Origin of the sequence: Oceanobacillus bengalensis, assembly GCF_003628445.1 — a bacterium.
GTDB lineage: Bacteria > Bacillota > Bacilli > Bacillales > Amphibacillaceae > Oceanobacillus > Oceanobacillus bengalensis.
Genome location: NZ_RBZO01000034.1, coordinates 1 through 42247 on the forward strand (window position 1 = coordinate 1; position 42247 = coordinate 42247).

30 protein-coding genes, 6 tRNA genes and 2 pseudogenes are annotated in these 42247 nt (G+C 37.5%); 31 read left to right on the forward strand and 7 right to left on the reverse strand.

Going from position 1 to position 42247, the window contains the following annotated elements:
• The first annotated feature begins 597 nt into the window (after positions 1-597).
• Positions 598-2067: a GGDEF domain-containing protein gene (locus tag D8M05_RS16745; RefSeq protein WP_121133868.1), complete on the forward strand. Its 1470-nt coding sequence runs from the start codon at positions 598-600 to the stop codon at positions 2065-2067.
• A gap of 63 nt (positions 2068-2130) precedes the next feature.
• Here D8M05_RS16745 and fabI read toward each other — a convergent pair whose 3' ends face one another.
• Complete coding sequence (fabI, locus tag D8M05_RS16750) at positions 2131-2907, reverse strand: enoyl-ACP reductase FabI (RefSeq protein WP_121133870.1); 777 nt, start codon at positions 2905-2907, stop codon at positions 2131-2133.
• 314 nt (positions 2908-3221) lie between these two features.
• Between fabI and D8M05_RS16755 the strand changes: the two genes are divergently transcribed.
• The 10 genes from D8M05_RS16755 to D8M05_RS16800 all read left to right on the forward strand — a co-directional run bounded on the left by D8M05_RS16755 (position 3222) and on the right by D8M05_RS16800 (position 8688).
• Positions 3222-3296, forward strand: a tRNA-Glu gene (locus D8M05_RS16755).
• A 4-nt stretch (positions 3297-3300) separates the two neighbouring features.
• A tRNA-Val gene (locus tag D8M05_RS16760) sits at positions 3301-3376 on the forward strand.
• Positions 3377-3536: 160 nt separating this feature from the next.
• Positions 3537-3612 (forward strand) — tRNA-Thr (locus tag D8M05_RS16765).
• 41 nt (positions 3613-3653) lie between these two features.
• Positions 3654-3738: transfer RNA gene (locus D8M05_RS16770), tRNA-Tyr, on the forward strand.
• A gap of 8 nt (positions 3739-3746) precedes the next feature.
• Positions 3747-3821: transfer RNA gene (locus D8M05_RS16775), tRNA-Gln, on the forward strand.
• A gap of 170 nt (positions 3822-3991) precedes the next feature.
• A tRNA-Lys gene (locus tag D8M05_RS16780) sits at positions 3992-4064 on the forward strand.
• 254 nt (positions 4065-4318) lie between these two features.
• Positions 4319-5608, forward strand: a complete 1290-nt coding sequence (locus tag D8M05_RS16785) for a hydroxymethylglutaryl-CoA reductase, degradative (RefSeq protein ID WP_121133872.1) — start codon at positions 4319-4321, stop codon at positions 5606-5608.
• Positions 5605-6570: a mevalonate kinase gene (mvk, locus tag D8M05_RS16790; protein ID WP_121133873.1), complete on the forward strand. Its 966-nt coding sequence runs from the start codon at positions 5605-5607 to the stop codon at positions 6568-6570. Before D8M05_RS16785 ends, mvk begins: the two co-directional genes overlap by 4 nt.
• A gap of 20 nt (positions 6571-6590) precedes the next feature.
• Complete coding sequence (gene mvaD, locus D8M05_RS16795; protein WP_121133875.1) at positions 6591-7568, forward strand: diphosphomevalonate decarboxylase; 978 nt, start codon at positions 6591-6593, stop codon at positions 7566-7568.
• A 10-nt stretch (positions 7569-7578) separates the two neighbouring features.
• The gene (locus D8M05_RS16800; RefSeq protein WP_183072840.1) at positions 7579-8688 is read left to right on the forward strand and encodes a phosphomevalonate kinase; all 1110 of its coding nucleotides are present in this window, start codon (positions 7579-7581) and stop codon (positions 8686-8688) included.
• Positions 8689-8732: 44 nt separating this feature from the next.
• Here D8M05_RS16800 and D8M05_RS16805 read toward each other — a convergent pair whose 3' ends face one another.
• Positions 8733-8882 carry an aspartyl-phosphate phosphatase Spo0E family protein gene (locus D8M05_RS16805; RefSeq protein ID WP_245985485.1) on the reverse strand — a complete coding sequence of 50 codons (150 nt, stop codon included), beginning with the start codon at positions 8880-8882 and terminating at the stop codon, positions 8733-8735.
• A 234-nt stretch (positions 8883-9116) separates the two neighbouring features.
• On the opposite strand from D8M05_RS16805, the gene sigW reads away from it, so the two are divergent.
• From sigW to D8M05_RS20305, 11 genes are all read left to right on the forward strand, one after another.
• Positions 9117-9680, forward strand: a complete 564-nt coding sequence (gene sigW / locus D8M05_RS16810; protein WP_121133877.1) for an RNA polymerase sigma factor SigW — start codon at positions 9117-9119, stop codon at positions 9678-9680.
• 6 nt (positions 9681-9686) lie between these two features.
• The gene (gene rsiW / locus D8M05_RS16815; RefSeq protein WP_281271930.1) at positions 9687-10331 is read left to right on the forward strand and encodes an anti-sigma-W factor RsiW; all 645 of its coding nucleotides are present in this window, start codon (positions 9687-9689) and stop codon (positions 10329-10331) included.
• A gap of 185 nt (positions 10332-10516) precedes the next feature.
• Positions 10517-11338, forward strand: a complete 822-nt coding sequence (cdaA, locus tag D8M05_RS16820) for a diadenylate cyclase CdaA (RefSeq protein WP_121133881.1) — start codon at positions 10517-10519, stop codon at positions 11336-11338.
• Positions 11331-12557, forward strand: coding sequence for a CdaR family protein (locus D8M05_RS16825; RefSeq protein WP_121133883.1), 1227 nt, complete (start codon positions 11331-11333; stop codon positions 12555-12557). Before cdaA ends, D8M05_RS16825 begins: the two co-directional genes overlap by 8 nt.
• A 126-nt stretch (positions 12558-12683) precedes the next feature.
• Positions 12684-14030 (forward strand): phosphoglucosamine mutase, encoded by a 1347-nt coding sequence (gene glmM / locus D8M05_RS16830; RefSeq protein ID WP_121133885.1) that lies wholly within the window; start codon positions 12684-12686, stop codon positions 14028-14030.
• Positions 14031-14190: 160 nt separating this feature from the next.
• A complete protein-coding gene (locus tag D8M05_RS16835) occupies positions 14191-14742 on the forward strand; it encodes a DUF6241 domain-containing protein (RefSeq protein ID WP_121133887.1) in 552 nt (183 codons plus the stop codon).
• Between the two features lie 437 nt (positions 14743-15179).
• Entirely contained in the window at positions 15180-16982 is a 1803-nt protein-coding gene (glmS, locus tag D8M05_RS16840; protein WP_121133889.1) for a glutamine--fructose-6-phosphate transaminase (isomerizing), read from the forward strand.
• Positions 16983-17731: 749 nt separating this feature from the next.
• Entirely contained in the window at positions 17732-18571 is an 840-nt protein-coding gene (locus D8M05_RS16845; RefSeq protein ID WP_121133891.1) for a TnsA endonuclease N-terminal domain-containing protein, read from the forward strand.
• On the forward strand, positions 18568-20724 hold the full coding sequence (locus tag D8M05_RS16850) for a Mu transposase C-terminal domain-containing protein (protein ID WP_121133893.1): 2157 nt from the start codon (positions 18568-18570) through the stop codon (positions 20722-20724). The genes D8M05_RS16845 and D8M05_RS16850 overlap by 4 nt, the downstream gene beginning before the upstream one ends.
• Positions 20699-22393 (forward strand): ATP-binding protein, encoded by a 1695-nt coding sequence (locus D8M05_RS16855; RefSeq protein WP_245985487.1) that lies wholly within the window; start codon positions 20699-20701, stop codon positions 22391-22393. Before D8M05_RS16850 ends, D8M05_RS16855 begins: the two co-directional genes overlap by 26 nt.
• 12 nt (positions 22394-22405) lie before the next feature.
• The gene (locus D8M05_RS20305) at positions 22406-22579 is read left to right on the forward strand and encodes a TniQ family protein (protein WP_183072841.1); all 174 of its coding nucleotides are present in this window, start codon (positions 22406-22408) and stop codon (positions 22577-22579) included.
• Between the two features lie 237 nt (positions 22580-22816).
• Here D8M05_RS20305 and D8M05_RS16860 read toward each other — a convergent pair whose 3' ends face one another.
• Positions 22817-23689, reverse strand: coding sequence for an SDR family oxidoreductase (locus tag D8M05_RS16860; protein WP_054637727.1), 873 nt, complete (start codon positions 23687-23689; stop codon positions 22817-22819).
• 150 nt (positions 23690-23839) lie between these two features.
• Here D8M05_RS16860 and D8M05_RS16865 point away from each other — a divergent pair, with 150 nt between their 5' ends.
• Positions 23840-24307, forward strand: coding sequence for a winged helix-turn-helix transcriptional regulator (locus D8M05_RS16865; protein ID WP_121133895.1), 468 nt, complete (start codon positions 23840-23842; stop codon positions 24305-24307).
• Between the two features lie 10 nt (positions 24308-24317).
• Here D8M05_RS16865 and D8M05_RS16870 read toward each other — a convergent pair whose 3' ends face one another.
• Together D8M05_RS16870 and D8M05_RS16875 are read right to left on the reverse strand one after the other, a co-directional pair.
• A complete protein-coding gene (locus D8M05_RS16870; RefSeq protein ID WP_121133897.1) occupies positions 24318-24737 on the reverse strand; it encodes a hypothetical protein in 420 nt (139 codons plus the stop codon).
• 32 nt (positions 24738-24769) lie between these two features.
• Positions 24770-27826, reverse strand: coding sequence for a Tn3 family transposase (locus D8M05_RS16875; protein ID WP_121133899.1), 3057 nt, complete (start codon positions 27824-27826; stop codon positions 24770-24772).
• Between the two features lie 246 nt (positions 27827-28072).
• Here D8M05_RS16875 and D8M05_RS16880 point away from each other — a divergent pair, with 246 nt between their 5' ends.
• A complete protein-coding gene (locus D8M05_RS16880) occupies positions 28073-28678 on the forward strand; it encodes a recombinase family protein (protein ID WP_121133900.1) in 606 nt (201 codons plus the stop codon).
• A 233-nt stretch (positions 28679-28911) separates the two neighbouring features.
• On the opposite strand, the gene D8M05_RS16885 is transcribed toward D8M05_RS16880, so the two are convergent.
• Positions 28912-30060: a zinc-dependent alcohol dehydrogenase gene (locus D8M05_RS16885; RefSeq protein ID WP_121133903.1), complete on the reverse strand. Its 1149-nt coding sequence runs from the start codon at positions 30058-30060 to the stop codon at positions 28912-28914.
• Positions 30061-30189: 129 nt separating this feature from the next.
• Between D8M05_RS16885 and D8M05_RS16890 the strand changes: the two are divergent.
• The 7 genes and pseudogenes from D8M05_RS16890 to D8M05_RS16920 all read left to right on the forward strand — a co-directional run.
• Positions 30190-30312 (forward strand): annotated as a pseudogene (locus D8M05_RS16890) (phosphogluconate dehydrogenase (NAD(+)-dependent, decarboxylating)); the annotation flags it as partial.
• A 246-nt stretch (positions 30313-30558) separates the two neighbouring features.
• Complete coding sequence (locus D8M05_RS20650) at positions 30559-30759, forward strand: hypothetical protein (protein ID WP_182103248.1); 201 nt, start codon at positions 30559-30561, stop codon at positions 30757-30759.
• Positions 30760-30911: 152 nt separating this feature from the next.
• Complete coding sequence (locus D8M05_RS16900; protein ID WP_121133905.1) at positions 30912-32078, forward strand: iron-containing alcohol dehydrogenase; 1167 nt, start codon at positions 30912-30914, stop codon at positions 32076-32078.
• An 869-nt stretch (positions 32079-32947) separates the two neighbouring features.
• A pseudogene (locus D8M05_RS16905) lies at positions 32948-34635 on the forward strand (TnsD family Tn7-like transposition protein).
• On the forward strand, positions 34616-36148 hold the full coding sequence (locus tag D8M05_RS16910) for a Tn7-like element transposition protein TnsE (RefSeq protein WP_065180901.1): 1533 nt from the start codon (positions 34616-34618) through the stop codon (positions 36146-36148). The pseudogene D8M05_RS16905 and the gene D8M05_RS16910 overlap by 20 nt, the downstream one beginning before the upstream one ends.
• Positions 36149-36425: 277 nt before the next feature.
• Entirely contained in the window at positions 36426-36767 is a 342-nt protein-coding gene (locus tag D8M05_RS16915; RefSeq protein ID WP_229023850.1) for an oxidoreductase, read from the forward strand.
• A gap of 481 nt (positions 36768-37248) precedes the next feature.
• Complete coding sequence (locus D8M05_RS16920) at positions 37249-38382, forward strand: zinc-dependent alcohol dehydrogenase (protein ID WP_065180902.1); 1134 nt, start codon at positions 37249-37251, stop codon at positions 38380-38382.
• 244 nt (positions 38383-38626) lie between these two features.
• Here the strand turns inward: D8M05_RS16920 and D8M05_RS16925 are convergent, their stop codons facing one another.
• Complete coding sequence (locus tag D8M05_RS16925) at positions 38627-39607, reverse strand: SDR family oxidoreductase (RefSeq protein ID WP_048687630.1); 981 nt, start codon at positions 39605-39607, stop codon at positions 38627-38629.
• Between the last annotated feature and the right edge of the window lie 2640 nt (positions 39608-42247).

Genomic DNA, 42247 nt, shown 5'->3' on the forward strand with positions numbered 1-42247 from the left:
TAATTTGTTTAGTCGCTATTAACGGTAGGGTATTTTGTTAGGGCTGGCAAGCCTTTTTTATTTGTGCAACCTTCTAACATTTTGGTTGCAATACTCTGTACTTTTATTATGCATTAAACAACATAGTTGAAAATATTAATGGTCTTTTAAATGGAGATAACTATATTCATCCTTGATTTAAAGTTTTCTCTGTTGGACGAATATATAAGATTAACAACTAAAAAAGTAGAACGGCCTAGGAGTCTATTAACAAACTGAGAATGGGATGTTCTCGAACAGATGGTTGCTGGTTTGTAAAAATGTGAAACCGCTATCAGATTAGATATATCGTATAAAGCGGTGAAAACCATGTAACATAGGGAATTTGATTGTAAGAATAAAACAAATGCAATATTGAAGGCTCTAAATAAGGGATGGTTCAACTTGGTAGATAGGAAAATATAAAAGGTTCTATTTGCATAAGTGCAGGTCGTGGCATTCGCTATAAAGGCTAGGTGGATGCCTAGTTTTTCAACTAAAAAAAGATAATATTTCCTGATTCATCTAGTTAGTATATTCCTGAAAGGTTACCGTGAATGTTACAAGGGGTGTAATTAATTGAAGGAACTTTTCAGAGTGAGATTGTTTATTATTATGATTGTCTTTGCTACTGTCATTGCTTTTACGATTGCGATTATTAATGAGCAAAGAATTACGAATGAATTATTAGAGAACAACAAATTTCAAATAGAACAAATTGAGGATACAGTAAAATACTCACTAGAAACCATCGATAAAGTTTACTATTATTTTGATGATGATACAGCTGCTAACATGGAAAGGAATTCTAAATTTCTTATAGACTTATATGAAGATAATCCTTCTTTTACTGAATGGGATTTCAATTCTTTAAAAGAGCAATTAGGTATGGATATATATATTATAAATAATAATAATGTTGTTACCCACAGTAGCTTAGTAAGTGATATCGGTATGGATTTTGAGGAATGCTGTCATACATTAGCTGGTATTTTGGACGAAAGAAGAAGTACTGGAGAATTTTATCATGATGGCATGGACATCGCACAAGATACGGGTGAAATTACAAAGTTTAGTTATATGGCGACGCCAGATAAAGAGCATTTGATCGAACTCAGCTATAATTTGCAGGACGGAGAGATATTTGGTGAATTTAACTTTCTACAAGTAATGGGTGAATTAGAAGAGAAATATCCGTCTATCAATGAAATTAATATCCTAAACTTAGGTGGTCTTTCTCTAGGGGAATCTGCTAATGAGTGGAAATTAACGGCTGAAAGAAGACAGGCATTTGAGAAAGCGTTAAATACAGATGAAACAATTGAGGTAAAAGTGGATTTAAATGATAGTCAACTATCCTACCGTTATGTTCCATACCGCTCAAAATATGACTCGGGGTCAACACAAGATAAAGTAATTGAAATTGTACATAGTAATAACCAATTACAAGTAGTTCTTGTTAAAAATCAAAGAATATTTATTATCCAATTAATCTTGGTATTAATTGTTACAATCATTTTGTCTCTAATTACTTCAAAATGGTTCGCAAGGCCTGTTCACATGGCATTTCATGACAAATTAACCGGTTTAAAAAATAGAGCTGCATTTGAAGAAGACCTTCAAAGACAGTTGGATAAGAATGAAGGTAGCATTGCATTACTGATGTTTGACTTAGATAACTTTAAATTAGTTAATGATCATTTGGGATATGACCAAGGTGATCAATTACTACAACTTGTTGGTTCATCTGTAGAAGCCTCTTTACCTAAAGGTAAAACAATATATCGACTAGGTGGAGATGAGTTTACTATTATTATGCCGTCGAGTAATAGAGATGATGCAGAACAGATAGCTGAATTAATTATGAGTAATTTAAATGAAGTCATTAAACAGATGACAGAGCTAAAAGGATTACATGTAACTGTAAGTTTGGGTATAGCTATCGCTCCTGATGATGGGGTAGATCTGGAAAGCCTCTATAAGAAAGCAGATATTGCAATGTATAAGTCAAAAGAGTTGGGGAAGAATCAATATTTTGTTTATCAGTAAATCCTTAAAAAAAACAAGAAAGCCGCCTTCCTAAATGGAAGCGTCTTTCTTGTGTAAAGATAATCAACCACCAATAATGTGAAATCCAGAATCAACGTGTAACACTTCGCCAGTAACACCTCTTGAAAGGTCACTAATAAAGAATAAAGTTGCATCACCTACTTGATCTTGATCAATACTGCGACGCAATGGAGCCTTTTCTTCAATAATACTTGCTTTCTCATTAAAGCCAGAAACACCTTTGGCTGATAACGTACGAATCGGACCAGCAGACACTGCATTTACACGAATACCATATTTCCCTACATCCTCTGCTAAATAGCGAACACTTGCCTCTAATGATGCTTTTGCAACACCCATGACGTTATAATTAGGAACAACACGTTCTGAACCTAGATAAGTTTGTGTTACAATGCTACCACCTTCAGTCATTAATTCCTTCGCAGCTCTTGTAACAGCAACTAGTGAATAGGCACTAATTTCTTGTGCTAATAGAAATCCATCTCGAGATGTGTCAGCATATTCTCCTTGAAGTTCTTCACGATTAGCGAATGCTACCGAATGAATTAATCCATGAATGGTACCAACCTCATCTTTAATCTTCCCAAAGGCTTCTTGAACGCTTTCATCACTGGCAACATCACAAGAGACAATTAACTTCGCTTCTATTTCGTGTTTTTCAAGTAAGTTAACTAATTTTTTATATGAACGCTCTTGTCTATTTGTAAAAATAAGGTCTGCCCCAGCATTATGTAATGATTTCGTAACACCCCATGCAATACTTCTTTCATTTGCAACTCCCATAATTACTATTGTTTTTCCTTCAAGTAGCTTTGTCATTTTTTACCTCCAAAAAAGATTGTTATTATATTATAACCTAACTAGATTGCTAAAAGAAATCATAAATTAGAACTTTTACTAATCCGTGGAATTTCGGGTTGTAATTGTGTTGAATGAATGTTTAGATAAATGAATATATTCTTACAGAATGTGGATAGAGTGAAGTGTTTGGTTATGTAGGTTAAGAAACACAAAAAAATTTATAAAAATGCATTTTTCCTCTTTACAAATGGTGCATAACTAGATATAATAAAATTCGTCAGTTTGAAATAGCCCAGAAAAATGTAGTTTTTTGTAGGTTTAAGTTTTAATATGGCCCGTTGGTCAAGTGGTTAAGACACCGCCCTTTCACGGCGGTATCACGGGTTCGAATCCCGTACGGGTCACCAACATGGAGGATTAGCTCAGCTGGGAGAGCACCTGCCTTACAAGCAGGGGGTCACAGGTTCGAGCCCTGTATCCTCCACCATACTTCCTTAGCTCAATTGGTAGAGCAAGCCGTTTGCTTCATCGAATATGCTACTATGTGCAGGCTTGCGAGGAGTGCGACTTCACCGAATATGCTTGCAACACGACGAGCCACACAAAATAAATGTTCTAATTGACGTATGGGCATAAAACAATAATACGCCGGCCTAGCTCAATTGGTAGAGCAACTGACTTGTAATCAGTAGGTTGGGGGTTCAAGTCCTCTGGCCGGCACCATTTTTATCATGTATAATTTATTACTTTATCGTTAACAATACGGAGGGGTAGCGAAGTGGCTAAACGCGGCGGACTGTAAATCCGCTCCCTCAGGGTTCGGCAGTTCGAATCTGCCCCCCTCCACCACTTATTGTTGGGCCATAGCCAAGCGGTAAGGCATCGGGTTTTGATCCCGTGTACCCCAGGTTCGAATCCTGGTGGCCCAGCCATTTTATTTTCTTATATATGAGCTATTAGCTCATTCGGTAGAGCAACGAGCAATACTTCTTCCGAATAAGCTACGAGTAACCCCGATGCATTGACATCTTTGAATAAGCTTTTAGAAGCAGGGGTCAACAAACAGAACGCTCTTCTAAATAGGAAGAGACTCATTATATATGAGCCATTAGCTCAGTCGGTAGAGCATTTGACTTTTAATCAAAGGGTCGAAGGTTCGAATCCTTCATGGCTCATCATCTTAATAATTGAATGTTTCACTAAATAAACAAGGTCGGTTGTTCTTAGAATGCCTACCTTGTTTGTTTGCTTTTTGGGCCATTTTTTTACATAATAGGTACAGGTATTTTTTAAAACCCATTTAACTTTTTTGTATCATGTAAAGGCATTATTATAAAGATAATAGAAGGAAACATGTTATAATAATAGATAGGTTTTTAAACGTTAACAAGTTACAGTGAATTTTTGTATATAAAGAGGATGATACAGTATGGAGACATCCAGAATTCCTGGGTTCTATAATATGACTGTTGATGAACGTCTGAAGTTGTTAAAAGAGTTGCAGCTTTGTACGGATGAGGATATGGAATCACTTAAGACGAGTGAACCTCTAACAACAGAAACTGCTGATAATATGATTGAAAATGTAATTGGAACGTTTCAGCTTCCACTTGGCTTAGGTTTAAATTTTCTAATTAATGAGAAGGAATATGTAATTCCAATGGCTATTGAAGAGGCCTCTGTCGTCGCTTCTGCTAGTCATATAGCAAAGATTGTAAGAGAAGCTGGTGGTTTTACAACGGAAGCAACAGATCGAATAATGATTGGTCAAATCCAAGTAGTAGCTTGCCCAGACTTTCATGAAGCAAAAGAAACATTACTTCGTGCAAAGGAGTCTTTAATAAAAGCTGCGAATGATGCCTATCCTAGTATCGTTCGTCGAGGCGGTGGTGCAGAGGATTTGGATGTAAGGATCATAAATGAAAAAACTGGATCCAAGTATAGCCAAATGCTCGTTATGCATTTGTATATTAATACATGTGATGCAATGGGTGCGAATATTATTAATACGATGGTTGAATCAATCGCCCCTATCGTAGAGGACTTAACAAAGGGTAAAGTTTATCTGCGAATTTTATCGAATTATGCAGATAAGTGTCTTGCACGCGCAAAATGTGTCATCCCACCTGAACTTCTTAAAACAGGGGAATTCTCTGGCGAAGAAGTAAGGGATGGCGTTATACATGCCTTTGAATTTGCAGCTTCTGACCCATATCGTGCGGTTACACATAATAAAGGAATTATGAATGGAATTGATCCCGTAGTAATTGCAACAGGTAATGATTGGAGAGCGGTGGAGGCAGGTGCACATGCCTATGCATCTCGACATGGTTCATACACTTCGATGACTAACTGGTGGATAGACAAACAAGGCAATCTTGTGGGAGAGTTGGAGCTTCCAATGTCAATTGGAATAGTTGGTGGAGCAACGCGAGTGCATCCGCTAGCGAAGTTTTCATTGGGCATATTGAAAGTGGAATCAGCGAAAGAACTATCACAAATTATTGTTGCTGTTGGTTTAGCGCAAAATCTAGGCGCACTAAAAGCATTGGCAACGGACGGTATTCAAAAAGGACATATGGCATTACACTCTCGCTCTGTTGCAATTGCGGCAGGAGCTACAGGGGAGATGATTGATATCATTGCAAATCAATTAATCGAACAAAAAGAAATCCGTGTAGGTAAAGCTAAAGAATTGGTGGAACAATATACAAAATGAGAGCAGAAGAAGTAACAACTACAGAAAAAACAGCTATTGGAGTAGCTCATAGTAAGGTAATTTTGATTGGGGAGCATGCAGTTGTACACGGACAACCAGCTATAGCTATACCCTTTCCATTAATTGGTGTGGAGACTGTTATTGAGCGTGTTCCTGGTAAGATACAAATGGACAGTGCCTTTTATCATGGTCCATTGAACTTTGCGCCAGAATCATTACAAGGAATTGTTAAATGTATTAGAGGGACATTACAATACCTCGAATTACCAGGAAAGGATTTATTGATTCGAATCAGTTCATCGATTCCGCCTGGTAAAGGGTTAGGTTCCAGTGCTTCAGTTGCTTTATCGGTCATACGTTCTCTATTTGCATATGCAAATCGTACGTATACAGATAAAGAGTTATTAGACTTGGCTAATATTGCGGAAACACATGCACATGGGCAACCTAGTGGCATTGATACAATTACGATTAATTCCCATTCACCTGTTTGGTTTGAAAAAGATTATCCAGTAAAATATATTAACCTGGCAGAGGATTTCCACTTTATTGTGGCTGATTCTGGCAGAGTAGGTGATACACGGTCTTCTGTTGAATCAGTTGCTCGTTTGCTTAAATCAGCACCTGGGAGAATTCATCGAAAACTGGAACGGATTGGAGATTTGACTCACCAAGCAAAGCATGCCCTAGAAAAGGCTGGTAAGTATATCTTGGGTCAACTATTAGATGAAGCCCAGAAAGAATTGGAATCTTTAGGTGTTAGTGACACGGGGCTAAATCGTCTCATTTCTGTAGCGAAGAAAGAGGGCGCATTAGGTGCGAAGTTAACTGGTGGCGGCAATGGTGGATGTATTATCGCGCTAGCAAGGAATGAAGTACATTCGAGACAACTTGCTGAAAAACTCAGGAAGTACGGAGCGCATGCGGTTTGGCCATTTGTTTTAAAAAAACATGAGAATTAGTAAAAAAAGGGGATAGATTTGTGAAAGGTACAGCTAAAGCACATACAAATATTGCATTAATTAAATATTGGGGAAAGCGCAACGATGCGTTAATCTTACCAACGAATAGCAGTCTTTCTTTAACATTAGATGGTTTCTATACAAAAACTACTGTAGAATTCAGGCGAGATCTATCCTCTGACCTCTTTTTATTAAATGACCAAGCGGTGTCAGGGCAAGCCTACGAACGGGTATCTAGGTTTTTAGACTTAGTACGCAAATTGTCTGGAGAAGAAAATATATATGCCGAAGTAAACTCACGTAATGAAGTACCAACAGCAGCGGGTTTTGCCTCATCAGCTTCTGGATTTGCTGCCCTTGCTGCTGCTAGTACTCGGGCTATTGGTCTTGAGCTATCCGATGAAGAGTTATCTATTTTAACTCGTCAGGGGTCTGGTTCTGCTTGCCGTTCTATTTATGGCGGATTTGTTGAGTGGCAGATGGGCGAGCGTGAGGATGGATTAGACTCACGTGCTGTACAGGTTGCCCCCGAGGATTATTGGGATGTTCGTGTTGCAGCAGTTGAATTATCTTCTACCATGAAAAAAGTGTCAAGTCGAGAAGGGATGAAACGAACTGTAGATACAAGCCCATTCTATTCAGGATGGTTAGAGGCTATTCCAAACGATTTGATGCAATTAAAAGCTGCTATTAAAGAAAAAGACTTTGAAAAACTCGGAGCAATCGCTGAGGCGAATTGTTTGAAGATGCATGCTACCACATTAGGAGCGAATCCACCATTTACATATTGGCATGATACGACTGTCCGTGTTATGCATGCGATACAAGAAATGCGGTCCAAAGGTATTCCAGTGTTTTTCACTATTGATGCAGGGCCAAATGTAAAAGCACTTTATTTACCTGAGCATGAAGAAGTTGTTAAAAGCATGTTAGAGAATATACCAGGTGTAACGAGTGTTACATTAAGTAGAACCGGAAAAGGGATTTCCTATTTATAGGGGTTGAAATATGTTGAATGATAAACCGATGACCATACAAGTGCCTGGAAAATTAATGATTGCTGGTGAGTTTGCAGTGTTGGAACCGTATCATCAGCTTGGCGTTTTGGCGGTAGACCGATTTGTTTATGCAACAATTGAAGCGTCTAGTGAAAATAGCCTGACTTTAGAGGATTTTAATTTAGATAAATTAGATTTCACGTTTCATAACAATCAGATTGAGATTAATACGACGGATAACCGGATTGGCTTTATCAAGGATGCAATGACAATTGTTTATACCTATTTGGACGAACAAACAATTCGTATGCCGAAAATAAAACTGTCTATTAAAAGTGAGTTAGATGATGCGTCTGGTATAAAGTATGGTTTAGGGTCAAGTGCTGCTGTTGTTACGGCTGTGGTAAGCGCAATTCTTAAATTCGCACTGGAACAGCCTACGAAAGAACTAATTTTTAGGCTAGCAGCTATTTCACATGTTAAAACGCAAGGGAATGGGTCTGGAGCAGATGTTGCAGCCTCTTCTTATGGTGGACTATTGAAGTACGCATCTTTTCAGGCAGAATGGTTACATAATGAATATACACAAACTAGCTCTATTTCCGCATTATTGGAGAAGGAATGGAAATACTTTGCGCTAGAACCGATAGATATACCAGATAATATCTACTTTTGTGTTGGGTGGACGGGCAAACCAGCATCTACTGCAAAGTTAGTTGATATTATCCTCCAATTAAAAGTAAGTAATCCATTCATGTTTGATGAATTTCTTAAAGATAGTAAAGAGGCTGTAGGATACTTTTTCAAAGGTATAGAGCACAAGGACTTTAGCCTTGTCTCTAAAGGTGTAAAGAAAAACAGACGTGCATTAGCTACTGTTGGAATGCATGCCAATGCACCAGTAGAAACGCCGAAGCTTACAACGTTGTGTGATCTTGCGGAAGAATTGGGTGGCGCAGGAAAACCATCTGGTGCTGGTGGAGGAGACTGTGGGATTGCCTTTATGCCATCTCGTGAGGCAGCTGATAAATTGATCATTGCTTGGGAAGAAGCGGGAATTAAACCCCTTGCACTACAGCCAAGCCTAGAGGGTGCTAAGCTGATACAGAAAGAGACATGATAGCCAAGTAGCATCATGTCTCTTTTTTTAATGTAGGTAGGTTATTACATATATTTTTGATATTCATTAATTAATTTATCTAATTTCGTACTGGATGAGATAACAGCTTCAGATGTTAAATCATATTTATCGCTTAATGTAATCATCTCTTCACGGCATTCTTCAATTTTTTCCATTAACATTGATTTAGTCACCAAAACTTACCTCCTATCTAGTATACTATAATAAGAGAATACCCAATTAAATGCAATATTGAAACTGTGAATTTTTTGTGATTTTTTAAAAAAATAGGTTTATTATTGCTAGTGGTAGGGAATAGAAAGAGTTTTATTTTGTATTTAAGTAATTTGTAAATCATTTTATATAAAATGAAACCTTTTTTAAACCTAATCGTATTATAAATACCGCAAGTAAGCGGAGGTACTTAAATGGAACAATTAATAAAAGAAAAGATTAAACAGGTAAAAAAAGGGGACCAAGCTGCTTATAGCGATATTGTAGGTTTTTATCAAAACAAAATATATCAGCATTGCTATCGAATGCTTGGAAATGCACACGAGGCGGAGGATATGGCGCAAGAGGCATTTATTCGTGCATATGTGAATATCGATTCCTTTGATGACCGCAGGAAGTTTTCAACTTGGTTATATCGTATAGCTACGAACTTATCGATTGACAGAATAAGAAAACGAAAACCAGATTATTTTTTAGATGCGGAAGTAAAAGGAACAGATGGACTCGATATGTATTCACAGATCTCAACGGAAGATAGGTCACCAGTTGAGGAAGTGGAAAATTTGGAGCTCAAGCGTTATATTCATAATGAAATATCACAACTTCCACCGAAATACAGAAGTATTATTATCTTACGTTATCTAGAGGAATTTTCTCTCCAGGAAATTAGTGATATCTTAGATATACCACTAGGCACCGTGAAAACAAGAATACATCGGGGAAGGGAAGCTTTGCGTAAAAGGCTTCGCCACGTGTAAAGGAGTGTGACCCACTTGGAAACCCATAATAAAATGATTGAATTAATGCATAGGCATTTAGATGGAGATTTAAAGAAAGAAGAAGAGGTAATTCTTCGTACTCATTTAGAAGAATGTGTATCATGCCAACACCATTTTCATGATTTAAAGCGAACGATATCGTTACTTAAAAGTGTAGAAACGATTGAAGCGCCAATAAATTTCACGGAAAATGTGATGGCTAAACTCGGGGCAGAGAAGAAACATTTCAAGTATAAGCGGTGGTTTAAAACACATCCACTCATAACTGCGGCTGCAATTTTCTTTATTTTTATGTTGAGTGGAGCGTTTGTTCAGTTTGAAGGGCAGAGTGAGTTAGTTGTTTCTAAGCAGGAGAACCTTATTGTTAAAGGGGATACAGTTATTGTACCTGAGGGTGTAACTGTAGAAGGTGATCTTCTTGTGAAAAATGGTAATCTCATTATCGATGGAACTGTAGATGGAAATGTAACCATTGTTAATGGCGAGTTAATTGATGATGACCCTCTTGAAGGTGAGGGCTTGATGGCCTCTGTTGGAGAGATAAATGGTGAATTAAATACAGTAAATAAAATGTTTGAGTGGTTGTGGTTTCAAGCTAAAAGTTTATTTAAAGGGGTATTCTCATTTTAATATTTGCTAAACCAGATAGGCTAATGCCTATCTGGTTTTTTAGTCGCATATATTGGGTATAGGAAATAATAATAATACTTCAGTCTTCCCTTTATGTTTCTTGTTACGTTTATGATATAATTATTATCATACTTTTCGGGTTATGAGAGATCTGATGAAATTTAACGATAGAAGGATGTGTGAACATGCTTGATGGGGGTCTAGACTTTCTGGATATGCTAAGAATAGGCGTAGATATTGCTCTCGTCTGGTATGTATTTTATAAATTAATGATGCTAATTAGAGGTACAAAGGCAATCCAGTTATTAAAAGGAATTGCAGTTGTCTTGCTAATTTGGGCACTTAGTCTTTTATTTAATTTACAAACAATGCAATGGTTAACAAATGAAGCGATTACTTGGGGTTTTCTTGCTATCATTATTCTTTTCCAACCAGAATTGAGAAGAGCGCTTGAACAATTAGGTAGAGGGAATTTATTCTCAAGAACTGCAAGGTCGGAAGAAGAAATATTAGCCAAGAAGATTGATGCAATTATACAGTCTTGTAATTATATGGCTAAAAGACGTATAGGCGCACTAATCACCATTGAGGGAGATACTGGTGTTGGGGAATATACGGAAACAGGGATACCAATCGATGGGAATCTCACGCATCAGCTATTAACGAACATATTTACACCGAATACGCCGCTTCATGACGGGGCTGTTATTATCAAAGATGGGAAGATCACGGCAGCAGCCTGTTACCTTCCTTTATCGGAAAGCCCCTTTATTTCAAAAGAATTAGGAACAAGACATCGAGCCGCAATGGGAATAAGTGAAGTTACAGATGCGCTAACAATTGTTGTATCTGAAGAGACTGGAGCTATCTCTTGTACCAAAAATGGTGAATTACATAGAGATACAAAGGAAGATACATTAAAACAAATGCTTAATGCCCACTTATCTTTAATGCAAGAATCCTCTGATAAAAAGTCGTTTAAGCGAAAGGGGAGTAAAAATGGATAATTGGTTTAAAAGTAAATGGTTTGTCCGTTTTGCTGCGTTAGCCTTTGCGATTGTATTATATGTATTCGTTGATATAGATGTAAACTCTACAGGCGCAGATTCTAATCTGCCTGGAAGATCATCTGAAACACAGCAATTTGATGATGTACCTGTTCAAATTAAGATAGATAGTGAGAACTATGTCGTAACCGGTGTGCCAGAATATGTATCGGTAACTCTATCTGGTTCTCCAAGTACCTTACGACCAATCGTATTGCAAAGAAACTTTGATGTATATGTGGATCTTGAGGGATTGGAAGAAGGAGAACATACCGTTGAAATTAAACATGATATAACAGATGAATTAGAGGTATTTATCGAACCAAAAACAATTGATATATACATTGAAGAGAGAGCTACGGAACAATTTGAAATATCTGCTGAGTTCTTTAATCAGGATAAATTACCACAAGGATATGAACTTGGTGAGTTTGAAATTACTCCGTCTGAGGTCACAATCACAAGCTCTAGAAGAATCATTGATGGCATTGGTGTTGTGAAAGTATTTGTTGATCTGACTGGATTGGAAGAATCCATCAATAATCGAGAAGTACCTGTAAATGTGTATGATAGTCAGGGAAATGAGTTAAATGTTAGGATTGAACCTGAAACAGTGGTAGTTTCTGCCGAAATAAACAATCCAAGTAAGACGGTAAGCTTGAATATTCCTACAACTGGTGAATTACCTGAAGGCTATTCATTAACATCACTTTCTGCTAATGTAGAAGAGGTAGAGGCATTTGCAGTAAGTAATGTGTTAGAAGGTATTGAGATGATATCAACAGAGGAAATTAATTTATCAGAAATTACCGAGACGGGTACGTTAGAAGTGGACTTGTCCCTACCAGAAGGCGTGAATGTGCCAGATGTTGAAACAATTGAGGTAATGATAGAACTTGAGCAAACACTAACCTTTGAGGGACTTCCTATTGAAGTAGATGGTATACAAGATGGACAAGCTGTAACCTTCTTGGAACCTGAGGATGAAGGAATGGATATAACAGCAGTTGGGAATGAAATAGAAATACGCGAATTAACCAACGAAGATTTCCGTATTTCTATTAATGTAGAAGGGTTAGACCCTGGTGAGTATATGCTACCAGTTGAGATCGAAGGACCTGATCTTGAAGAAGCAGTGATTACACCTGAATACGATGAGATTCGGGTACAGATAGATTAGATTGAGTAGAGAAGCGGCTTAGGGGCAGCTACTCAATCTAAGAATACTTAGTTATTTATGAGGCGTTTTATACAATGATTGGTATTGAGGCTCTCGCTTGTAAACACTTAAAAAGGAGAGGTACAAATGGGAAAATACTTTGGAACTGATGGAGTAAGAGGAATTGCTAACAAAGAATTAACACCAGAATTAGCATATAGGCTAGGTCGTGTGGGAGGGTATGTATTAACCCAAACTACAGATAAACCGAAAGTTATTATTGGCCGTGACACGCGTATTTCAGGGCATATGTTAGAGGGGGCACTTGTCTCTGGACTATTATCAATTGGTGCAGAGGTGATGAGGTTAGGCGTTATATCAACACCTGGTGTGGCATACCTGACGAAAGCACTTAGCGCACATGCTGGTATTATGATTTCAGCTTCACACAATCCAGTTGAAGATAATGGGATTAAGTTTTTTGGACCAGATGGTTTTAAGCTAACGGATGAACAAGAAAATGAAATTGAACGCCTCATTGACTCAGAAGATGACTTACCACGACCAATTGGTGGTGATATAGGGATTATTAATGATTACTTTGAAGGTGGACAAAAATACTTATCGTTCTTAAAAGATACGGTTGATAATGACTTTGAAGGGTTAACGATAGCTGTTGATAGTGCTCATGGAGCAACATCAAGTCTAGCCACACACTTATTTGCTGATTTAGAGGCAGATATTTTTTCAATGGGCTCATCACCAAACGGTTTAAATATTAATGATGGTGTTGGTTCTACGCATCCAGAGGCATTACAAGCTTTTGTTTTAGAGAAGGAAGCAGACATTGGTCTTGCTTTTGATGGTGATGGTGATCGTTTGATTGCTGTCGACGAGAAGGGAAATATTGTCGACGGTGACCAAATTATGTACATTTGTGCGAAGTATTTGAATGAGCGTGGAGTATTACGCCAAAATACGGTCGTATCAACAGTAATGAGTAATATTGGATTTTATAAAGCACTTGAAGAACATGGGATAAAAAGCAGTAAGACAGCAGTTGGTGACCGTTACGTAATGGAGGAAATGCGTAAGGGTGGCTATAACCTTGGTGGTGAACAATCAGGACACATTATCTTTTTAAATTACATAACTACAGGTGACGGAATGTTATCAGCTATTCAACTTGTTAATGTAATGAAGGAAACTGGTAAGCCATTATCTGAACTTGCTGGGGAGATGACTATTTACCCACAAGTATTGAAAAATGTAAAAGTTACAGACAAGAAAGAAGCACTAAACCATCCACAAATCTTAAGTGAGATTGAAAAGGTGGAAAAGGAGTTAGGAAGTAATGGCCGTGTGTTAGTACGTCCTTCCGGAACAGAGCCACTTGTTCGTGTGATGGTTGAAGCTCCAACTAAAGAGGAATGTGAGCAATATGTAGGTCGTATTGTTCAACTCGTTGAAGATTTGCTAGGAGTAAAAGAATAAATAGGTTGTCTCTAGGGCGTAAGAATGTTATTCATTCTTACGCCCCTTTTAAAAATGATGTTGAATAATCCTTACCATCTATTATATGGGCATTCTCTAGTGTCTTAATTACTTGAATGTTTTTAACATTGCGGGTAATCTTATGCTAGGAGGGGTCTATTTGAAGAAAATAATTTGGGGATTAGTGTCAATATTAATTATTGCTATTGGAATTTTTTCTTACATAATAATATATAATGTTCAAGATAAAAACGATGAAAATAATAGTGCAGATGCATCATCAGTTGTTAATACACTAGCAGAAGATAGAACTGAAGTACAGGGAACAATTACACAAGAAAATTTAGAGCAATATAAGAAAGAAGGACTTAACCCGTTCGGTAAAACAACATCGATCGAGGAGTCAACAATTTACCATTATAATGAATACATTCATGGGATGTCACATCAAAAAGTAAAAGCGGAAGAAAAGTGGGGATATTATGAGATTCATCCCGAGAGGATTCAGTGGTTACTCGAAGGTCTGGATGTTGTAGAGATTAACAATGAAACAGTTTATCGTAAAATTTTAGAGAGATGGGCAGAAGGTGACTTTTCTAAAGTAGATGATGATCACAATGCAATCTGGACTCTTCAGGGGGGAACGATTGGAGAGGCAACAGGTATCTTAAGCCCTGAAGAAGAACAGGCATATATTGAAAGCAAGCAATAAATATCATTTTTAACAAAATATAAAGGTCTTACATAAAATAACATTATATACCCGAAAGTTTTAATTGACCAAGTGAATAGAACTCGGGTAAAATAAAATAGGTTCACTCATGTCTTTACTATCTTAGTAAAAAGTGGGTGGATGTTTATTTTAGAGGAGAAAGGAGCATAGTAAAACTAGTTCAACTTAAAGCGCCAGAACTATTTTCGTTCGAAAAGGAGAAATAGTTGACGAGGTGGAGGTCATCGAATATTTCGGCGGATACCTCCCGATTGAACATCTCAGTCGTTTACGTTTTATTCTAAAACAATAAGGTGACTTATTGGACAAAGGGATAAAATAAGATGTCATCTAACACGAGAAAGGGGCAGTAAGAAGGCCCCGTATTAATATTTACGTCTTTTTGTCTGCCCCTTATAATAGGAGGACACAACGATATGTGCGGAATTGTAGGTTATATCGGACAGAATGATTCAAAAAATATTTTATTAAACGGATTGGAAAAATTAGAATATAGAGGTTATGATTCAGCTGGTATTGCAGTGCTTAATGACGATGGTATAAACCTTACAAAGGTAAAAGGCCGTATTGCAACATTAAAAGAAAGTGTTGACAATTCTATCCAAGCAACGATGGGAATTGGACATACACGTTGGGCAACACATGGTGTCCCAAGTATCGCTAATGCACATCCCCATCAAAGCACTTCAGGGAAATTCACCATTGTTCATAATGGTGTTATTGAGAACTACCAGGATTTAAAGCGTGAATACCTTAGTGATGTAGTATTTGTGAGCGAAACAGATACGGAAGTTATTGTACAACTAATTAATAAGCTTTATGAAAAATATCAAGATACTGCTAAAGCTTTCCGTGAAGCTATGAGCCTTATTAAAGGTTCTTATGCCATTGGAATGATTGATGCAGATGACGCTGAAACATTATATGTAGCAAAAAATAAAAGCCCGTTACTCATTGGCCTTGGCGATGGCTTTAATGTCATTGCAAGTGACGCGATGGCAACGTTAAAAGAAACCGATCAGTATCTTGAAATTTCCGATAAAGAAATTGTTTTCGTAAAACGTAATAATGTTGAAATTCAAAAACTAGATGGTACCGTTGTTGAACGTAAGCCATATACAGCACAAATTGATGTAAGTGACATTGAAAAGGGAACATACCCTCATTATATGTTGAAAGAAATTGATGAGCAGCCAATTGTTATTCGTAAAATTATTAAAGAATATCAAGCTGGAGACAATGAACTTAAACTGGATGAAGATATTCGCTCTGCTATGAAGGCAGCAGATAGAATCTATATTATCGCTGCAGGGACTAGTTACCATGCTGGTTTAGTTGGTAAAGGGTTTATTGAGAAATTAGCCGGTATTCCAGTGGAAGTACATGTTGCGAGTGAATTTTCATATAATATGCCACTTTTGTCTAGCAAACCGTTATTTATTTTTATATCGCAAAGCGGAGAAACAGCTGATAGCAGATCCGTATTAGTAAAAATTAAAGAAATGGGACATCCAGCATTAACGATAACAAATGTGCCAGGATCCACCCTTTCTCGTGAAGCAGACTACACATTACACCTACATGCAGGTCCTGAAATTGCTGTTGCATCTACAAAAGCGTATACTGCACAAATTGCAGTACTAGCAATTTTGGCAGCAGATACAGCAAATGCAAAGGGAATTGAATTACCAATCGACCTGATGAAAGAGCTTGGTATTGTTGCAAGCACAATGGAAGTTTTAACTGATCAGAAGGAAGAAATAGAACAGTTAGCTAGAGACTATATGGCAACAACTCGCAATGCTTTCTTTATTGGTCGAAGCACGGACTATAATGTTTCATTAGAAGGTGCCTTGAAATTAAAGGAAATTTCTTATATCCAAGCAGAAGGTTTTGCTGGTGGGGAATTGAAACATGGTACGATTGCATTAATTGAAGATGGTACGCCAGTGGTTGCACTTGCTACTCAAGAAAATGTAAACTATTCAATTCGTGGTAACGTTCAGGAAGTAGTAGCGCGTGGAGCAAATGCGTTGATAATAAGTATGAGAGGCTTAGAACAAGACGATGATGCATTTGTTCTACCTAAAGTTCATGAACTGCTTACACCACTTGTTAGTGTCATACCATTACAATTATTGGCATATTATGCAGCACTTCATCGTGATTGTGATGTTGATAAACCAAGGAATTTGGCTAAGAGTGTAACTGTTGAATAGGTTGATGAGGATTGTGATTTGTTCTTATATAGCTGTTACTTTCCACTTCCCCAAGCTAAAAAGTCGGTACCTACTGCTAAATAGTTGGTTCCCGAATGGTAAAGAAACGGGGAAGTTCAACGGGGAAAACGCTATGTACTCGGATGGCTTTTCAATCACCATCCAAAAGGGATGTTCAATCCCAAATCAATAAAAAATCGGGCTGGATCCAATAGCGATTCAGTCCTTTTCTTTATGCTTAATATCCCTCCAATCCCTTTCCAATAGTGGTTTTAGGCTATTTTCAATATCTTTTCCAGTTGTTTTCCTCACCCTATCAATCTAACGGATTACTAATCCCTATTCAGTGTGTTTTCCAAACATAAAAATCATTATATTTCCATTCTTTTCTCCTGATTCTTTCCTCCATTATGGAAAAACTTAATTACAATGGCAGAATATTCGATACAACCCAGACGGGTTATTTCGGGTCATTTTCGGGTGTTTTAGGGAAGAACTTAATAGCAGATTGGAAAGAAGAGAAATGACGAGGAAAGAAGGAAGCGGCTTAGAGTCGCAAGGGTTTGAGGGGAGTGAGGAGGAGGGGAAGGCAGGGAAGGACTTATTAACAGGGGAATAGTTCTTGTGGATTTAAAATAAAGTCGCGATGTTTATAAAAAAGATGCGATGTTTAAAATAAAGTCGCGACGTTTATAAAAAAGTTGCGAAGCTTTGCCCCTTTGGATATGATTATCTAAAGGGGTGTTTTTGTGTCGAAAAGAAAAAGAACATCTAAAATTGATAAGTGGATTAAAGAGGGCCGAGGAACTGGCAGTGGAGCAGATTATCAGCCTTGGCTTAAAATTCAAGATGTTTCCTCATTAGGTCGGTCAACAAGATTAAAAGGTATAAAAACCGGCAGACAACATGAGTTTTTATCGGATTTGGAACGGAACTACTTTTATTTGACTGAATTTTCTGATGTTATTTTGGATATTCGTGAACAATTTCCTTTATTACCACAAGAAGAGACGATTATCATTGCTGAAGAGCTTGGGATTAAACATCCAGCTGATCCAAAAACAGGCGATCCCATTGTTATGACAACGGACTTTTTATTAACAGTTGATAAAGGACAAGGTGTATTTGAAGTCGCTCACACTATCAAAATGAAAGATAAGCTGTTAGAAGAACGTGTGTTAGAGAAGTTTGAAATTGAACGGGAATATTGGAAGCGTAGAAGCATTAATTGGGCAACTATAACAGAGGAAGAAATTCATAAAACAATGGCTAAAAATATTAGTTATATCCATGATTATTTTGATATTCGTAGCTATGATGTATATCAAGAAATGGATGACCAAAATATTGAGGATTTATCCATGTCTCTTATGAATCGCCTATTGAATAATTCACGAAGTATCCGTGAAATTACTAATGAGTTTGATACAGATACACACTTACCTTTTGGAAGTGGTGTTACACTATTTTATCACTTGCTTGCTAGAAAAATCGTAGTCATTGATATGCAAAAGCCGATTGATTTAGAGCAAACAATTGATATTAAGTGTATTGATGAAGGTAATTTAGAGAAGGTGAAATACGGATGATTTATATTAATCAAGTGTTTCAATATGTGACCGATTCGACAAGGATTCGGGTAATTGATATTGAAGAACCACATGTCTATATTGTTAATATTGACACGAGTAGTGCTATGCCGAGGAGGGAGCTATATTCCAACCTAATTACAGATATGAATCAAGGAGAGCTACTTGCGATTAATGATCCATATGCAAAAGTGATTTCAGAAAGTGATTTAACAGAAGTGCAAATTCGTAAGCGCGAAGAAGATTGGGAAACTATACAAAAATACTGTGTCCCCAATATGCAAGATTTGCTCTACAAACGAGGAAGAGAAAATAAAATTCGTGAAATCGTTCGGGACAGCAACTTAGGCAAGACAAAAGTTAAAAAGTTACTGACTCGCTATTGGCAGAGGGGGATGACAAAAAACGCTATGTTACCCGACTACTCTAATTCAGGTGGTAAAGGGAGAACAAAAGTCCTAACAAATGCAAAGGTTGGTCGTCCTAGAAAGATAAACATAAATAATGAATATCAAACCGGTATTAACATTACTGACGAGGTAAAGGTCCAAATTGAGCACGTTATCAACAAGTACTACAGGATAAAGAATAATTACTCTTTACGAGATGTTTATAATTTCATGCTGCGTGACTTTTACTCTGATCGCTATAAGGAAAATGGTGAGCTAAAGTACCGTATTTGGGAGGCCACTCGAATTCCCTCGTACCATCAGTTTTACTACTGGTTTAAAAAGCTGGAAGACCCGAAAAAGGATATTCAGTTTCGTAAAAGTACAAAGGAATATGAATTGAAGCATCGTCCGATTTTAAGTGATTCTAAATCAGAAACAAATGGTCCCGGTACTAGATTTCAAATTGACGCAACTATCGCAGATATTTATTTAGTCAGTTCACTTGACGTAAATAAAGTAATTGGGCGACCAGTTATTTATGCTGTACTTGATGTGTATTCACGCATTATTACAGGTCTTTATGTTGGGCTAGAAGGGCCGTCATGGATTGGTGCAATGATGGCTTTGGATAATATGGTTGCTGACAAAGTAGAGTTCTGTATGCAGTACGGAATTAATATTACACCTGAGCAATGGCCAACACATCATTTACCTGAAATTATTATCGCTGACCGAGGTGAGTTTGAAGGCTATTCGGTAGAGAATTTAATTAACAATCTTAATATTAAAATTGAGAATACCACAGCTTATCGGGGAGATTTGAAAGGGATTGTTGAAAGGAAGTTCCGTACATTAAATGGAAAAGTAAAGCAAAAAGCACCTGGGGCGATTCAAAAGGAATATCGAGAACGTGGTGATCAAGATTATCGCTTAAACGCTACGCTGAATCTAAAGGAATTTACATCTCTTGTTATTACGATGGTTTTGCATCATAACAAAAAAATCATTGATAAATATCCTATTGAAAAAGAAATGGTAGCTGATGGGCTAGTGCCAACGCCAATTAATTTATGGAATTGGGGTATTCAAAACCGCAAAGGAAGGTTAAGAACAGTTGATCGAAATATTCTTCGTCTGAACGTGCTTCCACGTGGAAAAGCGACAATTTCAAGAGCTGGAATCAAGTTTAAAAATCTTCTTTATGGTTCTCGTCAAGCGATTGAAGAGCAATGGTATTTGAAGTTGAAAAATAGAAGTTTAGAAATCGTTTATGATCCACGACACATTGAAAAAGTCTATATTCCCCACGATGAAGGAATAGATTTTGAGACGTGTATTTTATTAGAACCTAGTCAGCAATATAAAGGTGACTTCCTAGAGGAAATTGTCTTTCAACAACAACTTCGGAATGAACTAGAAGAAATGGAACGAACAAATCAAATTCAGCTTACAGTGAATACTGATGCTGCATTGGAAGAGATTATTAAAAAGGCTGCGAAGAACAAAAAACAATCTTTTAATCAACCAACAAGTAAGAAGGCTAAAATAGCAGCTATTCGTGAAAACAAGGATGTTGAAAAACAGTTAAATCGTGAAGCTGAAAAGTTTGATTTATCACCTAATAAGGTTAGTGAAGCAGCTGACGTAATCGACTTTGTTACAAAAGAGAAGATTGATGAAACACCACCTAAGAAATCAGGCTCACGTCTTATGGAAAAACTAAAGAAGAAGCGAGATGAGGAATTTGGGAAAGACAAATGACATGGTTGTCTTAAAAGGGGATTTTGAGAAAGCTGTCTATAAGGAGCAATTTTTAAATGAATATACCAATAATCCTTTCATCGAAGCTCTTCCACCTATATTTAATGAGGATGATGTGCTGGAGCGATTTATGGTGACTCCACGAATTAGTGAGCAAGATAAATTAAGTGAAACGAATATTCGTTATCACGTCTTAAAACGTGTAAGGAATTTTATCCAGCCGTTACCGATTCATTTCGAGGTAGAACGCCGATTGTCTACATTGATTCGGAGAGGTTACTTGGCGCGAAATCCATTAGATAGAACATTTCTAGAGCGTGTTCGGGTGTTACATGAATTGCGTGAAGAAGAGGAAACAGCTCATAAATATATAGATGAACGACTAAATTATATTCGTTCAACTGCCGATAGCTTATCCATTATCGGTATTTCTGGAATTGGTAAAACAACAGCAATTGAACGTCTTTTGCTTATGTATCCACAAGTGATCAAGCATGAAGAATACAAAGGACAACCGTTTAATCGAACTCAAATTGTTTGGCTTAAAATTGACTGCCCGTATGATGGAAGTTTATCTACACTTTGCAAAAGCTTTTTCAAAGCAATTGATGATTTACTAGGAACTCGATATTTAGAAAAGTACGGTTATTTGAACCGTGTGACATCGACAATGTTATTGCACATGACATCGTTAGCAAGTATGTACGGCATCGGTGTTCTAGTAATTGATGAAATCCAGCACTTACTACATTCCAAAAATGAACAGGAAGAAATGTTAAATTTTTTTGTAACACTGTCTAATACAGTTGGCATTCCTACGGTTTTAATCGGCACTTCTAAAGCACAAAAACTATTCAAAGGAAACTTCAGACAGGCAAGACGGGCAGCAAGTGATGGAGCTATTATTTGGGATCGTATGGATGAAAATAGTGAAGAGTGGGAGTTTTTCCTAGAGACACTTTGGGAATTACAGTGTTTAAAAACCCATTCTGAGCTTACAGAGGAGACAAAGAAGGCATTTTATTATGAATGCCAAGGGATTACTGCTGTTGCCGTGAATCTATTTATTCTAGCGCAAGAACGAGTATTATTTGATGAGGACAACCCGGCTGAAATCATTACACCACAAGTGTTAAAAAAGACTGCTAGGGAAGATATGCAAACGATTCAACCAATGATGACAGCTATTCGGACGAACAATTTTGCCGATATGATGAAATATGAAGATATTATGATTAACTTGGATGAAGTCATGCTGAATCACAAGCGAAATACTGAAATGACAGGACGTATTCAAGAAGCATTTAAAGAGCGCCAAAATACAATCGAGTATAAACGTCAAGACATGATTGGGAACTTAAGTGTTGAAGTGGCAGCCCTTGGTATTTTTGATAGTTTGAAAGAAAACGATATTAAAAAGCTCGCACAAAATATAGTTGAGGGAAATCCACTTGATACTGAATTTAATCAACTTAAATCAGATGTGATTCAGCAAGCAATTGCATTAAACCAGCAAAGGAAGGAACAAAAAAGTAAACCAAAACCTCAAAATACCGATGTATTACCATTGTTGGCACTTAGAAAGAAAGCATTAGAGAAAAAACAGCACCCATACGAATTGTTGAAAGCAAGTGGATATATTAAAAATCCATTAGAGGAATTCTACTAGGAGTTGATTAAGATGCTGCCATTCTTTACAGAACCATATCCAGATGAATTGATGTATTCGGCTATCGCACGTTACCACTTTTACAGTGGGAATATCGATTGCAAAGATACGTTAGAAGAAGTATTTCAAAGTCGTTCAGTGATTCCGAGTATGGGTATTTTTGCACAACCCCTCGAAAATGGCTGATTCAGAATTATCCAAATACGACTCCTGTGTTTAATCACCCAATGCAGCAGTAAGGGCGCTTGTTATTAAACAATCGCGCCCTATAATGGAATATTACATTAGTTTTTATTAGCTGGTTTCGTTTAACAAGAACCATGCATAATTCTGTTTAAGGCTTGTCTATATTTATAAAAAAGACTGCTCCAATTTAGTAGCAGTCTTTCATATTGGTATCCTCTTAATGTTTATAGAAATCGCTTATTTATTGAAAAAATGAGTGATACTTTTGCGAATTGAAGTTGGTTTTCTACCAATCAAATCTTCTAAATCACTGGAAGCGTTCCCCTCATTTCCATCGGCTATTGAATTGTAAAGAGCAATTTGAAAATGAGCAAAACCTTCAGGAACGCCAGAATTAACCATTCTCTCTAGAGCTTCAGAGTCTGACATAGACTGATGAGTTACGTTTTTTCCTGAAACATCCGAAAGAATGTTAGCAAGTTCATCATAATTCCAAGTTTCAGATGATGCTAATTCATAAACTTTATCTTCATGTCCTTCTCCAGCCAGAACGGTTGCTGCTGCTAAAGCAAGGTCATTTCGTTCTACTGTATTAACTTTACCTTTTCCAGCAGAAGTCACGATTACTCCACTATCAACAAACGATTGAAGGCTCTCATTAACAAACACTTCTTGATAAAAAGCATTTCTTAAAATCGTAGTTGAAAGACCTGAAGCACGAAGGGTATATTCAGTTGCTGAATGAACATCTCCAAGTGGAGGAAATGCCCCCTTATCAACAGCAGCAAAACTTGTATAAAGAAGGTGTTTTACTCCTGCCTTTTTAGCTGCCTCAATAGCATCAACGTGTTTGCGAATACGTACTACCGAGTCGTCTTGTGGTGTTGATATTAGAAGCAACTTAGAAGCTCCAGCAAATGCTTTTTCCAGAGATGAAGGGTCATCATAATCCCCATATCGAACTTCTATTCCTTGGTCAGCAAATTTAGATGCTTTTTCAACGTTTCGAACACTAACAGCGATTTGATTTGCAGGTACTTTTTCAAGTAAATGTTGGACAACCAATTGTCCTAATTCTCCTGTTGCCCCAGTAATTACGATTTTTGACATAAACAAGTCATCTCCTATTTATATAATTTTTTGTATGTTGGATTTTTAAGCATAGTCATATATTATATCAGTAGGCATTTTTTTTAAAGTAGGCACATTTTTATAACATAGTCACAAAAATAGTACTATTAGGAAGGAGAGGTATTTATCATGGCACGAACATTGTTTCAAGGTGAACCTCCAGAGGAACAAATAGAGGTTTGTCCGGTTACAGAAACTCAAAACATAATTGCAGGGAGATGGAAACTCATTATTCTATGGCATTTAAGTAAACAGACAAGAAGATTTGGTGAACTTCAAAAATTGGCACCCGGTATTTCAAAAGGAATACTAACACGTCAGTTACGAGAACTGGAAGATGATCAAATGGTTCACAGAGAAGTATATAAAGAGGTTCCTCCCAAAGTAGAATACTCACTAACACCAAAAGGGAAAAGCTTTATCCCTGTACTGGATATTATGGGTGAGTGGGGGAAAAACATAGGAAGAGTAACAAAAAAGAACTCAAGCCCGTCACCAAAGATTAAGAAAAACGTGCTAGAGCATATCTGCTCTAGCACGTTTTTCTTAATTGTATTTTCAACTGATTTCCCATTATTCAAGAATTTGGCCCTATAGCGGAAGGTACTTACCTGTCACCGCTCCACTTTTTCAGGGCTTCCAATCCTACCTCAAAGTCACTTTTCGATAACATTTTTTCAATGGTTCCCTCTTTCAGTTCATTGGCCAAGTCTAAAATATCGGTAACGGCCTGTTTCCATTCACTCACCTGATTTTGAAGCCGTTGCAGTTCCTGCTGTTGCGCCGACGATAAATCCGTTTCCTGTTGCCACTTGACGAGTTGCCTTTCGTAGATCGGCGCAAATTCAAGCTGTTCCGTGTAGGATCGGATGACACGGTTGACTGTGGCATCGTCTAATATATGCGGTTTAGAACGGGCTGCCAACAAATTATCGTATTGTTCTTGTGCGGTTTCCATTTGCCCATCAATCATGCTGGCAATTAGGGGTAAGTTACTTATGGGCTGCCAATTAGGTTCCGGTTTCATTGATTCTCACCTTTCCTTCGAATGGATATGAATTATTCATTCGGAATAACCTCCAATTGAGCCAACTCTTGGATAATGGCATCCATGTTAACGGATTCCGGATATTTGTTAAATTCGTAATGCCCGTAAAAATTAATATGCTGCCATGCAACGGGGGAAATGCGTTTCAATACATCTGAATTGAGGGCTTCCCTGTCTCTGTATTCTAGCATATTGGATAATAGACTGGCATTGTAAAAAATGATGCAATTGGCGATGAGACGACTGCATTCGTCCCAAATTTGTTGGTCTTGTTCTGTTTTGAAACGGAGTTTACCAAAGTTCGCATAGGATACGGCTCGCTTTAATTTATGATAACTTTCACCCCGATTCAGGGTACGTTGCACATTTTGACGTAGGGGTGGGGAGTCTATATAATTCAGAAGGTACAAACTCTTGATGATGTTATCGTACTCCCACAAGGCCCGCTTGGTTTTGTTTTTGCGGGCGTAAGCACTTAGTTTACCAATGATAATACTCTGTGTTGTAGATTTCAATGCAAGTGACAATAGAATACGCTGGATATTGTCCCATTCCTCAATAATCAGCTTCGTATTGATTTTTCGAACAGGTTTGATGAGGACATCCCCGTATTGGCTCGGGTGTTTGAATCCGTATAACGACTTGCTCACGGTACGATAGATATCCTTGTAGCGGGGCGCAAAATCATAATCAAAAGAGTGAAGAATGGCGAAATTCACTTCATTGGTTCCATGGGTGTCGGTGGAATGCACATCCGGTCGGATATCGGTTGTATTGTTGTATAAAATATCGAACACGTAATGACTTTCATGCTCATTTGCGCCAATGACTCGGGCATTGATGGGAATATGATTGGCCACCGCTGTATAGGAAACGATCCCCTTATTTAAGCCGAAATATTTGGGGGAATGACGGGAGCGCATCGTATGGATCCTCGTCTCAAATTTCTGTCCGTCACTGCTCGAATGAATGACCTCATTAATGTCAAAGTGGTGAAAAATCGGCAGCCTTCGAACAGCATTACTGATGCGATCATTGGCTTCTTTTAAGGTCTCCAATCGTATAAAGTTCTCAGATGTAGCCGCAAGCAGGGGATAACCGATGTCGGAGATTTCACCCATTCTCCCCAACCCCATATTGGTGCCCCAAGCAATCAGACAAGCAATTAAAACCCGATCATCCCTGGCTCGTTTCGCATAACGCCCCAAGATATGATCAAATGCCTCTATAAATTGACAATGTTGATTTGCATAGTGCAGAACACTGCCAATGTCAATAGAGTTCAACGCATCAAAAAAGGAGTGGTTGATGGTTTCTGTTTCCCGTGTATTTGAAAGTATCCAGCGATTATTTGCGCGATGTTTTTTGATATGTTCATTTTCCCCCGACGCAATCCGTTGGTTCACTTCCGTCATTCTGGCTTCAAGTCTCTGTTCCAGTTTCGTTAAATGATCGTGAATGGGTTGGTTGGTATTTGTCAGACCGGCATTGGCCAATAATGTTTCTTTTTGTTGCCACTGCCTGTCATCAATTAGATCGTCCTCAAAACTTCGGAATCGGATACTGTCACGGCAAAAAATATCCCCTGCTTCCAAGCGATTTCGTAAAAGACGGTAAATCAAAAACTCATAACGATCCACCGATAACGTTTTCTGTCCTTCGGCATCCTTTTGATAGATATAACGTTTGACACCTTCCGATAGGAATCGACGGGGTAAACGATCGGAAGAGTACTGCCCCAATGATTTATTTTGACGAAAAACCCATTTCATGAAATCAATGGCTTCTATTAGTGGATCATTCCTTGAAGGGGCTGCAAAATCCACTGTGAGTAACAAAGGCCGCAATTGTCGCTTGAATTGGCCGGACAGCTGATCAATATGTTCCCATTGGAGAGCCGTTGCATCCCATTTTGTATTCTTTATAATTTGATTTGCAAGACTTGAAAGCTTTTGGCGTTCAAGAATGGAAAAAGCCTTCTTTTGAATGTCATGAAAGGGGGTGTCCGCTGCAATGCTGTCATCGGTCAATAATTTTAAAACTTCGCCGGCCTTTTTCATGTTTTGATGATTTTGGGTATAGTGTTCATACACTTGGTCTTTGGCAGACGACTTCGCTTCATCCATATAGTGTCTGATGTTGTATATCAAGGTATTGATGAGATTGTCATTCATCCGTTGATAACGATAGGAGACATAACATAAGAGATAAGTGTAAACCATCCATTCGTCAAGCCTTTTCAGTCTGAAAACCGAGTAATAGTCAACCAGTGAGGCATAGTATTTAATGCCTTCATTCGAAATTCCTAACTTGGGTAACAAGGTTTGGGCAAGTAGGTAAAGGGGCTGAATCTGCAAACCCCGTTCAATCTCATATTTGATTTCCTTCAGTTTAAAATCTTTGGGCTCACGCTTGAGTCGTGTTATTTCATACAAGCCTTCCGTGTCTGAAAGTAATTCCTTTAGGGATTGAATATCAGCCTTTTTTAAACGATTCTGCATTATGGTGATTAATCGATGCTGTTCAAAGGTGATGGCCTGTCCGACCGTATCCTGTATAAAGCTATATCCCGGTACTACGATACGATGTTCAAACAAATGATTCATGATTTCACGGAAGATAAAAATCGGTTTACTTGAAACGGTTGCGGCTTGCCGGGCCTTTTTTTCGATTTGGCTTCGTTCTTCTTCTCCACAATGACGATAGCCGAACAGTGCAAGAATCAATTGCTGCTGCTTTAAACGGGCGTCCTTGCCAATTGAACTCAGATCAACGATCTTCCGACCGCTGAAATGTTCCTCCAGCACGTGTTGAAGGTCATCGGACACTTCATGTAGATCAAAGGTAAAAAACAGATGCTTGACCTTAAAGTAACCCAGTTGCAACACAAAATAAGCCTTGGACTTTACTGAATGTAATCTTTGCAGCAACTCTTTTTCGGGCTGGGAGAGTGAAAAGAAATGACAACGATCTTCATATGTAAAATTCGGTCTACCAAAAATCGCTTTGAATTCATCATCACCCAGAATGTTCAATCTTCTTTGTTGGGTTTCCGTTTCTGCAGACATATTGTACTCTTTTCTGTGCGCGATTATATTTGTCCTGAACCCTTTCAAAAAGTGTACTTTTTGAAAGGGGGTGATTCCCACTATTTTCATATTTCATAATTATAACATAATTGGTTTTGAAATATTCCAATTATATTGTAGATATTTTGAAATTAAAATATAATAAATTTATTCTATAAAAGTGGATTTGTAAAATAATGTAATTCATTTTAATGTAAGTTCGAAAATGAATAGGAGACAGAATACATGAGGAAATTTTTTTATGTAAGGGTTAGCAGTAAAGATCAATCTTTGGAAAGACAGGTTGCAGTTGCAAAAGAAATGGGAATTCCCGAAGAGTATGTCTTCATAGAAAAGGCAAGTGGAAAAGACTTCAAACGGCCAGAATATCAACTAATGAAACGTATGCTCAGGAGTGGAGATATTTTATATATTCAATCTTTGGATAGGCTGGGACGAAATAAACAAATGATCCTGGAGGAATGGCAAGAGCTGATACAAATAAAGGAAATTGAAATTATTGTGTTGGATATGCCCCTTCTTGATACAACAAGATATAAAGATTTGAACGGCATTGAAACATTAATTTCGGACTTAATCCTGCAATTATTGAGTTACATGGCAAAAGATGAACGAAATAGAATAAGGGCACGGCAAAAAGAAGGGGTAGAAGTTGCAATTCGCAAAGGAGTAAAATTTGGTAGAAGGAAAATTGAGATGACTGACACATTTCCATCAGTCTATCAAGAATGGAAACAACAGAAGATAACAGCTGTAGAAGCTATGAATCGTGTTGGAATGAAACGGAATACATTTTATCGAAGAGTAAAAGAATACGAATCGAATCTTTGACTTATACTGCGTAAATACTTGAAGCAACTTTAATTAAAAATAAGGGTTGCTTTTTTCTTAATAAACCTTTTCGGGGGGATATGCAAAAATACCCTAAAATGATTTTAGACTTAAACGAAAGTTAAAATAGCTGTTTTTGCATAAAAAAGCCCCGTTCGTAAAATTACACTTTTACCAACGGGGCTTTTAATGTTCTTCATTGTTAAAAACATGGTTATAACTTTTTGGGAAGGTCAGGGTTTGAGAACAACTTTGACACACCCATCTTCGTGATCATTAAAGATTTGATAGGCTTCACTCGCCTGGTCTAGACGCATTTTATGAGAGACGATTTCTGTTGGATCCAGTTCTCCTTCCGTAATCATTTTAAAGAGCATTGGCATGTAATGGATGACTGGTGCCTGACCCATTTTTATTTTTACATTTCTTTCAAATATGTTTCCTAAAGGGAACTGGTTATATTTAGAGCCGTAGACCCCCGTCAGCTGCAGCGTTCCAAATTTTCTCACAGCACTCATACCGATTTCGATCGGGCTGATGGTTCCGCCAATAAGCTTCATCTTTTGTTCGACAGCTTCGATTGGTGTTTTTTTCCCATCCATCCCTACGCAATCAATGACGGCATCTACACCGCCACTTGTAATTTCTTTAATATGGGAACCCATAGAAATCATATCATCAAATTCATCAAAATTAAAAATCTCAACATTGTTCATTTTTTTGGCACGTTCAAGCCTATAGGGAAGATTATCGACGGCAATGACTCTTTTTGCGCCTTTCATCCAGGCAAACTTTTGCGCCATCAAACCAATGGGTCCACAGCCGAGCACGGCAACTGTATCCCCTTTTTTCACTCCTGCACTTTCAATGCTCCAATAAGCAGTTGGCAGTACATCAGACATAAACAGTAATGCTTCATCTTCAAGTTCAACAGATTCAGGAATCACGAAAGGCATAAAATTTCCATAGGGAACACGCAAATATTCAGCCTGTCCACCCGGATGATTCCCGTAACGCTCCGTAAATCCAAAATATCCGCCTGTATCAACTTCTGGATTTGGGTTAGAATTATCACATTGGCTCTCCAAATCATGCTGGCAATAGTAACAGCTTCCACATGAAATGTTAAATGGGATGACCACTCTATCCCCTTTTTTCACTTTTGTTACCTCTGGTCCGACCTCTTCTACAATACCCATGGGCTCGTGGCCAACTACATAATCTTTTTCAGCTGGCAAGGCACCTTGATAAATATGTAAATCAGACCCACATATCGCTGTTGATGTAATGCGCACAACAATATCGTCTTTTTGTTGAAGCTTCGCATCTGGAACTTCTTTCACCTGCATATCCTTGGAACCTTGAAAAGTAACTGCTTTCACAAGTAAAACCTTCTATTATAAATTCATATAACTCTTATAATACCCATTGAAGAAATTAATTATACTAACGTATCACCAGTAAACTGAGAGTAGCACAAATCATTACTCATGCAAGTTCTGAAAAAAGAACAAAGTACTACTCAAGTCATCGCCATGTCTCTTTTTATGCGGTACCGGTCTTTAGATAGGGATACCTTTACCGGTAAAGTCATAGCTATCCTTCGGAACGAGTTTGGTGGACATGCAGTGTAAAAAAGCAACTAGGCTAATTTGTGTGAATTCGGTAAAGGTATCCGATATCATAACAATAGAGATAGACCCTTATTACGAAATAATTTTAGGGATAGAGTATTTTTTGCTAAGGGAAGAAAAATACTATGACAGTAAAAGAATTATTTTCGCATTCGTATGAATTCTGAATTTAGTTCAATAACACTGAGAGAAACAAAAACGAAAAGCTTATTTGCTGTCAAAAACGAATACGAGAGAGACGCAACTATGGAACTAGTTGGAGAATGGCTTATAAAAACAAATGCTTTCAAAGAAGTTATAAATGAACTGATTCAAAAAAAGAAAATGGAAAACGTTCAAACAGAGGAAGACATTCAAATAGTTTTAGGAACGACAAGGTTCTTGGAAAAATTACTTAAGATTAAAACAGAAGAGATATTAAGTGCCGTTGTAGAGAGGGATAACTGAGGTTTCTTAATAATAACTACCTTTTTAATAAAATACTATTGATAACGTTACATGGTTCCACTAATGTTTTAAAAAAATTGATAAGGGAAATTTACACTGAATGTTTTTTGAACGCTTGCCTACTTTAATGCAGAAAAGGAGAATTTACACACATGAACCGTTTTACTATTCCGAGGGATGTTTATTATGGAGAAGGATCTTTAGAAGTTTTGAAAACCCTTGAAGGGAAAAAGGCAACTATTGTTATCGGAGGCCAGTCCATTAAAAAATCAGGCTATCTTGATAAAATAGATGCTTATTTACGTGAATATGGATTTGAAACACAGCTCATTGATGGTGTTGAAAATGACCCATCTGCAAAAACCGCTTTAGAGGGTGCAAAAAAGATGGAGGAATTCCAGCCGGATTGGATCATTTCCGCAGGCGGCGGTTCACCGATCGACGCAGCTAAATTAATGTGGATTTTTTATGAGAATCCGGAGCTCGCATTTGATAGAGTTAAAGCACCAAACCCACTACCGGCTTTACGGAAAAAAGCACGCTTTGCGGCGATTTCTACAACGAGTGGCACAGGTACTGACGTATCACCTTTTTCTGTTATCACGGATCATGAAACAGGAACGAAATATCCGGTATTTGGTTATGAGATCACGCCGGATATTGCCATTATCGATCCGGAGCTGACATATTCGATGCCGGCTGACATTGTCGCCTATACGGGAATGGACGCATTAACGCACGGAATCGAGGCCTACGTATCAACGATGCATAACGCATTTAGTGATCCGTTGGCGATACAATCGGTTAAAATGGCAGTGGATAATATTGAAAAATCAGTAGTTGGAGATAAAGCAGCGAGAGCAGAGATGCATTATGCCCAGGCTATTGCGGGAATGGCTTTCTCGAACGGGTTTTTAGGCATTGTACACAGCCTATCACATAAGAGTGGCGCGATTTTTAACATTCCGCACGGCCTTGCGAATGCTCTTTATTTGCCATACGTGATTGATTTTAATAAAAAGGCGGACGGTTCCCGGTTTGCTGATATCGCTAAGATGCTTGACCTTTCTGGAAACACAGAAGACGAGTTAATCGATTCCTTAACGGATTTGCTTCGCCGTTTAAATAAATCGCTAAACCTTCCGTTATCGCTGCAGGAATTCGGTGTAAATGAGAGTGAATTTGAAAAACAGCTGGATCGAATGGCAGCGGGAGCGATTGAAGATCCGTGTACACCATCCAATCCCCGGGAAGTATCTGTAGAAGAAATGAAAAAACTTTATATTGCTGCATTTAAAGGTGAAAAAGTAACTTTTTGATGGAATCAAAACGGAACTGCCCGGGCAGTTCCGTTTTTGTTCGTTTCAATCATTTTAAAACCTCTCTTAAATCTAAGCTTTATTAATCTTTCAGTAAGGTGTTTGGTTCTCATAACAAATCTTGCGTAAAAGTGTACTTATCTACAAGATATGCGAAGAGAAAATACACCAAAAAAGAAAAGACAAATTTAGTAAAAGGGCATTCACTTTTATTCACCGAACTTAACACATAAGTGAAAAACATACTTGGAAACCTTATTGAAACCCGTCGCACACCTTTAGAAAAGTGCTGCATTAAGCTTTTTATCAGGCACATATGCTGAAGCTTATCTTGAAAGGATGAGGAAAATCATGACTCAAACGGAGGATCAACGTGTTGAAAACCTATACTGTATAAAGGATGCACTGTTCTGTTTGTGGCACTTAAAAAATGCTGTTCGTGGCGGTATATTTTTTGAATACGCTGCGCTTTACATGGAGTGGCGGATGGGTTAGGCTAATTGCCCAGAAAAGTTTGTTGCTCTGGTCTTTTCAAAAAAATCTGTCCGCAGAGGCTCCATGTCAAGCGACAAAATCAGAATGAATAAATTAAAAGACTGCTACTAAATTGGAGCAGTCTTTTTTATAAATATAGACAAGCCTTAAACAGAATTATGCATGGTTCTTGTTAAACGAAACCAGCTAATAAAAACTAATGTAACATTCCATTATAGGGCGCGATTGTTTAATAACAAGCGCCCTTACTGCTGCATTGGGTGATTAAACACAGGAGTCGTATTTGGATAATTCTGAATCAGCCATTTTCGAGGGGTTGTGCAAAAATACCCAGTATTGAGATTGGCAGCCATTTTAATATTCTCGCTAATCAGATGGGCACGCATTATTCGGCAGAAAGTTTATTAGCCAAGCATACAATTTATCCTTTTTATGCTCCGTTTCTTTCCAAGCAACGCCAGAAAAAACTTCTACAAGATGTTCAAGGAGATGGAAAAGGACTTTATACAAGACTTGGAATGGTTGCAGGAGGTATTTGTAAAAAGGATGGACTCTATTATTGTCCAGAATGTGCAGCTAATGATATCGGGCAACATGGAGAACCCTATATTCATCGTGAGCATCAACTACAAGGGATTCATTTCTGCGCACATCATGAATTGAAATTAAAGAAGTATCCTATCGATTTTTCAAAGCAAAGTCGAATTGAGTTTATTCGATTTGATAAAAAGCTAATGAACTTATCGATCCTTCAAGAAGTTGAACCAAAAGAGTTTGTAACTATTCAAATTGCTTTGGCAAAGATGGCCAATCAACTGCTACAAGTCCCAATACATCAATTTTCAAGAGAAACTATTAATCTTAAATATCGTGTTCTTTTACGTGAGCGTAATTTAATAACAACTTCTAATCGAATTCGGCAAAATGAGCTATACAAAGCATTCCAATCAAAGTTCCCAAAAGGATTTTTAGTTAAGTGTGAATCAGCAATCGATGTTGATGATGAATACAATTGGCTGAAGGTCATTACACGCAATCTAAAACGTCATGCACATCCTTTCCGTCATTTGCTTATGCTTTATTTCTTAGAACAAGATGTAGATTCTTTTTTACAAGTTGAAGCTGATACAGGTCCTTTCGGTAGTGGCCCATGGCCTTGTTTAAATAAAGCAGCTAATCATTATAAGGAATTTGTGATTCCTGAAGTAAATGTTACGAGAGATTTTAAATCAAAAGCACCCATTGGTACGTTTGAATGCTCTTGTGGATTTACGCTAGAAAGGGTCCTGATAGATTATCTGAAGATAAATATCGTATAGGTCGTACAAAAGCGTATGGAGATGTCTGGAAGGCTAAATTACGTGAGTTGGAAGCCGAAGGGACGTACAGTACAAGAACATTAGCTAAAATGCTTGGTGTAGATTCGAAAACGGTTAAAAAATATCTTTCTTCAGAGATAAAAATCGAAGATTTATCAGAAAATGATATTCCTTCGATGTTGCTAATTTATCGAAAACAATTATTAAAAGGAATGCGGCAATACCCAAGTTATTCAAGAACACAAATTCGTAAGTGTTTCCCAAAAGAATATATGTACTTGTATCGTCACGATAAAGAATGGCTGTTTGAACAGTTGCCTATAATTCAGGAGAAGAAGAATAACCAATCAATTGTCGATTGGGCCTCACGTGATCGAGAATACTGCTCTAAAGTGGAGAAGCTTTACAAGGAGCTAATCGAACTAGATAAACCTGTTCGAATTACAATCTCGATTATTGGAAAACGGCTTGGAATATTATCAAACTTGGAGAAACATCTTGATAAGCTCCCCCAGACTAAAAAGCTCCTATCAGAAACTACGGAATCTACTCAACAATTCCAAATCAGACGTTGTTGTAAGATTATTGACCGAATATTACAGAGGCAAGAACCAGTTGTATTATGGAAAGTACAGCGTATTGGCGCTGTGAAGTCACATCATTTTCATGAAATAAAACCGTATTTGGAAGAATATTTACGAACAAAACAGGAAGTGAAAAGTTATGAGCAAACAACAGGTTAAAATTGCTTGGCCTTTTGCAAAAGGTGAAAAAGCACAACTGCTATGGATTGGTGAACCATTCCGATATGATCATAAAATGATGATTAAAGCTTATTTTCGCTCACAAGGCCGTTCAGAAGGTATATTAATGGATTGGGGTACATTACCATGCCTAGCAATCCAACATTTTTATACTGATGGCATCATAACGGCAAGTAAAGCCCCTGAAGGTGTACAAGAGATAGATATGACTATTTATCCTAATAAAGTTAAATATCACGAACGCCCTTGGTCTATTCAAGGAAGCAGTGATCCTGCAACTTCTCGTAGTTTCGTGTTCTCTTTCAATGGGAAGAATGTTATTTTACCAGTCATTGAAGTATTGCGTAGCATATTAGCTCCTAATGGCTTTCTTTTATATCGCTTGTTTGAATCGAATTCATTTCCTCAGTTCTTCACAGAAACATATGAATCTAATAAAATTCATCTTAGCTTTTCATCACAATATGAATTGAAATACACAAAGACTACGTTCATTTATCAATTGGTGTGGTTGTTGACGAACCGTGATTTACTACAAGCTTATGAAAATATAGCATTTACTTGGTTGCAGGAAAAGACTTTGAAATTTGAATGGAACTTTACACAACCGATTACAATAACAGCTCGTGTAAAGGAGAAGAATAACATGTGTACAGTATTACAAATTGTTAATGTGAAAAATAAAGATATTCCGTACCAACATATTTCAATTTCACATCCAGAAATACAAGATCAAGAGAAATCCAATGAGGCAAAGAAATATACTTATCATTCTCTGAATAGACAGGGTGATGAAGAGGGCTTTACATTAGATGAACAATTAGATGGTTCTACAGAAGACTTTGATCTTGTACAAATGAATCAGTTAAAACATGAATATACATCAATTCCCAGAATTGAACGTGTTAAAGGTAGTCTCTCCAAGCAACGAATGAAGGAAGATGAAAACACAAAGAAATACTACATTAATCATGATTCTATTCGATCTACAGCAGACAGTGGTGGCCAAAAACTTGTTCGAGGCTTAGAGCATAAAATGCTACATGAAATTCGGGCACAAGGCGAGCTGCAAGATTTTATTAATGTGTTGAAAGTAATGGAACAGCACCCCAAAGTACAGGCGATTAGGGCTTTTACCGATGTGCTACCAGAGGGCATAGGGGAACGTAAATTTATAAAGCTAAGTGATGGTGTAACGAAAAGACGATATGTGATTGCTGAAATATCTCTTATGAATGGTAAACAATTCAATATTGTGGAGATAGAACGTGAAAATCGTTCGCTGTCGATCCTCATTTTATCATCGTCTACTATTCATAACTGGAACTCTATTTATAAGAGTTTACTTGTGAACCTTGTTAATGACAATGGCACCTGGACAAGTAAAATATTAAAGATTATTGAAAATCAAGGTGTTATTGTGATGAAGGCGAAGCATAGTTCTAAAGGTGTTCAGCATAGGAGTAAGGTGTTGTTAAATAAGCTAGTATAATGAATCCTTTCAAATAGTTAATATTTACAGCTCGCTTATTAAAAATCATGTTTTCAATTTCTTTATATGTAAAATTATATAGATTCAGAAATTTGGGTACATACATAGAAAGAGTAACGAGTTTTTAATGAATAGAATTATTTAAATCTGACATTATTCATGCTAAAAGTCGTATTAAATATCATATTATCAAATTCATTGTCGAATGCAACAAATGTTTAGCTTTTCATTTGAAAATAGTTGTTCAGATTAGCTATCCGAAAAGACTAAAGGCGTTTTGCGAGGTATTTTTGCTCAAACTTTATTCCAAAGCTACACTGCATTCTCTGAAGGCCAAGGAACAAGCGCAACAGATTCAGCATTTGGAACTGGAGCTACTCTTGCAGCGTTAGCTAAAAAGTACAGCAAATTACCTGTTATCGCAAATGGAAGCCTTCATGACTCAGAAAAAGCAAAAGAAATTATCGAAAAAGGTGAAGCTGATGTTATCACTTTAGGTCGTGGAGCTCTTGCTAACTATGACTGGGCAAACAAAGTGAAAAGTGGAGAACAACCAAATGAATTTGAACCGGAGAAGACATTAAGTCCTGATGCTAAAATCAAAGGATTTGAAGTATAAATATCCTTCATCCAACAGTGTTTTACTTGAAAAGCCAAATTAAAAAGTTGATTCCTGTAGTTTAAGGAATCAACTTTTTTAAGTTTAAATTGCTTAGTGTCTAAAATTTTCAAAATGTTGGCGTTATCGCATTAAAAAAAATATAAATAATATTCCGACGAGCGCGATTCCGGAGTAATGATAAAAGTCCAATTTCTTAATTTTAATGTTTAAAAATTGGGCTTTTTATTTATAGTGCAAAATAGCGCTTAAAGTGAGTGCAAAATAACTCCTAAAGTGACAAGGAGCCAACATATTATCAATAGGGTGTACCCTATTGATAATAAAATAGACTATCGGTTTTACCAATCAGTCTATAAATAATTGTGCAACTTCTTTAACTTACATAAAACAATTACGCTAAGAGTGTATATTATTTACTTTCTTTGTTAACCATAGTTAAGACTGTTAACAGTATTAGAAATAGGAGGGCGCTGCTTTTATGAAGGCTGTAACTTATCAAGGACCAAATCATGTACAGGTTAATCAAGTAGAGGATGCAAAATTAGAAAAAAAAGACGATATTATTGTTAAGATTACTTCTACCGCTATTTGCGGATCTGATTTGCATTTATATCAAGGTAACATGCCATTACCCCCAGGATATATTATTGGCCACGAACCAATGGGTATTGTGGAAGAAGTTGGACCTGAAGTCACAAAAGTAAAAAAGGGAGACCGTGTTGTCGTTCCCTTTAATGTTTCATGTGGACATTGCTTTTATTGCCAACATGAAATGGAAAGCCAATGTGATAACTCAAACCCTCATTATGATTCTGGCGGATACTTTGGTTATACTGAGAAGTTCGGTAACCATCCGGGTGGTCAGGCTGAATATTTAAAAGTCCCTTTTGGAAACTTCACTCCCTTTGTTATCCCGGAGTCATGCGAATTGGAGGATGAGTCACTGCTCTTTTTATCGGATGTTCTGCCAACAGCTTATTGGAGTGTAAAAAATGCAGGTGTAAAATCAGGCGATACAGTTATTGTTCTTGGATGCGGACCTGTTGGGTTGATGGTACAAAAATTTGCCTGGATGGAAGGTGCAAAGCGTGTAATAGCAGTTGATTACTTGGATTACCGAATCAATCATGCGAAAAAGATGAACAATGTTGAGGTATTTGAGTTCACAAAATACCCTGATATGGGGGAACATTTAAAAGAAATCACACATGGTGGGGCAGATGTCGTCATCGATTGTGTAGGTATGGATGGAAAGAAATCCCCCCTAGAGTTTCTGGAACAAAAATTCAAACTGCAGGGCGGAACCCTTGGACCTATTCAAATTTCTACTAAAGCTGTCCGAAAGTATGGGACAGTGCAAATGACTGGTGTTTATGGAGGTAACTATAATCTATTTCCATTAGGTGCATTTTGGATTAGAAATATTAATCTTAGAATGGGACAGGCTCCAGTCATTCATTTTATGCCAGAATTGTTTAAAAAAATAACAAATAACGAATTTGACCCAAGAGATATTATCACACACAAAATGTCCCTTGAAGAAGCAAGTCATGGTTATCGAATTTTTAATAATCGTGAGGATGAATGTATAAAAGTCGTTTTAAAACCGTAATACTCTTCTCTTTCCAAAAAGACTTCATACTTTGTATAGAAGTCTTTTTGTCTGTTATTATTTAGATTATTGGATAATTCAGCTCGTAACTTGGGTAGCAATAATATGGTGGTCTCAGTCCTATTTTTGGCATGGGCCAGGAATCCTCCATATAGACCATCTTTACTTTTTCATTTGAATGGTTTACTAGCAATAGCTTTACTTCTGGATTAAATTCATATCTCAAAATGGTAACCCCCTTCCATTAGGAATGTGTGGATTCTCCCCCATCAACATGAAGAACTTGACCAGTAACAAAACGAGAATCATCAGAAGCAAGATAGACAAAGGTTGGTGCGAGTTCAAATGGATGGGCAACTCGTTCCATTGGATTAAATGCTCCATATACAGCGACTTGGTCTGACGAGAAACTTGCTGAAATAAGTGGGGTCCAAATTCGGCCGGGGGCGACGGCATTGACTCGGATCCCTTGTTTCACGACATTTTTAGCCAAGGCACGTGTCCAACCAACTATTGCGCCTTTTGTGGCCGTATAATCAATCATTTGCTGCTCACCTACATACGTCACCACTGAAGAAGTGCCAATTATTGAGCTGCCTGGTTTTAAATGAGGAAGCGCTGCTCTTGTTGTGTAAAAATGAGAGTATATATTAACTTTGAAGGTGTCATCGAATTGCTCATCTGTAATGTCAAGCAGACTTAGTTGTTGGAATTGGATACCAACGTGGTTACAAAGAATATCGAGACGTCCAAACGTATTTACTGTTTGTTCTACAATGGAGATACACTGTTGTTTGTCTCGCAAGTCCCCAGGCATTAGAAAACAACGTTGTCCGAGTTGTTCAATCCTCGTTTTTGTTCTATTTGCATCCTCATGTTCATCTAAGTATGAAATAGCAACATCTGCGCCTTCTTTAGCAAACGCAATTGCTACTGCTGCACCAATACCACTGTCACCCCCTGTAATAAGTGCTACTTTTCCTGTTAACTTTCCACTCCCTTTATAGTTCGGGTTTTCGATAATTGGAAGGGGCACCATAAATTTTTCCACTCCGGGATGGCGCAGCTGGCGCTGTTCAGGTAAACTTATCGGAATTTCTTCGTAACGTGTGATTTTACCATAGTTAGGGTACATGGGATAAGGTTGAGTTTTCATGTTCGCTTTAAACATTTGTTGCATTTGCTTTATTTGGTCTAATTGACGACTTTGATCCTTTTGATCCATGGAAACCTCCTATAGAAATAATTTTCTTCTATAGAATGTTTATGTTGTTCACTATCAAAAAAGTAAAAAAAGTATAAAAAAGTAGTTTACTTTCAACACAGAAAAGCCCCCCGTGATCGTCTAACACAACTCAGTTCAGTTCGTTTACTGTAGATTTAAAATAAAGTCGTACCGTTTGTAAAAAAGATGTACCATTTAAAACAAAGTTATACCGTTTATAAAAAAGTTTAATCGTTATTGAAGGATAAATATTAAGAAAATGTTGCTATATCAGGGTTTATAATATATTTTGATCGAACTTTTTTATAAAAATTGCACACCGATTCACAAGAAAATAATCCATTTTGATGAATCTTTTTTTCAAAAACGGATTTATTAATACAGCGATAAATCAATGATTATTAAGCGTTTTTAATCAAACTTTTTTACAAAGCTACAGTTCTTGTCTCTATCTAAAAATAACGTACCTTAAATAAAAATAACGTTCCTTAAATAAAATTAATGTTCCCAATCCGAAGGTTTTTCCGGTACTTTTCCGGCTGGCCTTCGGGTTTTTTTGTGCCCAATTCAGCGGGATTCCAATCGTATTCCAATCCCATTTTCAATCATAATTCAATCCAAAACCAATCGGTCTTTTCAATTCTGTATCCCTCCAAACCTTTGTCCTATATGGGTTCAGTCTGACTCCAGTTCTTTTTCAGTTGGATTCCTCACGCTATTGATTCGGTATCCTTTCCAGTGTTTTTCCTCACAATTTAGGATCAAAAGGTCCTCTGTTTTTCATTCGGGATTCTTTCGAAAAGGAACGTAATTAATTTTATCAAAAAGGCGGGAACGTAATTTTTTTATAAGAGAAAACGGAATGGGTGTGAGCCCTTGGGAGAGAAGGGATTGAGGGTGATGGTGGTCAGGTGTCTAAATAGAATAAAGTTTGCAGAATGAGAAAAAAGACTGCACGAAAAGAAAAAAGTTTGCATAGAGCCTCGTGGGGTGTATCCAGTGTATGGGTATATTCACGGGGCTTTTTTATGTGAATCTGGGGTTTTACTAAGGCTTCCCGTGTATATCAAAGTTCTCCTTACGGAGTTGGAATTCATGTATAAGAGGTGTTCCTATAAGGAGTACTTGAACCAAGTATATAAATGAAGGCTCACGTCCAGCAACTTATAAGACGCCTCAAGCAAGTTTCTCGCTCCACATATATAAATGATTAGGCATAGATCACGTGTGAGTATGGAACTGGTGGTGATACGGGAGAAACCGTAAGGTGTATGTGTACCCTGTTACTGCACAGAAGGGAATCATACTATGTATGAGGCTAATGATTAGATTATCGGATTGGGAACGTATCTACGATACCTCTATCGTTTATTGATTTGGAGAAGATTTGAAAATTACTATTCACAGATAAAAGAGAAAAGTCATGGGTAATGGTGCGTGTTGTTTTGGGCTTTCCTTTTTATACAAAGCCCCTAAACGTATCCAGAGACTGTGATCGTATCTAGGTTTACTGCTGAGATGAGGCTTACCCTTGTGGGGAGAATCATTCCTGCATAAGTACAACACAATGGATGTTCGTCTCACTAGAGGAAGCATTTGAACCAACCTAATCAAGGATAAGCCCACGTCCAGAAATATGTATTACGCTTCAGACAGAAGCACTCGCCCATAAAAATAAATATATATATAAATAAATAAATAAATAATTAGGCATAGGTCACGTGGTAAGTAGGGGAATGGTGGTGGCACAAGCAAAACCGTAAGGTATAGTAGTGCTTCCTATTATCGCAGTTTACAACTCTATAATATATTTAGTAACTGTACAAAGTAGGGGGAAAAGGAAACCAGACTATGTATGAGGATAGTAGATTAGCCATTTGATTGGGAAGGTATCCAAGATACCTCTCTTTGGCTTTATTATTTGGAATCCCTGCATAAGTACAGCACAAGGAACGTTTTCATGTTTCACTGAAGGGAGCATTGGAACAAACCTAATTAAGGATAGTCCACGTGTAGCAACTGGTAATACTATTTAGAAGGAAGCACTCGTTCATAAAGAAATATATATAAATAAATAATGGGGTATAGGTCACGTGGTAAGTAGGGGGATGACGGTGGTATAGAAGGAACCGTAAGGTACTATGTATAAGGCTGATGGATTAGTTTAAAGAATATGGAACGTATCTACGATACCTCTACCGTTTTTTGATTTGGAGAAGGTTTGAAAATTACCATTCATGGATAAAAGAGAAAAGTCATGGGCAATAGTACGTGTTGTTTTTGGTGTTCCTTTTTATACAAAGCCCCTGAGTGTATCCAGAGACTGTGATCGTATCGAGGTTCACTGCGAGGATGAGGCTTACCCTTGCGGGATGAATAATCACTGCATAAGTACAGCACAAAGGATGTTCGTCTCACTAGAGGGAGCATTTGAACCCAACCTAATCAAGGGGAAGCCCACGTCTAGAAATATGTATTAAGCCACGGACAGAAGTACTTGCCCATATAAATAATAAATATATGTATATGGTAACTTAAAAGTGAGCCACCATAGCAATTGAAAACTGAGCCACTTTTGATAGAAAATAACCCTAATGACATGTTAGGGGGAAACATCAGGAGTGATTATATTGAGTGAGA

Coding starts and splice junctions, on each gene's coding strand:
- fabI (WP_121133870.1), bottom strand. CDS start 2,907: ATGACAAAGCTACTTGAAGGAAAAACAATAGTAATTATGGGAGTTGCA.
- D8M05_RS16785 (WP_121133872.1), top strand. CDS start 4,319: ATGGAGACATCCAGAATTCCTGGGTTCTATAATATGACTGTTGATGAA.
- mvk (WP_121133873.1), top strand. CDS start 5,605: ATGAGAGCAGAAGAAGTAACAACTACAGAAAAAACAGCTATTGGAGTA.
- D8M05_RS16800 (WP_183072840.1), top strand. CDS start 7,579: ATGTTGAATGATAAACCGATGACCATACAAGTGCCTGGAAAATTAATG.
- sigW (WP_121133877.1), top strand. CDS start 9,117: ATGGAACAATTAATAAAAGAAAAGATTAAACAGGTAAAAAAAGGGGAC.
- cdaA (WP_121133881.1), top strand. CDS start 10,517: ATGCTTGATGGGGGTCTAGACTTTCTGGATATGCTAAGAATAGGCGTA.
- D8M05_RS16825 (WP_121133883.1), top strand. CDS start 11,331: ATGGATAATTGGTTTAAAAGTAAATGGTTTGTCCGTTTTGCTGCGTTA.
- glmM (WP_121133885.1), top strand. CDS start 12,684: ATGGGAAAATACTTTGGAACTGATGGAGTAAGAGGAATTGCTAACAAA.
- glmS (WP_121133889.1), top strand. CDS start 15,180: ATGTGCGGAATTGTAGGTTATATCGGACAGAATGATTCAAAAAATATT.
- D8M05_RS16850 (WP_121133893.1), top strand. CDS start 18,568: ATGATTTATATTAATCAAGTGTTTCAATATGTGACCGATTCGACAAGG.
- D8M05_RS16855 (WP_245985487.1), top strand. CDS start 20,699: ATGAGGAATTTGGGAAAGACAAATGACATGGTTGTCTTAAAAGGGGAT.
- D8M05_RS20305 (WP_183072841.1), top strand. CDS start 22,406: ATGCTGCCATTCTTTACAGAACCATATCCAGATGAATTGATGTATTCG.
- D8M05_RS16860 (WP_054637727.1), bottom strand. CDS start 23,689: ATGTCAAAAATCGTAATTACTGGGGCAACAGGAGAATTAGGACAATTG.
- D8M05_RS16865 (WP_121133895.1), top strand. CDS start 23,840: ATGGCACGAACATTGTTTCAAGGTGAACCTCCAGAGGAACAAATAGAG.
- D8M05_RS16870 (WP_121133897.1), bottom strand. CDS start 24,737: ATGAAACCGGAACCTAATTGGCAGCCCATAAGTAACTTACCCCTAATT.
- D8M05_RS16875 (WP_121133899.1), bottom strand. CDS start 27,826: ATGTCTGCAGAAACGGAAACCCAACAAAGAAGATTGAACATTCTGGGT.
- D8M05_RS16880 (WP_121133900.1), top strand. CDS start 28,073: ATGAGGAAATTTTTTTATGTAAGGGTTAGCAGTAAAGATCAATCTTTG.
- D8M05_RS20650 (WP_182103248.1), top strand. CDS start 30,559: ATGGAACTAGTTGGAGAATGGCTTATAAAAACAAATGCTTTCAAAGAA.
- D8M05_RS16900 (WP_121133905.1), top strand. CDS start 30,912: ATGAACCGTTTTACTATTCCGAGGGATGTTTATTATGGAGAAGGATCT.
- D8M05_RS16910 (WP_065180901.1), top strand. CDS start 34,616: ATGAGCAAACAACAGGTTAAAATTGCTTGGCCTTTTGCAAAAGGTGAA.
- D8M05_RS16920 (WP_065180902.1), top strand. CDS start 37,249: ATGAAGGCTGTAACTTATCAAGGACCAAATCATGTACAGGTTAATCAA.
- D8M05_RS16925 (WP_048687630.1), bottom strand. CDS start 39,607: ATGGATCAAAAGGATCAAAGTCGTCAATTAGACCAAATAAAGCAAATG.